Source organism: Bacillus sp. SD075, assembly GCF_017355165.1.
In the GTDB taxonomy this organism is placed as follows: Bacteria; Bacillota; Bacilli; order Bacillales; family DSM-1321; genus Peribacillus.
Window position 1 is genome coordinate 57,672 of sequence record NZ_JADILK010000010.1, and the last position, 57,671, is coordinate 115,342.

The window sequence follows — 57,671 nt, forward strand, 5'->3', positions numbered from 1 at the left end:
CTTGAATCGTCTATACTTAAGAAAAAACCGAAAGGCACTCAATAATGAATAGGGACTTTCTCCTTCTTCTTTAGACCGGCGGTTACAACAATCTTGTTTCTTGAAAGGGGCAGAACAATGAAGATCTCGGATGCTTTACATATCGGTGAACTCGCGACTGGAACCGTCATTGCTGGCAAACAGGGAATATCACGCGAGATCCTGTCAATAGAGGTAATGGAAGTACCGGAAGTAGGAAGCTGGGTCACGGAAGGAATCCTGATGATGACGACTTTTTACTCCGTTAAAGATGATTATCAAAAACAATGTGAAATCTTAAATGCGCTAATAGAAAAAAATGCGTCAGGTCTGGTAGTTAAATTAGGCAGGTTCGTTAAGCAACTTCCAAAAGAAATGATCGAGTTAGCGGAGGCTCATTCTTTTCCGATTATATCACTCCCCGTAAATGTATCTTACATTAATGTGTTGACTCCATTATATGAAAAGCTCTATGAAGAAAAGAGGAAGGTGACACAAGAATTATTGAACCCCTTCCATTCTTTTATAGAAGAGGAGTATGTTGCTGTTTCGGAGGCCATTGAAAGCTTATCGAAAATCTTGGGATCTCAAGTCTATATAGAGAATTGTGAGGGGAGACTGCTCTACTGCACGAAGGAATTTTCATCAGACGGATGGAGGAAATCCAACCTGTTTTTATCCAAACCTGCACATTCAAGATATAAAGAGGTAATAGATGAATGGTGTATGGGATTGAAACATGGTTCACTTGAACGAGTGAAATTTTCAGATCAAAAAAATCGATTGATCGTGCCTCTCATTTCGAAAAACAATGTATTCGCTTTCATTCATCTTCCTTATAAAAACCAGTCCCAATTTAGCGAAATGGAGTCCCAGGATGTGAATGGTTTGATTCGAAAGCTTTCCGAAACCGTAATGAGTGAGCAATTGGAATTGCAAAAAGAACGGATAAAGGATAAAGAAACTTTAGAATCTCTCTCTCATTCCGATTTAGGGAATGATAATGCGTCTTATACGCTGTTGTTTTTCACAAGAAAAGACCTCGAACCGCCATTTTTCCCGCCATCAACCTTGATGGATGGTAATGTTTTAATTCGAAAAAAAATAAAGGAGGCAGTGGAAAACCTCCCGTTTGAAAAAAATATCGTATTTGAAAAGAACAGTCATTTTTTTTCACTTGTTCAAAACTCACTCAACAATAATCAAAACGTATTAGCCCAATTAACAGAGGTTTTTCAGTCCGTAATGCTAGATTCCTCTATTGAAGATATGCATATTTCCATTAGTGCACCCTTCCAAGATTTAAAAAATCTGGATGAGAAGATTAAATCTGTAACGAAAATCATGGAAATGGGTCTGGAATTTCGGCCTAACGAAAAGATTTACGCTTATGACAAGCTGGGAATTTACGAAATCCTTATCAATATGAGTACCGATACTCATGCTGTTAAGTATGCAGAAGAGGTTCTGAAGCCACTCGCAAACAACGATGGGCAGTTATTAGAAACCTTAATCGAATTTTTAGATACGAATGGAAATGTAACACGAACAGCTGAAAAATTATTTATACACCGAAGAACAATGACCTATCGCCTCCAGAAAATCAAAGAGCTCATCAATATGGAGCTTGATGATCCGGAAAATCTTTTCATTTTACGCTTTTGTTTGAAAATGAAAGAGTTATCATAGCTAAAAAAGGTGGTTTTCACCCGTCCTAAACTGTAGACGAACTCGAAGAAAAGCGAGTTTGCCTGCAGTTTTTTCGTTAAAAGTATCCAGGCTACGAATTCCGTTTTCCTTTCCGCTGACTGTCTGCCAAGCCTCCTCGACGCAAGCCTCACGCAAGCGTCTGGGGTCTCGGTTAGCCAGTAATTCGGCAGAAGTGTCGCGAATTTCTTCAAAGGATAACCAAGTAAATCATGTCGGGGTGATTGGTCATTCTGCATAAGGTCAAGAATACGCAGGAATAATAGCTAGCATAATGAATCGTACGACAATGAGAATCATTCAAAGTTAATTATGAGAATAGTGGGAAAAGACGAAATAAAAAGTTTTCTCACTTTATGCATACAGATTAATAGTTTGAATTTTTATAATATAAATAGGGAGGGGTACTATGTTAGGCATTATCAGGGTTTTAACAACTGAAGATGAAAATGTTCTTCTGGAACACGGGAAGAAAATATATGAATATGCAGGGGTTCAATCAATCACACATTGTATACCGAATCAACCGAACGGAATATATGATGAAAAATCTGAGCAAGAGGCGATCCCGAAAATTATCCAGCTGGCAAGATGGATGGAAGAAAGGTTAAAAGTGGACGCCATTACCATTAGTTGTGCAGCTGACCCGGCAATTGAAGAATGCAGAAGGGCTGTCAACATTCCTGTCTTGGGGGCTGGAACGTGTGGCGCCCACTCAGCTTGTATGGTCGGAAGCAAAGTGGGGGTCATCGGAATTACGGAAGAGCCTCCAGGCCAAATTCTAAAAGAATTAGGTGGACACTACCATTCATATGCTTTTTCAGAAAACTTAAGAAAAACGACAGATTTATTGGAAGATGGTGCAAAAGGAGAATTAATGAATGTTGCGCAAGGCTTGATCGATTCAGGTGCAGACGTGATCTTATTTGCTTGTACAGGATTTTCCACAATTCGTTTAAAAGATCACTTTCGGCAACATTTAACTGTACCTGTAGTGGACTTAGTGGAGGCACAAGCAATTGCTTATCAATTACTTGGACAAGGAGGGTAACCAATGAATCAAAAAACCTTTGACCTACCGTTTATCATCTTTTCCATTATCATTGCCGTTTTCGGTGCAATTGTTGGTATGCAGCTAATTACAACGCTCGGGATTACGCCCAATACTTCCATCATCGGTGCATTGATTGCGATGTTGATCTCACGGATCCCGATGCAAATGTTCTATAAATACAAGACGCTGGATAACCAGAACTTAGTTCAAACAACGATTTCCGCTGCAACGTTCGGTGCGGCAAATAGTTTATTAATCCCGATTGGGTTACCTTATGTTTTAGGAATGCCTGACCTGATCATCCCGATGTTGATTGGTGCCGGGATTGCATTATTTGTGGATGGTTTCATTCTTTATAAAGTATTTGACTCGAATTTATTTGGTTCGAATGAGGCCTGGCCTCCGGGAATTGCTACAGCTGAAGCCCTTAAAGCAGGGGATGAAGGCGGACAGAAAGGGAAGTACCTTGGATTAGGTATTTTAGGAGGTCTTGTAGGTTCATATTTTGCTATTCCCATGTCCGCTTTTGGTGTTGCTTTCATAGGGAATATATGGGCTCTCTCCATGTTTGGGCTCGGGTTGTTATTGACGGGGTACTCCGGCGCATTGTTTGGTGTGGATTTAAATGCGTATTACATCCCGCACGGAATGATGATTGGCGGAGGAATTGTGGCATTGTTCCAGTTCATATATGTTTTTGTTTCTTCCAAGAAGAAAGTGGCGCGGGATACAGATCACGAATATACGCGAACACAAGTGGATGTGAAAAAGGGATTTGGAATTGGTTTCCTTCTTTATATTGCGGGGGCGACCCTTCTTGCAATCATGGGCGGGATCATTAGCGAAATGCCTGTTTGGCAGATAGCGTTGTTTGTATTGTACGCTGCTACAGCTGCCTTGATCCATGAAATCATTGTCGGGATTGCAGCCATGCATTCAGGATGGTTCCCGGCGTTTGCCGTTACGTTAATCTGTCTTATCATCGGTATGCTGATGGGTTTCCCGCCAGTTGCTTTAGCTTTATTGACAGGCTTTACTGCGGCAACCGGACCAGCTTTTGCTGACTTGGGGTATGACTTGAAAACGGGTGTACTGATTCGCAGAAGTGTTACGTCTGCAGAGGAGCTTTTCGGGCGCAGACAGCAATTTAAAAGTGCAATGATCGGATTTGGAGTGGCGATTGTGATGGTAGTCATTTTTGCTGATTCATTTTTCTCCCAGGACTTGGTTCCTCCAGTTGATCGGGTTTATGCAGCGACCATTGAGAAGGGTGTCACAGGAAACGTCGGTATGCTGTTATTCTTATGGGCCATTCCCGGTGCGATTATCCAGTTAATCGGAGGTCCTAAAAGGCAAATGGGAATCATGCTTGCGACAGGGTTGTTGATTATCAATCCGTTGGCAGGCTGGGCAGTCATCATCGGAATCTTGATCAGGGTCATTATCTTGAAAGTCCGTGGTCCGGAAGCTGAAAATGCGATGTTCACAACAGCGGCAGGATTTATTGCGGGAGATGCATTGTATAGTTTCTTTACATCTATTTGGAAAGTTCGATGATGAGGTGAACAATAATGGCAAAAAGAATTTTGACAAAACATGATGCAATAAATGCAGTATATGGCGGCTGTATTTTAGGCGGCGGAGGCGGCGGCTGGATTTTAGATGGACTTCAAAAAACGGAATCTGCTTTTGAAGTTGGTTCGCCTGCACTTATAACGGTTGATGAACTGCAGGATGAGGATTATGTTGTTTGTGTTTCCTTAGTGGGTGCACCTTCAGCAAAAGAACAATATGTTGATTCACAACAACTTGTGGAAACGGTTCAACGGATGCAAAAAGAATTTCCACATCCGATCAAAGCAATCATGACGAATGAAAATGGGGCATCCACGACCATAAATGGCTGGCTTCAAGCTGCCGGTACCGGTTTGCCGGTTCTTGATGCCCCTTGTAATGGAAGAGCACATCCAACAGGTTCGATGGGTTCATTGAATTTATCGGAAGTCGATGGATATCAATCCCTGCAATCCTACTCAGGAGGAAAGGCAGATAAGAAAGTGGAGGGATTTGTTTCGGGCGTCTTGGACAAGTCATCCAATGCGGTTAGATATATGTCGGTTGAGGCTGGCGGGATGGTTGCCGTTTGCAGAAACCCAGTCACAATGGGCTATGTGAAAAATCATGCTGCAGTTGGCGGCATTACACAAGCGATGGAACTTGGTGAAGCATTTCTTTCAGTACCTGAAGGGCCAGAGAGAATTGAAGCGGTTGCATCGTTTTTAAAAGGCCGCGTCATCCATTCTGGAAAAGTGCGTACTTTTAACATGAATCAAACAGGAGGATTTGATGTAGGGGTCGTGAAGATTGATGATTTGGAGCTGACTTTTTGGAATGAATATATGACGGCTGAAATGAATGGGGAGCGTAAAGGGACATTCCCTGATCTAATCATGACGTTTGATGCAAAAACCGGACTTCCTCTCGTAAGCGCCGAAATTCAAGAGGGCCAGAGCATCGCCGTTCTTTCCGTGCCGAAGGAAAACTTGAAATTAAGTTCGACCATGTTTAATGAAAAGCTATTAAAAGCGGTGGAACCTATTATCCAAAAAAATATCATATAAAGGAGAGATTGATAATGTCTTTGAAATATACGATGGAAGTCATGGAACTGCTGGATGACCCTAATGCAAACGGGAAGATGGTAGTTGAACTGTTTACGGAATTTTCACATGTTGAAGCATCTTATCAAACAGTAGCAGGTGATAGTGGATCAACGGATTTCATTAAAATCCTGGTAAAAGGTGCTAAAGGAAAATCGGCAGGAGGAAGTTCCCCTTCTCTTGGGATTGTTGGAAGATTGGGAGGACTTGGGGCCAGACCTTCCCGTATCGGATTCGTATCGGATGGGGACGGCGCAGCCGCAGCCATTACAGCTGCTTTAAAACTTAGCCTAATGACTGAAAAAGGGGATCGACTGCCAGGGGATGTCTATATCACGACCCATATTTGTCCGGATGCTCCAACCATACCGCACGAACCTGTGGTTTTTATGGGCTCGCCTGTTGATATTTTCACGATGAACCAGTATGAAGTGCTGCCAGAGATGGAAGCTGTCCTATCAATTGATACAACAAAAGGAAACAAAGTATTCAATCATCGGGGCATTGCACTTTCACCAACAGTAAAAGAAGGGTATGTATTGAAGTTCAGTGATGATCTAATCCGGATCATGGAAATGACAACAGGAGATTTACCGGTTACATTTGCTGTAACAACTCAAGATATTACACCTTATGGAAATGATGTCTATCATATCAATAGCATTTTACAGCCAGCCGTCACAACGGATGCTCCTGTTGTAGGACTTGCGATAACAGCAAAAACAGCGGTCCCTGGATGCGGAACAGGTGCAAGCCATGAGGTGGATGTGGCGCAAGCCGTACGTTTTAGCATCGAGGTTGCAAAAGAATTTACGAGGGGTGAAATTCAGTTTTATAATCAAGCCGAATTTCAGCATCTTGTGAATTTATACGGATCGATGAAGAAGCTGCAAACATTGGGAAATACAGCAAAATGATAAAGAAATCTGTTGGTGTCTTGACGATTGGCCAGTCACCAAGGGTTGATGTTACACCCTCGATTCAACATATTCTAGGGAACACAGTTGATATTGTAGAGGCTGGGGGGCTCGACCGGATCAGGGATGATGACCTTTATTCCATCACACCTGATAAAGGTGAAGTTACGTATATTTCTAGGTTAAGAAACGGGGAATCAATCAAAATAGGAAAATCAAAATTAATACCGTTATTGCAAGCGGAATTAAACAAATTGGAAAAACAAGTTTCTGCCGTTATTATGCTCTGTACAGGAGATTTCCCATCCATTATAAGTAATAAACCATTAATTTATCCCGATAAATTATTAAGCCATACCGTACAAGCCATTTTATCGAAAGGAAAACTTGGATTGGTCGTTCCGTTAGAAGAACAAAGAAACACGTTAACTCAAAAGTGGCAAAGCACAGGAATAGAGCTTTGCGTGGAAGTTGCATCACCTTATGAAGACAGTGATAAAAAAGGGGCGGCTCAAAAGCTGAAAAATCAAGGCGCAGAACTCATTGTCCTCGATTGTATGGGATATGACGAAACACATAAAAAAGAAGCCATGGAGGGAAGCGGCTTACCTGTTCTTCTTCCCCGGACCTTAATTGCACGCATTGTTGCAGAATATGTATAGTAGAGTTGATCCGGTTTTCCGGATCACTTTTTTCTTAAACTTAAGGAAAAGGATGGAGAAATGCTTATCACTGCTCTATTCCTTTTAAGTCCTCTATTAGGGTAAACGTTTTATTTCACAAATGATTTACATCCCGTTTCGATTGTGTTTTTTCGATGTTTATTTGGAATGATACTTGAAGAAAAGGTAATCGGCGGTATACTCTTTGGATGGTTGTTTGTGTATATGAATAAAAAATGTAATGAAATGGGGAGCGAATGAGCATGGGCGAGTTACACGGTATCGCTGCAAATATAATGACCAATAATTTACATGTCACTAAATCTGATTCGATTTTAGTATTAACGGATGATAGTACTTCCTTATTAGCAAAAAAGTTCAGGAATGCTTTATCGACAAACGGGTGGAGTGCATCTTACTATGAAATGGAAGATCGAAGGAAATCGGGGGAAGAACCACCGGAGGAAGCTTCTGCTGAGATGCTGAAACATGATATTGTCTTTTGTTTAACCAAACATTCCTTAACACATACAGCAGCAAGGAAAAATGCGAACCTTCACGGCATAGGTGTGATTACAATGCCGGGAATTACGGAAGATATGTTTGTACATGGCGCAATAAATGCAGATTATAAACGAGTGGAAAAAGAAACATTAGCTATGACGGAAAGGCTATCACAAGCTGAAAAACTAATCATAAAAACCGGAAAAAACCTATTGGCCATACCGCTGCATGGAAGGGAAGGTGTTCCAAGCACTGGCGTTTTCAAAGAAAAATCCGCTTCTGGTAACTTACCTTCAGGTGAAGCCTATATCGCCCCAGTAGAAGGAGAAGCGGAAGGGCAAATTGAAATTAATGGTTCAATTGCAGGCATTGGGCTGTTGGAAGAGCCGATCGTTTTAACAATCCAAAAAGGCAGACTTGTCGAAGCGACAGGTGAAGATGGGAAGAAATTACTCTCACTGCTTGGGGATGGAGAGGGAAGATGGCTTTGTGAGCTGGGAATCGGAACAAACCATGCCGCAAGAGTGACAGGAAATATATTAGAAGATGAAAAAGCCTACAATACGATTCATGTCGCTTTCGGTTCAAACCATACCTTTGGAGGCAGTATCAAATCAGATGTCCATATTGACTGTGTAACGGTAAAACCGGAAATCGAATGGGTATTTCCTGAATGATCGGGGCTTTGACTGCAGCTAGAAAAGACCCAAACTGTTGCCAGTCTGGGTCTTTTCATTACTATGTGCCATTTCCTATTTCTGGATAGCATCCACGAATCTTTTAGTGATTTGCTGCGGTCTGGTAATGGCACCGCCCACCACTACTGCATGGACGTTCATATCCAATACAGAGCGGGCGATTTCTGGTGTGATGACATTTCCTTCCGCGATCACTTTCGCTTTTTTCACTGCTTTTACAATTTCTTTGAGCACGGCATAGTCATCCTGATATATTTTCTCGCCGAGAGTTTCGTTCGTATAGCCGTACAAAGTGGGCGCCACAATATCGAATCCTAAATCGTCAGCGTATGCTGCTTCCTCAATGGTGGATACATCCGCCATTAGTAAAACATCCGGATATTTAGCCCGTATTTCACCATAAAACTGTTTTACCGTTTTACCGTCCGGCCTTACCCGGGCTGTAGCATCCGTCGCAATGATTTCCGCTTTGGTTTCCATCAATGCATCAATTTCGGCCATGGTGGGAGTGATATAGACATCGTTTTCTCCATACACCTGTTTAATGATCCCTATGACTGGAAGGTCCACATTTTTCTTGATTTCCATTATGTCGGCTACGGAATTTGCGCGAATGCACGTTGCACCGCCTTCCTTGGCAGCAATGGCCATGCGCCCCATAATGAAAGAGCTATGCAGCGGCTCATTCTCCAATGCTTGACATGATACAATTAAGCCTTTGTGAATTTTCTCCAGCACCTGTTGCATGTTTAACACGTCCTTATCGTTATCTATGTTCTCAATGACCCAAGTATTCTTCCACTTCATTTTTGATGATCGTCACTTGGGGACCGTATACAATTTGAATGCCATTCCCTTTTTTTACGACGCCTTTTGAACCGGTTTGTTTAATGACGTCCTCTTTCACCAATGATTCATCCTTTACCGTGACACGCAGACGGGTTGCACAGCAATCGACTAGATCGATATTTTCCTGTCCGCCTAATCCATTAACGATGGTCTGGGTTCTCTCTGATGCCGTTACTTGTGTAACAGCGGCCTGTTCATCATCTTCACGCCCCACCACTTTCAAATTTTTCTTCCTGATCAAGAATTTAAAAGTGAAGTAGTATAGGAAAAACCACGGAATGCCGACGAGAAGTACATAAATCCAGTTTGTTTTACTGGTGCCCTGGAGTATCCCGAATAAAGTAAAATCAATAAATCCTCCAGAAAAGGTTTGACCGATCGTTATATTGAAAATATCTGCCATCATGAAGGCAAGTCCGTCAAACAAGGCATGAAAAACATAAAGGATCGGGGCGACAAATAAGAAACTGAATTCAAGCGGTTCGGTGATGCCTGTTAAGAATGACGTCAAGGCAGCTGAAAGAAGCAAACCGGCCACGACTTTCCTATTTTTAGGTTTAGCGCAATGATAAATGGCCAATGCTGCGCCAGGCAGACCAAACATCATCGTGATGAACCGTCCGGACATGAACCGGGAAACACCCTCATAGTACTTGACGGTAGTTGGGTCGGCCAATTGCGCAAAGAAGATATTCTGGGTCCCGCTGACAATCTGCCCTTTAATCTCCATCGTTCCGCCTAAAGCTGTTTGCCAGAAGGGGAGGTAGAAGATATGGTGCAACCCTAACGGCCCTAGCATCCGTAATATGAATCCGTAAAAGAAAGTCCCGATCGTACCTGTGCTCGTTACCAGCGCACCTAACTGGTTTATGAAAAGTTGGAAATAAGGCCATACGATAAAAAGCACGGCTCCAACCAAGATGGACGCGAAGGAAACGATGATGGGAATGAAACGGGAACCACCGAAAAACCCTAAAACTTGCGGAAGCTGAATTTTATTATATTTATTGTGCAAAAGGGCGGCAACGATACCTACTACGATACCGCCAAACACACCAGTCTCCAGTGTTTGGATTCCGACCGCCATTCCCTGCCCGGCACCTGCCAAATTCTCTTTGGCAAGTTCCCCGTTTATTTGAAGCAGGGCATTTATTGAACTGTTCATGACGAAATAGCCGATCATGGCTGCCAGTGCTGCAGTCCCTTTATCCGAACGTGCCAACCCCACTGCAACACCCACGGCAAAAATGACCGGCAAGTTGCCGAATACGATGCTTCCTGCAGAACTCATGATCGTGAAAATGGCCTGAAGCCAAGCAAAGTCTAAAAAAGGATAGGCCTCAACTGTATTTGGATTAGAAAGAGCACCGCCAATTCCCAGCAATAAACCGGCCGCTGGCAAAACGGCAATCGGGAGCATAAAAGATTTACCGAACTGCTGCGCTTTTTCAAAAGCTTTCTTCATAATAATTCCTCCCTCATTTAACGAGCCTTTGATACTCTCTAATTTTAATCGCTCTATACTAGCTATATTAAATCCCTGTGAGAGCGTTTTCAATGCGTTGCAAGGTTATATCAATTGTTTTCAACTTTGTGCTTATTTCTCTGAAAAAGTTTTCATTAATAGAAGGTGCTGGATCGGATATGAAGTTATATAAATATATTGAAATCGCCAAATGCTTATTTTTATAATTCGTGTATTGGTGTGTAAATGTACTATATAATAAAAAAAAACATTTTTTTTGTGCGGAAACCGAATATTATCTTGTGTAAATAAGAAAAAGTATATATAATTACCTCAAATGATAGTTTGGCAGGTGATAGTCATCTTACCGATAAACGCTAACGAAACGAAGAAATTGCTTTCTCATATGTATAATGAGGTATCGAAGGAATTGTTCGGCTTTGGTACGACGCTGCTGAAGGTTACTGTTGAGCAGAATGTGATTACATTTCAGGCCAAACATCGACGTGCCCCGCGCTCTGAAGCTTTAGAAGGGGAAGTTCCCAGCCTGAAGCAGGAGGTTGACTTCCATATGTCCCTGCTTTATAAAAAGAAACTGAAACAAAAGCTGGAAACGCAAACGGATTGGGATATTGAAGCTGTCCTCAGGGATTATGACTCAGCGACGCAGCTGGCATTCACCAATATTGTATTGAAGGAAAAAAATATATAATCATATAAATGGATTTCCCTTCGGATTTATCTGGAGGGAACGCCACATGAGAACCAAATGATAAGTTTTATCTTTGTTTACAAAGAAAAGACAATCTTGGGTAGAATTTCAATTCTATTTAAGATTGTCTTTTTTTACATTTATATCAGTAAAAAGGAAATTTTAAACAATATAAAATTGGAGGTTTGGATGATGAAAAAAATATTGATGATGCTATCCCTTTTCACATTAGTTTTAGCCGCATGCTCTTCAAAGGAGGATGGAAAGGAAAAACCAGCCAAATTAGTCGTTTCCACTTGGGGATTCGCAGATGATTTCTTCCGTCCGGAAGTCTATGGGCCATTTGAAAAGGAGCATAATGTCAAGATTGTCGTTGACTCAGGAAATAATGCAGATCGATTGAACAAGGTACGCCAAGCGAATAGCGATGTGGATGTTATCTATTTATCCGACTACTATGCACAGCAGGGCATCGATGAAGGGTTATTTGAGAAAATTGACCATAGTAAAATTCCGAATATTGATACTATATACGACAAAGCAAAAGCGCCGAATGGCGAGGAATTTGGACCTGCCTATACGATTGCACAATTTGGCATTGCTTATAACCCCGATGAAGTGACTAAATCGATCACCTCTTGGAAAGATCTTTGGAGCAAGGATTTGGCAGGAAAGATCACGATCCCTTCCATCACTTCAACAACTGGACCGATGTTTTTGGATGCCGCTTCAAAAGTAAGCGGAAGTGAGGAGTTCAACGAAGATAAAGCCTTCGATCAAATGAAGAAGATCATGCCGAATGCGGTTAAGGAATATGGGCAAACATCAGAGTTCGTCAACATGTTCTCGCAAGGGGAAATCGCTGCAGGCCCAATCATGGAAATGTATTTTGGCGATTTACAGGAAGCCGTTCCCAATGCTAAGTTCATTTCCCCTGAAGAAGGCGGTTATGCCGTGATGAATACGGTGAATATTGTTAAAGCCAGCGATCAAAAAGAATTGGCCGGCGAATTCATGAATTACATCTTAAGCAAGGAAGTTCAGGAAAAATCAGCGAAAGCGAAAGTGGATTCTCCGGTCAATACGGAAGTCAAGCTCTCTAAAACGGAAGCGAAAGGCTTAACCTATGGAGATGACGTCATTGACAGCCTGCGTGTATTGGATATGAAGTTTGTTAATGAAGACTCTAAACAATGGATCGATCGTTGGAATCGTGAACTTACACACTAAGAAAGAAAAGAGGTGTGCTTGATGAAGAGAAAAATGATTCTTGATGTGGATACTGGAATAGATGATGCGATCGGGATCATTCTTGCTGTTAAAAGCCGTCAATTCGACATATTGGCGATAACAACAGTGAACGGGAATGTATCACTTGATACAGCCACACTGAATACATGCAAAATATTGGATTTATTGAGTGAACCGGACATTTCAGTCATAAAGGGGGCAGATAGCCCAATTATCAGGAGCCCCCTTTTTGAACACCGGATCCATGGCGAAGACGGGATTGGCGGAGCCTTGAAGGATGTGCCAGTCAAAAAGCAGCCTGATGATGGATTTGCTTCTGATTTCATCATCAATTCCATTTTGAATTTTCCTGGTGAAGTGACGCTTGTCATGACGGGACCTCTTACGAATTTGGCATTAGCGGTGAAAAAATGTCCGCAAATCACCAAGCTTGTTAAAGAAGTCATTTTCATGGGCGGAGTTATTCAAGGGGTGGGCAATGTCACGCCAACCTCGGAATATAACACGTATGTCGATCCTGAAGCAGCCAAAATCGTATTACAGGCGGGATTCGCAACGATCACGCAAGTGGGTCTTGATGTCACGAGAAAGGTTCTTTTGGGTGAAGAGCATATCCAATTGATTCAAAACCATGCACTTGCTGATTATATAAGGGAAAGTACATCAGATTATCGGAAAAGGTATTTTGAACGTAACGGTATATGGGCATGTGCGATGCATGATCCATTAGCTGTAGCCATAGCTTTGCAAAAAGATCTTGTCACTAGAGAAGAATATTATGTGGATGTTGAAACAAAGAGTGAGCTTTGTGACGGACAGATGGTTTGCGACTTTCAAAATAGGCTGATGAAGCCGCCAAATGCGCATGTTTGTCTGGACGTCGATGCGGAAGCGTTTTTCGACCTGTTCATTCGCATAATCAATTCATAAATAATACGAACAGGAGGTTCCGAGGTGAAAAAACGCTATCTATACCTGCTGCTGTTTCCAGGCGTTCTATTTTTAACGATTTTCATGATCATTCCGATCCTAATGACGATTGGCACGACATTTTTTAATGAAAGCGGCGGCTTTTCCATACAAGGATATCTCGATTTTTTCCAGGATCGATACTTTATTGAAATTCTGCTGACGACACTTAGGGTGAGTCTGTTCACGACAATCATTTGCATTCTATTAGGATTTCCAGCAGCGTATTATATTTCAAAATTGAAACAACGAAAAAAGGCCATCATGCTTTTGCTGACGATCTTCCCGCTATTAACAAGCCCAGTGGTGCGCTCATTCAGCTGGATGGTGATTATCGGTAAAAACGGTGTGGTGAATAAATTGCTTATGGGCATGGGCTTGATTGAAAAGCCGCTTGATATATTGTACACGCCCACTGCCATCATCATCGGATTGGTCCATTTATTCCTGCCATTGATCATAGTGACGCTGGTGGGTGTGATGGAGAACATCGAGACGGACTTATTAAAAGCGGCGGAAAGCCTTGGAGCATCAAGATTGGCCGTATTCTCAAAAGTGATCATTCCGCTTTCGGTTCCAGGTTTGGTCATTGGCAGCATCCTCGTTTTTGTAGGGAGCTTCACGGCTTATACAACGCCTGCTTTATTAGGTGGGAAACAGCGGGTCATTTCGACCTTTCTTTATCAAAATGCGATTACATTGAACGAATGGCAAGTGGCATCGATTGTCGCTACCATCATGATAGCCGTGACCGTTCTGATCATATCGATCATGAATGGTTTGGCGAAAAAATTAAATCCAAAGGGGTAGAGGTGTATGCAGGAAAAAAATCGAGGATTGGCCCTGTTTACTCTCCTGGTGTTCCTTTTTTTACTAGGGCCTTTGCTTATCATATCCGTTACGTCATTTGAGGGCGGAAATATTTTGAAGTTCCCGCCGGAAGAGTTTTCTTTCAGATGGTACGAAAATATTTTTAATGTGGACATGTTTTTGGTCGCTTTTAAAACGTCCATCCTTGTTTCACTCGGAGGCAACCTTTTGGCACTGTTACTTGGAGTGCCGGCTGCCTATGCATTAAGCCGATTTGATTTCAAAGGGAAAAGCGTGATTAATGCATTTTTCGTTTCTCCCATTTTAATACCGGGAATTGTGCTGGGCTTTGCGTTTTTACGTTATATTGTGGGTACTTATCAGCTTCCGATTTATGCAGCGCTGTTTGTGGGACATACTGTTATCATGCTGCCGTTCATCATCCGTGTGATTTCTTCAAGCTTATCAAACTTTGACTTTTCCATTGAAGAAGCGGCGGAGAGTCTTGGAGCCAGTAAATTGGGCACATTCTTTACAGTCGTCCTACCGAATATAAAATCAGGAATTCTGGCGGCAGTCATGATCGCCTTCTTGGAATCCTTCAATAATGTAGACATATCCGTTTATATGACAGGTCCTGGGGTAAGTACATTTCCGATTCAGATGCTGACGTATGTGGAGAACTACTTCGATCCCACCATTTCGGCCATTTCCGTATTACTCATGTTCATAACGGCTTTCTTCATGTTCATAGTAGAGCGTCTCATGGGATTGTCTTATTTCACAAAACGATAAAGGAGGTAAGGATGGATGGCTTTATTCACTTTACAAGATATATCTGTAGCATATAACAAACAGAATATATTAAAAGATTTCAATCTTGAGATTGAAAAAGGGAAACTGGTATCCCTTCTTGGCCCGAGCGGCTGTGGGAAAACGACGACCCTGCGTTTAATTGCCGGGTTTTTACAGGCGAACGAAGGGAAGTTTTTATTCAAGGAAAAAGACTATACGAAAGTGCCCGTCAACAAGCGGAATTTTGGTTTTGTGTTCCAAAACTATGCATTATTTCCGCATTTGTCGATATTCGATAATATTGCATTCGGTCTCCGTCTGAGAAAGAATTCTAAAAGTGAAATCGAAAAAAAAGTAATGAATGTGCTCGAAATCGTTAATTTAAAAGGATTTGAAAAGAGATATCCCCAAGAGCTTTCCGGAGGGCAAAAGCAGCGGGTTGCGATTGCCAGGGCGCTGGTGATTGAACCGGACATCCTCTTATTTGACGAACCCTTGAGTAATCTTGATGCCAACTTAAGGGTGAATATGAGAGTCGAGATTCGCCGTATCCAACAAGAGCTGGGGATTACAACGGTATATGTTTCCCACGACCAGGAAGAATGCTTTTCGATATCCGACCAGGTGGCGATCATGAATAAAGGGATCATCGAGCAGCTTAGTGATCCTGCGACCATTTACAAATATCCTGAAACCAAGTTTGTCGCAGACTTCATCGGCTTCAAGAACTTCATTGACTTCGATAAGCGGGCAGATCATGAAGATAGAATCGAACTGAACAAGTCTGGATACTCATTTGTGCTGCACAAGGATCCGCAGATGACCAATTCAACGGGAAAAATAGGCGCCATCAGACCGGACGATCTGTTGATCAGGGAAAAAGATAACACGGGAGCTGTTCAGGAAAATAGTTTACCTGGCCGAGTCAAGGTAAGTACGTATCTTGGAAGAAGCTATCAATATGTCGTTGAAACGCCAATAGGGGATTTCACTGTGAACAAGGAAATGTCGGAATCCTATCGGACGGGCCAGGAAATCATCCTTGAAATTCCGAGAAACCAGATGGTGCTTGTTGACTAGCTAAGGGGGGGGAAGTTATGCGAATCGATATGCTTGTAAGAGATATCAATGTGTTTAACAGCTATTTTAAAAGATTCATTAAAGGGAATGCAGCCATCAAGGATGGAAAGTTCTATTATATAGGAGAACGGGAATTGGATGCTTTCGAGCCGGATAGAATCGTCGATGGACAGGGGAAGTATATGGTTCCAGGTCTGATCGATATCCATCTCCACATAGAAAGTACGATGGTGACGCCTGCGACTTTTTCCTACGGGTTAATCAAAAATGGCGTGACGACGATCGTGCCGGAACCGCATGAAATGGCCAATGTTTTCGGAATTTCCGGTGTGCAGGAAATGATCAAAGCAAGTAAAGATTGCGTAGCGGATATGTTTTATGCCATCCCGAGTTCCGTTCCAGCGACATCGATGGAAACGACAGGCGGTTCGATAGAAATAGATGATATAGACGAATTGATGCAAACGGAGGACATTATATGTCTCGGCGAGATCATGAATTACTATGAGGTCATAACCGACCCGGATTGCAAAACGAATAAGATCTTGTCCCATATCCGTTCCCGTTATCCAGATTTGATCATAGAGGGGCACGTTCCAAAGCTGCTCGACTTGGACTTGCAAAAGATTATTAATGCCGGAGTGAATTCAGATCATACACACCAGACCGTGGAAGGGATGGATGCGAGGATCGCTGCCGGGATGTTCATTGAGATTCAAGAGAAATCAATGACTGAAGAAGTGATAGATTACTTGAAGGAAAATCAGGTGGATGAACATTTCTGCTTTGTCACCGATGATGTCATGACCGACTCTTTCCAAAACAGAGGCCATCTGAACGTCCTTTTAAAGAAAGCCATCCAAATGGGGATGACTCCGGAAAAAGCCATTTATGCATGCACCTATACACCTGCACAGCGAATGCGGATGTATGACCGCGGCGCCATTGCACCTGGAAAAACAGCAGATTTCCTGCTGCTATCGGATTTGGAAACATTTGAAATTGAACAAGTATACAAAAAAGGTGAGCAAGTTTATGAATCTTCACGGCCATATGTTCAAGAAGTGAAGGAAAGACAATTTCCTGAGCATTTCTATCAAAGTGTGAAGCTTGCGGAACTTGCGGAAAACGATTTTACCATCACAATCCAGGATCAGCATGAACGCAGCAAGTGCCGGATCATAAACGTGCAGAACGGTTCTACTTTCACATCTGAGACCCATGATCATATAGATGGGAAGAATGGTCAATTATGCTGGGAAGAAAGCCCTTATGGTTTAATCGCCACATTCGAACGATACGGGAAAAACGGTAATCGGGCACACGGGCTGATCACCGGCGATGTTTTGAAGCGTGGAGCGGTTGCCACGACCTATTCGCATGATAACCATAATCTCCTGGTGATTGGCCATAATAAGCAAGATATGAAGATTGCCGCTAACGAAGTAATAAGGAAGCAAGGCGGAGTCTGCTGCGTTGAAGATGGCAAGGTCCTTTCCATGATTCCTCTTCCGGTGGGGGGGATTCTTTCCGAAGAGCCAATGGACATCGTATCAAGGCAGGTTCAACACCTGACAGATGCGCTTAAATCATTAGGTTACGAACATTATAATGTCATCATGTCATTAAGCACCTTATCGCTTCCTGTCAGTCCGGCCCTGAAAATAACCGACCATGGATTGATTAACGTGAACGAGGGGAAAACAGTCCCTCTCATAATGAGTGATGAAGCTTAAACCGCAAGAGGCTGGGACATAACTAAATAAACCATCCTCAAAGACGAATCATTCTAAGTTATCTACCCATTAAACATCATGCTGTTTTCGTCTATGTTGTTTTTATTCATCCATTCAAGCTGTAAGAACAAGTTCGTTCCATTGCGCTACAGACACTCGCTTTCCGCGGGGATGAAGCTTGCCTCCTCGGCAAGCCTGCGGGGTCTCAAGCTTCCTCTATTTCCCTTAGTAGTCGATGGTCTTCCGCCCCATTACACTAGATGTTTAAAAATAGGATGCAAAAAGCAAAAAATCTATGGAAAAGAACAAATAAAGACCCGATCTATTCGCCGGAAATTCCGCTTATAGATCGGGTTTATCGTTTACTAAAATACTTATGTCCCAGCCTCATTTTTAATAGCTAAACAGGATCAATAGAAACCGCGCCTTTTCGTCAAATATAACTGCACTTGTAAGACGCACGCACTCTTTTTTTTGCTTTTAATTTTCATTTTCATATAATTACCATATCAGGAAAGGTGTGATAAAATAGAGGGACAACTTGAGGATAGAGTGGTAGGTCACAGTTTTGCTTTTCCATCTAATGATAGATGGGGAAGGAGGTGGCCGCATGATTCATTTCTTATTGAACTTAATTACTGATATGGGTAAAGAGATATTTGTTGCTGTAGCAACCAGTCTTATCCTGTCTGTGTTCGCCAAGAAACGGAAAAAGAACCACTCATCCTCCCAAGATGGCAATGGTTCTTCTTCTGACGATTAATTAAGTTAGTTGTGACCAACCACTCTTGCTAGTTGTCAGCCTCATGTTAGCGCATGGGGCTGTTTTCAGTTTATGTTAATATAAGGATAACATACCCCCATTTTAAAGTAAATAATCAGACACTGAAAAGGGAGTTACTCCTAATTTATATTCATGGACTTGGCTGCATGTTTGTTTACTTGAATAGAATGATTCCTTGATCGACTCTTTTAATGAATGATCCAACTTTGGAGAATGGTAAAAAATGAATTGACTCTTTCTTACTGATATGGTATGTTAATTCCAATCTAAGAAAAGGTGTGGTGTTTTATGTCGGGAGTAGGTATCAACTAATTTAGTTGAATAAGGTATTTAATCACTGATATGTCAGTGGATTAAGTATGCCTTTTTTCACAGCGCAATTTTCTGCATTGTGAATACCTACCTTAAGACTGCTTCCTTTTCCATAAATCGTGTAACATGCAGGTGTTACGACGAAAAGCATGGTGGGATTTGTCCTATCATGCTTTTTTGTGTACGCAGGTCTATTCGAGCTGCCCAATTTGTTATCGATTTTAGGTGCTTATCAATAGATAAGGCCGATGCCCGCAGGAGCTTTCTACTCAAATGGCTTGTTCATTTGTAAAGGTAGGGGGACCATTGCGGGCATTTTTTGGATACGGGAATTTTAATTACTCACTCATTCAAGGAGGATCATTATATGAATACAATGACTTATGAAAAATTACAATATATCCAACTCAAGGAAATGGTGAAAAGCCATTGCGTAAGCGGTTTAGGAAAAGCGTTATTGGATCAGCTTAAGCCGAGCAGCCATTTGAAAGTCGTTAAAAATCGTTTGAACGAGACGACGGAGGCCAGGAACTTACTGAATGCGGAAAGCCATATTCCCTTAAAAGGCATATCACATATTGGCCTTCATATCGACAAGCTGGAAAAAGGAATGATTTTGGAGCCGTCTGAATTAGTGGCGATAGCAGACTTCTTAAGAGGCTGCAGGAATATCAAGAAATTCATGACCGATAAAGAGTTCTTTGCACCAACATTGCATTCCTACGCCCGCTCCATGACTGAATTCAGGAGCATTGAAGAAGAAATCCAATTCACCATAAAAGGAAATGTTGTTGTTTCCGAAGCAAGCAAGGACCTGAAACGGATTAGGAACCAAATCATCAAGACAGAAAGTAAAATAGAGGAACGTCTGAATAAGTTCTTGAAGAGCGGAGCCAATAAAGAGTTCATTCAGGAATTTTTCATCAGTAAAAAGGATGATCGCTACACCATCCCGATCAAAGCCTCCTATAAAAATCAGGTGGCCGGATCGATCGTGGAAGTATCCGCAAAAGGGGCTACCGTGTTCATTGAACCGGTCTCGGTAACGAAATTGAATGCAGAATTAGCCAGCTTAAAAGCGGAGGAATCGATGGAAGAGTATCAACTTTTGGCCACATTATCCGGAACGGTTTCCGAACAGCTGAAACCGATCAAGATAAATATCGAGTTAATCAGTCAATATGACATGATTTTCGCAAAAGCCAAGCTCAGTAAAAGCATGGATGCCATCGAACCGAAAATCAATGATCATGGTTATATTAAATTAAAGAGCTGTAAACATCCCCTTTTGCCGCAAGACAGCGTCCCTTTGGATTTCGAAATCGGTAAGGACTATCGCAGTTTGATTATTACAGGCCCTAATGCCGGGGGGAAAACGGTCGTCCTGAAAACGATCGGCATCCTTACATTGGCCGTCATGTCAGGGCTTCATGTTGTCGGGAAAGAGGGGACGGAGCTTGCCGTCTTCGATCAGTTATTCGTCGATATCGGTGATAATCAAAGCATTGAAAATGCACTGAGTACGTTTTCGTCGCATATGAAAAACATTTCGGAAATCATGGGGGCATTAACCAATAACTCTTTGCTGCTGTTCGATGAAATAGGGAGCGGAACGGAACCGAATGAAGGAGCCGCATTGGCGATTGCCATCCTTGAGGAATTTTATCAGCGGGGCTGCATAACCGTTGCGACCACCCATTATGGTGAAATCAAGCGCTATTCGGAAATACACAGTGATTTCATGAATGCGGCCATGCAATTCAACAGTGAAACACTTGAACCAAAGTATAATCTATTGATCGGTCAATCCGGGGAAAGCAACGCCCTCTGGATAGCAAAAAAAATGAATGTTCGTGAAAAGGTTTTGCAAAAGGCAAAGCTCTACATCGACAATAAAGACTACGACTTGGAGCGTGTTCAAGAAGGTAAAATCAAAAAAGCGAAGGGAGCGGCAATTCCTAAGGAAGCATCTTATGAATATGAAGTCGGTGACAAGGTGAAGGTAAGCGAGCTGAATGGATATGCAATCGTTTATAAGAAAATGGATTCCTACAATAATGTCACCGTTCTTTTCGAAGATACCTTCAAGGAGGTTCATGCCAATAGGCTCGAGCTTGAAATTAAGGCCGTCGATTTATATCCTGAAGGCTATGATCTCAATTCGTTATTTGTCAGCTACAAAGAAAGGAAATTGAACCACGACCTTGAACGGGGATCAAAAAAGGCATTAAAGAATGTAGCCGCGGATATCCGGAAGAAGCTTGGTGAATAGTACGATCATCCAATATGCAAAAAAGCCCTCTAAAAGAATTCAGATTGTAAAAAAAGGATTCTATCTAAACTGTAAACAAAGTAGATTGGAGCGGGTCCTGCGGGAAAATCGCGTCCAGGGGCGACCCCACAGGCGCAAAGGCGCCTAGGAGACTTCCCGGACCGCCCTATGTTCCAATCAACTTTCAAATCGTCTACAGTCTGAAACCTATCTAAATGATAGGCTTTTTTGCGTTGTATGGCCAAAAGTTTATTTTATTGAGTTCTTTTACTTCTATCATTATATAGATTAATTAATTCTGCATTTTGTTCATTCATCTTTTTCACATTCTTATTAATCGTTGCCAATTCCCATAGTACAGCCAATCCAAAGATTAGCATAAGAGTTAATAAATCCATAGTTGCCCTCCTATTGATGTGTTGTACCTTTAATTAAATGATTCTTTTCACTTTCCTTGGATTCAATTTCTCAACTCGGGAAGGCAAGTTTTTTCTTTGAAAATAATTGTTTTGAATCAATGCAAATATCACTAAAAAAGTTCCGATTAATTCGAAGGATGATAGTGATCCTCCTTGGATAAAAACGATGGCCAACGTGGTTATTGGAACTAAATTGATAAATAGGATTCCATTGATCGGCGTTATGAGTTTAATACCTGAATTCCAGCTTAAAAGGGCAATGGCACCGGGGAAAATAATCATGAAAATCATTTCGCCATAAATGGAGTGCATAACCTCTGCTGTAGGGACAGACAGGCCCATTGCAGTTGCGAAGAATGTTATGATTGCTGATACTGTTGTTCCTAAAATGCACGTTAAAGTCGAATAGCGGAGTGTTGACCATCCATTGAATTGGTTGCCGCCCATCGTATAAATAACCCACCCTATAACCCCGATAAGAATGAAGAGGATAGGGATGATGCTATCTTTCAATAAAAATAAGAATGATAAGTTGCCATTGGTAATGACAAGAATGGCTCCTATCAAGGCAAGGAACATGCTGGCGATGGTATGCTTCATGGGTCGGGTATTTTTGAAAACCCACATTATTAAAATTGAAATCATGGGCATTAATGATTCCATGATGGAAGCAACAATTACCCCATTATGTCCCAGTAAGTCTTGGCCAGCAAAAATGAGAAAGTTGTATACAGTGAACGCCATCGTTCCAAAAAACAATAATTTCTTTCCTTTCCCTTCCAGCTTAAATGACGCCTTCCCCTCTTTAATTAAAAGCAATATCCCTAAAATTACGCTAACAGCTAAATATCGCAAAAAAGAGAAATAAAAAGGATCAATATACATCAGGGCCCTTTCTGCAACTGGAAACATCGCTCCCCAAGAAATGCTGGCTGTCAAACATAAAAGTGCACCGATTAAAACTTGATTTTTTTTCATAAAAGCTTCCCCTTAAAAAATAATGATTGATTAAATTCCTATACACACCTTATGATAAAGTCATTATCATGTAAAATGACTTAAAATGAATATAATCATCATTATTAATAATAGTTGAGAAAGGGGGTCACTTTTATGGAAATGCGGGATATGCAAATATTCCAGTGCGTCGCTAAATATGGCAGCATAAGTAAGGCGGCAGTTGAGTTGAATTACGTCCAATCCAATGTAACGGCTAGGATAAAGCATTTAGAGCAGGAGTTACGGACGCCTTTATTCAATCGGCATAAACGTGGCATGTCATTAACTGCAGAGGCACGAAAAATGCTGGAGTATGTAAACAAAATTTTGCTTGATGTGGAAGAACTCAAGCAAGTATTCCTGGATAGTGAAACACCTACAGGGATATTGAACATCGGTACAGTTGAAACGGTCAGCGATCTTCCCAAGATTCTAGCCTCATATCATAAACAGTATCCCAATGTCGATTTATCCATAAAGGCAGGTTTAACGGAAGACCTAATTAAAGATGTCATTGAACATAGGCTGGATGGAGCTTTTGTTACAGGGCCGATTAAACATCCGCTCATTCAGCCATATGATGTGTGTACAGAAAAACTTGTATTAGTTACAAGAAATGAAACATTTGACCTTGAAGAAATGATAACGGAACCATTTTTAGTATTCAGTCAGGGATGTGGCTATCGCTCTAAACTGGAACAATGGCTGAAAGAAGAAGAAGTGATGCCCAAAAGGATCATGGAGTTCAATGTATTGGAAACGATCTTAACCAGCGTATCACTTGGTCTTGGCATTACTCTTGTACCACAATCAGCAGTAAATCACCTTGCAGCCAATGAAAAAGTGCATGTGCATGCAATACCGGAAGAATACGGAAATATTTCGACTGTCTTCATTCACCGCAAAGATGCTTATATGACAAACTCCATGCAAAGCTTCTTACAAACGATCGAAGTTCATCATGACAACCGATTTAAGCTAAAACCTGGAACCGCGCATGAGCTGATATGAAGGAAGGGGGAGCAGCATATCGCTTTACATAGAATGATAGAGGCGCGCTGAAACCGTTGATTATTAGGCTGCGAGACTAATTAAGGGTGGGGAAATCGTATGGATGAAAAAGATTGTTTAATTTTACAATATTTATATAAAGACCAGAATCTGACAAAAGCTGCAGAGCGACTTTACATGACCCAACCCGCATTAACGTACCGTGTAAGACAAATTGAAAAGGAATTCCAGACTGAAATACTAGCCAAAAATGGGAAAAATATTAAAATGACTCCTGCTGGAGAATATTTGGTAAGCTATGCAAACAAAATGCTCATAGATTTACGTCAAACAAAAGAGTATTTATTGAGTATGGGAAGTGAAACGAGGGGTAGTTTGAAATTAGGCATCAGCAGCCATTTCGGACTTTATAACCTGCCTTCCATTTTGGAAGAGTACATGGTAAATTGTCCTATGGTCCATTTAAATGTCAATACGGGCTTCAGTACGGAAATGATGGAATTGCTTATGCAAGGTGAGATTGATGTTGCGATTGTAAAAGGTGATTATGAGTGGTTCGATGAAATGGTTCTTCTTGAGGAAGAAAATATATGCATCATTTCAAAAGGTGAGATACCTGTTGATAGCCTTCCGGATTTTCCGATGATTAATCGTAAAGAACCGAATGTTTTGCTGAAATATAGAAATATATCGCAAATCCCTTCTGAAAAAAGTATTGATTATTGGTGGAATGAAAGGTTTACATCGCCTCCTCTGGTAATGATGCAAGTGGACAGCTATGAGACATGCAGGGAAATGGTAAAAAGAGGGCTGGGGTATTCCATTATTCCTCGTGTTTTTTTGCAAAAAAGTGATGATTTGTTTTCACATGATTTGATCTTGAAAAATGGTGAAGAGATAAAAAGAAGAACATGGATGTTATACCGGCAATCATCTTTACAATTAGCCAGTGTTTCCAAGTTTGTGAGTGAAATTAAAAAGCTATATTGCTAAAAGGAGATAGTAATTGTTCTCCTTTCAGACTGTAGACAAACTCGAAGAAAAGCGAGTTTCCCTACAGTTTTTTTATTTAAAAAACGTTCTAGTTGATTGGAAGGGAAGGAACGAGACTCTTGCAGGGAAAGAGGGCTCCCTATGCTTATCGCATGGATGAGAATGATGCAGAATCCGGTTGCAGCATGGCAATATCTTTGGTAAAACCAATAGCCAAACGTTTTTCGCAAGGTCTGGTTGCCGACATGTTCTACGCCAGTTTGAAGGTTATAAGATGAGAGGTAAAACAAAATAGACCCTTGGTAGTTTAGCTAAAGAAAAAGGGTATTACTATTCACCGATTGGGAAAATATATAAATAATGGCAAGAAGGAGGAAGCAGAGATGGAAGTAAATATGAGTGTTGAAGATGTCGTGAATCAAATTTCTGAATTAGTAGAAAAAGAAGGGAAGCCACCTCGAAAGAAAGAGGTAAAAAAGTCAGATCCGGAGTTAATGAAAAATGCATTGTATTATTTTCCTAACTGGGATACTGCAGTGGAACATAGCATTGGATCTTAACCATAAACGGTACATAAACATTTATTTTTCACATTAGTATATGTAAGGCAAGGGAAGTTATGAAGGCCGCCAATTGGCGGCCTTTTGAACGTGCGATTCTTTACAATATCATACATTCAAATTGGTTTTAAAAAGTATGATTCAGGGATGGATAACCAATGGTGTTCACTCCCTTATTGGGCAATGCAAATGAAAGCAATTACCTTTGCATAGGTTGATTACTCCTTTATCTGAAGTCTTTCCTACTGCAAGCGTCTTTGTTATAGAAAAAATATTAAATACCATTATTAAGAAATGAATCAATTTCATAATATAAAAAAAACCAAATGCACGATTTCTTAAACTTTTTTTTCGGGAAGAGGGGAGTATCGATCTTTTGAAAGTCTATAAAGTCTGATACTTTGTAAAGAAGCATCGTGTAACTTTTTAACTTATGGGCCGTATAATAATTTGTTAAAACACATGAAAAGAGGGGTCGAATGAAAAAGATATTGTTTATTTTGGCAGCCGTTCTTTTGGTAACAGGACTTAGTGCTTGTAAAGGAGTCCAGGAGGAAAATAAGGAATCTCCCCCAATTTCAGAAAAGCCAAATGATAATCCTAAGCAAACCGACGGGCAAGATGAAGATCCTCCAGGTGAATCGGTCGATGATCCGTCAAAAGATCGGCCAAATACGAAAACGGATAAGATCATATTAGAAGGTATGGAAGAATCATTCCCATTCACGCTTCATCATAGTCAGGCATTGGGATTCTCAACCTACATCGTGGATGACATGGTCGTTGAAGAGGCTAGTTCTGGTGAAGGGGATGCAATGAGTGTTTTTGCGAATTTTGCAGGCAAGAGAAATGAGGATGCCAAAGTTCAGATCTTTTCCAAAGGGGAAGGTACGAATGCGACAATAGAAGAACTGGCGGAGTTTGCGAGGGAAGTTGTGATAAGCAACGACTTTGAGATTAAACAGCGATCAGATAATACGCCTAACCGATTTGATTGGTCTGAGGTCGAATTTGACATTAGTCAGAAGGGCAGTGATTATTCAGTATTGGGTACGGTGTCGGTTTTTCAACATGGCGACCGCGTTTACTATGCGATCGTTCAATACCCGGCAGATTATGAAGAAGGCTTCATACCGCGGGTTGTAAAAATGTTTGATGATATCGTATGGTATGAAGCACCTTGATAAATGAGTATCCGAAATGGGGTACACCATTTTAACAGATAATGGTCATGTATTTGTCCAAAAAGGGGGCAACAGAAGGAATCCTGTTGACGGTAGGGATCTACTTGACCTAGTTCATTCAAAAACCTTGATAGCAGCCCTTTTTCCTTCATTTGACTAGTTAATTGAGCCTCGATTAACTCTAATTTCACCTCTAATTCAGTCTTAGCCTAATTTCTCAGAATTTTAGTGAGAAATTAGGCTTTTTTACCTTTCATTTTCCTTTAAGTAGTCAATCCGCATTCTCCTGGCTTTACCCGATATAAAATAGTGAAAAATCATGGATTATAACTAATTCTTGTTTGGAAACTGTGGGGATCCCCAAAGAGTTAATCCCGTCAAAGCTCCATGCTGGTTCAAAATGAGACCACATCTAACCCCCTTTTTATATTCGGAAATTTCAATGATTTTATAAATATTCATAGATGTTACTATATGAAACTATAAAAAAATTTTTTAGTTTCATAAAAAAACCTTAATTTTACTTATCATTAAAGTGACCGTAATATTTAAAATGAAACATTTAATTTTCTGAATTTTTTGGAGGTTGTATATTTATGTCAATACATGTTGCGGAAGGAAAGAAATCGATTCAAATGGCAGTTGATGCCCGTGATGCTCAATTACGTGGGCTTGCATTGGACATTCATGCTCACCCGGAACTTAGTTTCCATGAATACCAGGCAATGAAATGGTTGATAGAGCCTTTAAAGAAGGCCGGCTTCTTGATTGAAAAAGGGGTCGCAAATTTAGAAACTTCATTCAGGGCAACATGGGAGGGGCATCCCGGTGGTCCAACGATTGCCATTTTAGCTGAATATGATGCACTGGCAGGATTAGGCCATGGATGTGGCCATAATATCATTGGAACATCAGCCATTGGGGCGGCATTGGCACTGAAAGATGCCCACCCTGATCTTCCGGGGAAAATCGTCGTATTGGGGACGCCTGCGGAAGAGGAAGGCGGAGGAAAAATTTTGATGGTCGAGGATGGCATTTTCGATGATGTGGATGTAGCCATGATGTGTCATCCGCAAAAACAGACCATGGTATTGCGTGGTGGATTAGCGTGTGTGGATGCATCTTTTAAGTTTTATGGAAAAGCATCACATGCGTCTTCTGCTCCCGAAAATGGAATCAGTGCACTTGATGCAGTCATTAATACTTTTGTTGCCGTCAATTCTTTGCGTCAATTTTTTAAAGATGATGTGAGAATCCATGGAATCATAACAAAAGGCGGGGATGCAACAAATGTAGTTCCTGCCTATTGCGAGGCTGAGTTTTTACTTAGGGCCAGCACTGTGGGAGAGTTAAATGTTGTTCGTGAGAAAGTATATGCCGCTGCTCGACATGCTACAGAAGCCATAGGTGCCAGGATCGAGATAACCGAAGGCCTGATATATGCTGAACGAAATAATAATAAAGCATTAGCCGCCCTATTTAAAGATAATCTAGAGTTGTTAGGGGAGGTTGTATGCGACCCGCCTGCAAAAGGAGGAATCGGTTCATCGGATATTGGTAATGTTGGACAAGTAACTGCAACGATTCATCCTTACATCAAGATAACGGATGATGCAATAACCCATACTCCAGAGTTTGTACAGGCTGCAGCTTCTGAGAGGGGAATGATTGGATTAAATAAAGCAGCAAAGGCTTTAGCGATGACTGCATACGAAGTATGTATGACCCCTCAGCTCCTTCAAGAAATCCGGGAAGAATTCGAAGTGTGGAATGCTAATAAATCATGTAAATGAAGATAAAGGAAGATTCCGTTTTACGGGGGATCCAGGTGAAAATAATGTAAAAGGTGGTACGGAAAATGAGTAAAGTGAGAGCTGAAAAAATAAAGAGTGAACCCCCATTCAAAAAAAGTAAAATGAAAATGCCACACACATTTGTGATTATTATTTGTATGATCCTATTTGCAGCTGCATTAAGCTATTTAGTGCCCGCAGGTGAGTTTGACAGAGTGGAAGATAAAAAAACCGGTAATACGGTAGTAGTAGAAAACTCGTATCATACTGTTGAGAACAACCCCATAGCTATATTCGAGGTCCCTTTAGCCATTGTTCATGGCCTTATAGATGCAAGTGATACAGTTTTCTTTATTTTCATTGTCGGTGGAGTATTTCAAATCATTAATTCCACAGGTACGATTGAAGCCGTGGCTGCAAGGGTTGGAAAGACTTTCATGAACAAAGGAATCGTCATTATTCCCATTTTTTTAACTCTATTTTCAATCGGCGGTTTTACGATTGGAATGTCAGCAGAAGTCATGGCATTTGTCCCCATTGGCATTGCGATTGCAAGGTCATTAGGCTATGATGCTTTGACTGGAACTGCCATGGTGACGCTCGGCGCAGCTGTCGGCTTTACAGCTGGACTCCTTAATCCTTTCAATGTAGGAATCGCTCAAGCCATTGCTGAAGTTCCGATGTTCTCCGGGATGTGGTTACGTGGAATCATTTTGGTAGTTTTACTGATTGTCACAAGCATTTATATCATGAGATATGCAAAAAAAGTGAAAAATAATCCACATGCCGGTATTGTGTACGACTTGGAAAAAGAAGAAAAGCATGAGAATTTGGATATATTCTCTTTACCCTCCATGATGCCTAGACATTACGTAACGATTATTGTCGTGTTAATAGGATTTAGCCTCCTGATTTGGGGTGTTTCCGAAAAAGGCTGGTGGATGGAAGAATTAGCTGCATTTTTCTTATCTTTAGGTGTTGTTGTTGGGTTTTTATCTAAATATGGTCCAAGCAAAATTGCCAGCGAGTTTGTACAGGGGGCAAGGGATATTACATTCGGTGCTTTTATTGTTGGCCTGGCAAAAGGTGTAGTCGTAGTATTAGAGCAAGGACATGTTATCGATTCAGTTGTAAATGGACTTGCAGCAACAGTAGGCCATTTGCCTAGTTCGATCCAAGTTCTTGGCATGTATGTATTTCAGACCATCATGAATGTGTTCATTACTTCAGGAACGGGTATGGCAGCAACGACCATGCCGATTTTGACACCGCTTTCCGACCTGATTGGTGTTACAAGGCAAACGACCATCCTTACTTATCAGTTGGGAGATGGTCTATCAAACTGCATTCTCCCTACCTCTGCCATGCTTATGGGAAGCTTGGCAGTCTCTAAAATCAAATATCAAGAATGGGTGAAATTCTTCTGGCCCTTGTTATTGATCTGGATTGTAATAGGTGCTGTGTTTATATTAATAGCCGATTTCATCAAATACTAAAACCTTAAAAAGAACGAATGGCTCTTTTGCTGCCCTGGGTTTGTAGACAAAAGGGGGTTCCTTCTAAAGTTTTAAAAAAGTTGATTGGAGCGGGTGTTCGAAACTCCTGCGGGAAAAGCGTGTCTAAGGGAGACCCCACAGGCGCAAAGACCGCCCTCGGAAAGCGAGTGCCTGGAGTGGAAATCATCACTGTAGAGAAAATCAATAAATATCGAGTTTGTCTACAGTCTGAGAGCCGCTCTTTGGCTGCTCTTTTTTTGTTGCTTAAATTACCACTTTGAACGAGGTGAAGAAGGATAAATGATTGGTTTAGAGAATAGTTATGGCAAAAGGGTCATACGTTCTCGAAAAACCAATTTGATAGAAAATAGGTGAAGCAGGTGGAGTTGGATACATTATATAAGACATATCAACCTTTTCTTTTTTCCATAGCATACCGGATGCTTGGATCGGTTACCGACGCAGAAGATATCGTTCATGATTTATTCCTGCAGTTTAAGCTTGATACCGAACAAATTAAGGACATGAAAGCATATCTCGCGAAAATGACGACAAATCGCTGTCTCAACTTTTTAAATTCAGCCCGTAAGAGAAGGGAGGTTTACACAGGACCTTGGCTGCCTGAACCTCGGGTAAGCGAAACAGAGCAGCCTTTAGATAAGGTTGTAACGGATGAAACGGTTGCTTATGCCTTCCTCGTTTTGCTGGAACAGCTGTCACCTGTTGAAAGAGCGGTGTTCGTGCTTAGGGAAGCATTCACTTATAGCTATGAAGATATTGCCGAGATGCTGGAAAAGAATGAAGTGAATTGCAGGAAGATCTACAGCCGGGCTAAGCGGAAATTACAGAATGATATGCCAGTCCATATGGAGGATGCGGAACATGTCGAAACTTTGGCAAAAAAATTCATAAAAGCATCTACGACAGGAAACTTTGAGGAGTTTTTGGATCTCCTTACAGAAGATGTTGTACTTGTTACTGACGGGGGAGGAAAAGTACGTTCTGCATTAAATCCGATTGAAAATAAACGGCGCGTTTCTTCCTTTCTTAAAGGAGTTGCTGCTAAAGGGGGTTTCATAGGAGACCTTCTTCCGGTGATGGTCAATGGTCAGGAAGGAATTTTGCAAATGAAACACGGGCAGCCTATCAAAGTCATCTGCTTTGAATTAGATTCAAACCAAAAAAATATCCGGAAAATCTTCATTGTTTCCAATCCCGATAAATTAAATCATATTCCTGTTCCTTACTAATCTCTTTTTTGTATGTCACAAATCAAATCTCTATTTTGTCTTATAAGTGGAACCTAAAAGATTTAATGGAGGAGATAGACATGGAACAACGCATTAATTACATGAAGACAAATCGGGAAGTGGTCAAATTAATGCTCGGATTGGAGGAGTATAAAAAAACTACGGGAATCGATAGTATATTAATCGAATTGATTAAAATTCGTGCGTCTCAAATCAATGGCTGTGCGTACTGCTTGGATATGCACACAAAGGATGCCCGGGCAATGGGTGAAACGGAACAAAGAATTTACTGCTTGAGTGCTTGGCGTGAATCGCCATTCTATTCTGATTCGGAAAGGGCAGCGCTGGAATTGACGGAAGCGGTCACCGCCATTTCCGCAAACGGTGTCCCTGATGATCTATATGAGCGGGTCCGCCTCCATTTTGATGAAAAACAATATATCGATCTCGTTACCATAATCATCACGATAAACGGCTGGAACCGATTGGCCATTTCAGCCAATAGCATACCAGGGCACTATAAGCCTGTAATGGAAAAATAATATGGTTATTAAGATCGTAAAAGCGATCTGTCTCCATTTTTGCCCGTAAATGTTGATTTTACAGGATTCATATCTTAGATCAGCATTAATGGACTTGATGGTTAAGAATTAAAAACTCCCCAAAAGTTAGGGATTGCCAATAAAAAAATTGATATAAAGGACATCCAATACGCGTTAAAATAACTCTGACGAACTCTCTTCTAAGGGGGTTCCAGGAATATATATTTGACAATAAATAAAAACAATAAAAAGCCACGTTTTGTATAAATCGTGGCTTTTTATAATTATTTTTCTTTTTTATAAAAGCGTTCACCCGTATCAGGATTAAAATACACCCTTGCTTTTTCTCCAGTCACAGGGTCTATATTTATTTCTTCTGTCGGTTGAAATCCATCAGGAACTTTTACACCGTGATTACGATGAAGACGTTTATCATAGATAAAGTATCCAAGTAAAATGCATAAGATAACTATAATGATTTCTAATATATAGTACCCTATGATGAATTTCACTATATTGCCTCCACAATGACGGCAGTTCCATATGCAACAATTTCACTCATGTTTTTACCGATTTCCCCAGAATCAAATCTCATCATTACAATGGCGTTTGCCCCCATTTGATTGGCATTTTTAATCATACGGTCCATAGCTTCCTTTCTTGAATCTTCAAGCATGGCTGTATATTGCTTGATTTCTCCGCCTACTAGGGATTTTAACCCTGCCATGATATCGCCGCCAAGCCCTCTGCTTCTTACAATCAGACCAAAGGCAGGTCCTTTTACTTCTACAACTTTGTAACCTTCAATTTTTTCTGTGGTAACTACCAACACATTAATCGCCTCCATCTTATGCAGTAAATGAATGTTCCCTTATCATAACGCAGCACTGCAATTCCTTTTTCAAATAAACCTTCAGCGAGGTCTGTCTTTAAATGGGTAGCTATTTCAAATTTTTTCATCCATATTACTTTGGACCAGGGCCGTGAACCAATCCATCCATTTCATTAGGGATGGTCAATATTCCATTAAGAAGTTTTTCCATCAGTCATTGTGTTACCTTCATTGAATAATAACAACTCATGATTCCCCTTTTATCAAGTGCAAAAATAATACCATTCCCTTAAATTTTAACATAATTTAAGCTTTATATTTCTTAATACTATAGGAAGTTCACTTATTTAATACGTTGCACATTTCGAGTAAACATAAAATAGAAAAGAAATGGGATGAAATTATTTTCTGCTGATTTGAATGTTATTGGCATCCAAGGTGAAAACATATCCGTAACATTCATGTTACCCACTAAATGTCCAGCTGACTGTTGGGGCAGCATTGAGTTGAATGAACTTGCCATCATCACTGTCTTGGAATTATTAGCTTCCGCCTGTCAGGAATCTCTATGACGAAAACCTTGTTATATGTCTGCCTGAGGAGGGTGACACCATGTTAGATTCCTCTATGAACGACTCAGGTAAAATGATTCCTCCTAATGAAAAAGCCTTGGTATCTATATGCTTTTTTTAGAATAGATCCTACCGGGATTGAACACAACCACAGCATTCTATTGTTCCCTTCGCCCATCTAGTAATTCTGCAGGTTCTAGCTGTTTCTCCCGATACATTGAAGGGAGGTTATCTGAAGGCGTATGCCGCGGTATGTGGCATGTTTGTTTAGGTTCTTGATGAGGGAACCTAGGTTTATCGGTGTTAATCGTAAAAAACAAAATTCGACAAGGATTTCATGGCTGGTGTAAGATGAATGAAAAAGCCAGAAATGGGGTGAATGCTTTGGTTGATTTATTGCCATCGCTGTTTGAAAAAGTGGGGATCATCGTAATTGCTGCATTCCTGCTTTCATATATGAAACCCTTTCGGCAAATGATAGGCCATGAACATGAAATGTCAAAGAAAATCATGTTTATCGCCCTTTTTGGGACGTTCGGCATCATTAGTAACTATACAGGTATCGAAATCGGGGCTCATGTCATGCCGAAGGGGGATTGGCATGCTGAGATTGCTCCCGAAAATGCGATAGCCAATACACGGATCATGGGTGTGGCTATCGGCGGTCTGCTGGGGGGACCATTTGTTGGGTTGGGAGTAGGTTTGATTGCGGGTCTTCATCGTTACTTTCTTGGGGGTTTTACGGCGGGTGCTTGTGCAACCGCCGCGATTTTGGCAGGGGTCTTATCCGGTTTTTTGGGGAAAAGGCGCCGAAAGCATGGGGTGATCACGCCTTGGTTTGCCATGCCCATTTGCATGGCATTGGAAGCGATCCAAATGGGCATCATCCTGATAACGGCCAAACCATTTGAAAGAGCGTGGGAGCTCGTACAAGTAATCGGACTTCCCATGATCATCATCAACGGTTTCGGGACTTTACTGTTTATGCTCATCATTCAGTCGATCACGAGGGACGAAGCACGGACGCGGGCCGTGCAAACTAATCTTGCGTTCCTGATTGCGGATCAGACCTTGCCCTTTTTCCGGCAAGGCCTGAATCAAAATTCATGCAAGAGAATCGCCGAAATCATCTTGGGGCTGACTGAAGCCGACGCCGTGGCGATTACCAATGAACATAGCGTACTAGCCCATGTGGGTGCTGCGTCAGATCACCATGTCCCTAAGGTGAGAATAGCGACAGGCTTAACGAAAAAGGCCCTTGAACAAGGGGAAATCATCGTAGCCAAAACAAAAAAGGATATCCATTGTTTTCATGATCAATGCCCATTGCAAGCGGCCGTAGTCCTGCCGCTGCAGGTCCAACAGAAAACGGTCGGGACTTTGAAGATGTATTTCAAGCATCCGGATAAATTAAGCCAAGTGGAACAAGAGTTAGCGGAAGGATTGGCGAAACTATTTTCCACCCAATTGGAACTCGCAAAAGCGGAAATGCAAACGAAATTATTGAAAGATGCTGAAATTAAGGCTTTACAGGCACAGGTCCATCCTCATTTTTTATTCAATGCAATCAATACGATATCTGTTTTATGCCGGACGGATGTCGAGAAGGCAAGAAATTTATTGCAGGAGCTCAGTGCTTTCTTTCGCTCAAATTTACAAGGGGCCAGACAAATATTGGTGCCGCTAGAAAAGGAATTGGAGCATGTTAACGCTTATTTATCATTGGAGCAGGCCCGTTTTCCTGATAAATATCATATCGTCTACCGCATTGAGCCAAGGCTTAAAGAAGTTCTCATCCCTCCATTCACGTTGCAGCCACTTGTTGAGAATGCGGTACACCATGCATTTCCACATGTGAAAAGCAAAGACGAAATCATCATTCACGCGTACTTTAAGGACGATACCATGCGCCTTGTTGTGGCAGATAACGGAAAAGGGATTTCAAGCGGGAGAATAGATGAATTGGGTAAGCATGCCGTAGAATCGATTAAAGGTACAGGAACGGCCCTTCATAATATCAGTGAACGGCTGGAGGGGATCTATAAAGGCCATGCCAGCCTTTCGATAGAAAGTGAAACGGGGCACGGAACACAGGTGAAGATATCAATACCACTCAACGAAAAAGGAGCATATGTCAACGATGTTGAAAGCATTTATCGTAGAGGATGAACCACTGGCAAGAGATGAATTGAAATATCTGCTGAAGAGAAGCAGGCAAGTTGAAGTCGTGGGTGAGGCCGAGCGGATAGAAGATGCCATGAGGGATATCTCCCGTCTTAAGCCTGAGCTTGTCTTTTTGGACATTGAGCTTGCCGGTGGCAATGGTTTACATTTGGCTAAGCAATTGGCTGAACTTGACCCGGCACCATCGCTCATTTTTGCGACCGCGTATGATGAGTTTGCCCTCCAGGCCTTCGAGTTATATGCATTCGATTATTTATTAAAGCCATTTAATGAAAAAAGGATTCGTCAAACATTGGATAAGCTCATGAAGCTGCGTCAAATTAAGGAAGACGAATCGAGGACAGCACCCCCCGCCAGCCGAACGGCGGCGGAACAGACAGGTAAATTGCCTGTAGTGATAGATGATCGGATCGTTCTGATTGATCGGGAAACTATTTTATTCATCGGTCTCATGGAAGGAAAGACGATCATTAAAACCGAAGAAAATGAATATAAAACCGGTGACCCTCTCATCGTGCTTGAAAGGAAGCTCGATAAGCGCTCATTTTTACGGGTGCATCGCGGTTTTATCGTGAATGTCATCCATATATCCGAAATACAGCCTTGGTTCAACTCGACTTATAATCTCATTATGAGTGACGGATCTAACATTCCGGTAAGCCGCACTTATGTGAAGGAGCTAAAGCAGCTTATTGGTTTTTAAAGATTTTCATAATTCTGCATTTTATCTTCTTCATAATGCAGTCCATCCCCCGATATCCGCATTATAACTTGAAAACCCATTGAAGCCGCTTTCATTGTGATATCATTTTTTTACGATGTAAGAAATAGAGGGGGTTTCAAATATGAATGCGATTACAATTGTCATAGGCTCCATTTGTATATTAATGATTGCCTACCGTTTATACGGGACATTCATAGCACTCAAAGTATTAAAACTCGATGATTCCAAGCCGACACCTGCCCATAAATTAGAAGATGGAAAAGATTATGTTCCAACCAATAAATGGGTGGCATTCGGCCACCATTTTGCAGCCATTGCAGCGGCTGGCCCATTGGTGGGCCCGATCCTTGCTGCACAATTCGGCTATTTGCCTAGTTTATTATGGCTTTTGATCGGGGCTGTAATCGGGGGAGCCGTCCATGATGCCGTCGTTCTTTTCGCGTCGATGCGTAAAGACGGCAAATCCCTTTCGGAAGTTGCGAAAGAAGAACTAGGACCTGTAGCTGGCTTCTGTACAGGACTTGCTATGCTTTTTATCATTACGATCACGATGGCGGGACTTTCAATGGTCGTCCTGCATGCTTTGGAAAATAATCCATGGGGGACGTTTGCTGTCGGTATCACCATCCCCATCGCCATGGGTGTAGGGCTTTACCATAAAAAAACCGGCAACCTGAAAGGGGCGACCATCGTCGGGTTCACGCTCATCATGGCCGCCATATTACTTGGCCCGAACATTCAAGGAACGGCACTTGGTGAATTATTGACACTTGAAGCGAGCACACTTGCCATCATTTTGCCGATCTATGCTTTTTTCGCTGCCGCATTGCCTGTTTGGCTGCTGCTGGCACCTCGTGATTACTTGAGTACTTTTATGAAAATCGGTGTATTTGCCGCATTGATCATCGGCGTTTTCGTGGTGAATCCAGAAATCCAGTTTCCCGCGTTTACCGAATTCATTAATGGCGGTGGCCCGATTGTAGCCGGTCCTGTTTGGCCATTCATTTCAATAACCATCGCCTGTGGGGCCATATCAGGATTCCATGCATTTGTCGGTTCGGGCACAACGCCAAAAATGTTAAACCGTTGGAGTGATATCAAATCCGTCGGTTTCGGGGCGATGCTTGTCGAATGTGTCGTTGCCATCATGGCGTTGATTGCTGCGGTTTCGCTGCAGCCAGGAGATTATTTTGCGATTAACTCTTCACCTGAAGTGTTTCAAACCTTAGGTATGGAAACCGTACACCTTAAAGAACTTAGTGAAGAAATCGGCATTAATCTGGAGGGACGGACAGGCGGGGCCGTTACACTTGCTGTCGGCATGACCTATATTTTTACCGAAATCCCCTTCTTTGACAAACTGGCTTCGTTTTTCTTCCAATTCGTCATCATGTTCGAGGCGGTGTTCATATTAACTGCAATCGATTCGGGGACACGTGTTGCCCGTTACTTAATCCAGGACTTCTTCGGGGAGTTCTATAAACCATTAAAAAGGGTCGACTGGCTGCCAGGTAACATCTTCGCCAGCGCGTTAGCCTGCTTTATCTGGGGATATCTACTGTACTCTGGGGACATTGGCTCGATCTGGGCACTCTTTGGCGTATCCAACCAACTCATGGCTTCGATTGGACTCATCATCGGTGCGACCGTCGTATTGAAAATCGCAGACAAACGTTGGTATATCTGGACATGCCTTGTACCCCTTGCCTACTTATATGTAACGGTTAATGTAGCAGGGTACTGGATGGTGAAAAATGTATACCTGAATCCGGACTCTGCAGGATTCAGCATCTTGAACGGAATATTATCGATCACCATGTTATGCCTAGGTTTGGTCATTCTCATTTCGGCCTTGAAAAAATGGCGGGAGCTTTGGAAAATTCCGCAAGCGGAACTACTGAAAAGATCAGCATAAGCATAAAAAGATCCGGGCGGTAGCTGCCCGGATCTTTGTTCGTTGCGAATGTTAGAAAATGCCCTGAATTCTTAATCCCTTAAAATTAGACATAAAAACCTGAAAAAGGAAAGTATCAATACCCCCAACTTTGTTAATGATAGCAAATGAGGAGGTGTGATAAGATGGCAAAAGATGTTCTATGTGAAGTGAATAATTGTAAATATTGGGATTCTGGAAACAAATGCAGTGCAGATGCTATTTATGTTGTAAGTCATAAAGGGAATCAAGCATCAAATAGCAAAGAAACGGATTGCAAAACATTTGATCCAGAAATTTAAATCATCGGGGGGTAACCATCAAACTGGTTACCCTTCTTTCATATTTATTATTGATAATAAAAATCATTTTCATTCAAGAATATAGAAATTTATTATATTTTTCTTCATGAAAAGGAAATTTAAGCGAAATAATCGTGATTGATCGATAAAATCGAAAGTTTGCGCGATCTTCGTGTATTCACGCTTATTCGTGAATTTAGCAGTTTTACTCGTGAATTCATGCTTCATACCTTTAAACTTCATTTCTTCAATTTTGAAATGGTGAGCCCATCACCGATTGGAATAAGCAGAGATTCCAATTGAGGATGATTGGCTACCGTTTCATTGAATGCCTTCATAAATGCAGTATAATGTTTAGGTTTAACATCCTGATCTGCGACACTGCCTTCCGCAAGTACGTTATCCATGACGATTAAAGCACCCGGTTCTGCCAGTTTAATACAATATTGCAGATAATTTTCATAATTGTCCTTGTCAGCATCTATAAAGAAAAAATCAAATTTCTTGTTATCATGAACGAGTTTTTCAAGGCTTAGCAGAGCTGCACCGGTCATATATGATACTTGATCGCCAAAGCCAGCTTTGGATAGATTGCCAAATGCTAACTTTGCGTACTCTTCCTTTAATTCAAGGGAGGTTAATGTTCCTTCGCTGCCGAATCCCCTGGCAAGGCAAATCCCGCTATAGCCTCCAAGAGCGCCTATTTCCAAAACATGTTTAGCTCCTGAAATGGATATCAGCATGGTAAGCAGTTTTCCAGATGAGGGAGATACTGATATGGACGGCATTCCGTTTTCCTGGATGGATGTAATGACTTCTTCCAAAAGGGCATCTGGGTTATAAAACACTGAATCGATATAGTTGTTAATTTGTTTCATTCATATCCATTCCTTTCTCATCATTATTGGAAGTTTCCTTCTTATCGGCTGTTTCATTTTCTTGTATTTCAAATAATTGAATGAATTCGTTGATTAACATATCAATGGCTTTTAATTCACCGACTAAAATTTGATTAATGGATTGAAATTCTGGTTTATCTAGCTGTTCCTTAATGGTTGAACGTTTAAGATTCATCATCTCTAAAAAAGCAATTGCCCTTCCGCGGCGAAACGTTTTTGGGCCACGATGGTGTGAACCATGGTCTTTTCCTTTGAAATGCTCACCATGATGTCCATCTTTTTTGAATTTTTCCTTTCTCATGTTAAAACCTCTTTCCTTGTATACGTTTGTATACAATTTTCACTTTAAGTTAAATGTATACGTAAGTATACAAAATGTCAAATGATAATCGGATAGAAAAATCAAAATTTAGAGAAGTAAAAAAGTACTTACATCAAAAGAATTTTTTTTGTTATAGTAACAAATAGACCGGTTGGTATGGAGGGGGTGTGCTACGGAAATGGATACAAAATCGTTGATAATCGAAAATGCAACGATTCTTTTTCAACAAAAAGGATATAAAGGTGTTGGACTAAGCGAAATCTTAAAAGTATGTAAAGTTACGAAAGGTTCGTTTTATCACCATTTTCCTAATGGAAAAGAGGAATTGTTAATTGCTTGCCTTCATTCTTTGAATGAAGTAATTACGATGGATATCGTGGATATTTTTAAACGATATCCCACAACGTCAGAAGCGACAAATTCGATGATTGATAAGCTAATCGTCAATTTAGAAAGTGGAGGGACGATTACGGGTTACACTTTTAGCAGCATGGTAAGCGAAATGGCCACATTAAGCGATCCTGTACGAACGGCTTGCGCCGAACTATATGCGAAAATTCAGGGGATTTATTTTAAAAAGCTAATAGAGGATGGATATTCAAAAGAGTTAGCTTCCAATATTGCATTGATGATGACGGCCTCCATCGAAGGGGCCATGATGCTTTGTTTAGCTGAAAAATCGGCAAAGCCGCTAAAAGTAATTTCGCAATTGTTACCCAATATATTGAAGGAGTTTTAACAAGTGGATAATAAGAATATTAAAACAGGACCGATAATGGCTGCTCTTTTGATAGCAGGCTTTGTCGGGCTATTTAGTGAGACAGCATTAAACATTGCCTTAGCTGAATTGAGCCACATTTTTGGCGTGGATGCGACGACAATACAGTGGCTTGCAACGGGCTACTTTTTAACGCTTGGTATTTTAGTGCCAGTAACAGGGATTTTAATGCAAAAATTCACGACACGCCAAATGTTCATGGCGTCTTTATTTTTTTCGATCATCGGAACGGTCATCGCTGCAGTAGCGCCGGTTTTTATCGTGTTATTGACGGCCCGTGTCATTCAGGCAGCTGGACTGGCGATCATTTTACCGTTGACGCAAAATGTCATTTTCACGATATTCCCACCGAATAAACGAGGCGGGGCAATGGGAGTGATGGGCTTAGTCATCTTGGCGGGTCCCGCATTCGGTCCTACATTAGCGGGGATGATTTTAGATACGTTATCATGGCCTTGGATATTCTGGTTTACGATTCCATTCTTGTTATTCTCGCTTATCTTTGGTTATCTCTATATTCCGAATGTCAATGAAACTCGACAAGTATCAATCGATATCTTGTCCGTTCTGTTATCGACGATTGGCTTTGGTGGAGTTGTATACGGTGTAAGTGTAGGCGGTGATCATGGTTGGACGGATATGACGGTAATTGGCACGATCATCGTTGGTTTGATCTCCCTCATTCTCTTTGCAATCCGTCAAACGAAGATGGAAAACCCAATGTTGAATTTAAAAGCATTCAAATACCCACTATTTGTACTGGGCCTTGCGATGAACATGATTACGTTCCTTAACATGTTATCGATGCTGGTTGTGTTACCAATGTTTATGCAGATGGCGTTATTGGTATCCGCGTTCGCTACTGGGCTGATCATGCTCCCAGGCAGTCTATTAAACTGTGTTTTTGCCCCAATAATCGGCAAGCTATTTGATAAATTTGGACCTCGTTCCGTGATTACACCAGGAACGATTCTAGTTGTCATTGGCTACGGGCTTTATGCAATGTATGGAACAGATACAGCACTATGGATCATGGTGGTTACCCATATCGTGATGATGCTTGGGATTGGCATGGTACTTGCTTCAGTACAAACGAATACATTGAATGCATTGCCAAAACAATTCTATCCGGATGGCATTGCGATTACGCAAACATCTCAACAAGTATCAGGGGCAATTGGGATAGCGGTCATGGTTTCGTTATTCTCCGGAAACCAAGATGGCTACTTGACTGATGTGGCAAATGATTTACCGGCAGCTGCTGCCTCAGGCTCGTCACTTGTATTTAAAATTAGTTTGATTTTCGCCATCCTGAATGTGGTGCTTTCAATATTCATGAAAAAACCGAAATAATATTTACAAATTCGATATTCAAAATAAAACAGATCACCATTCCAACTGGTGATCTGTTTTTATTTTGAACTTTACTAAATAGATCTAAAAGCTGATGTTTTTCGTCTCGTTCAAGTTGGCAAACTTTGATGCCTGATTTTATGTTCCCTGATGGCTACTAATAAATGTTGCAAAAAATTTAAAACTAATAGGAGATGTTTAGATGTATGAGTTATTTATTTTATCCATATTGATGTAAGGTAAGTCAAAAAAAACGAAAGGGCGTATCTGGAAAGCATCAGAAGTAATCGGAAATCCAAAAATATGCTTACTTCCATTCACTTATTTTTGGATTTTTTACATTCAAGTATATCCTGCCATACATGGCATTTTTAAATTGCCAATCATAACCATTCCTTTCCTCTTCAATGAGAAAGTAAATAAAATCCCTGAATTTCCTTCTTTATGTTTATCATCTTTCATTTCTCTCCATACTCTTAAAGGCGGCTCACCCTAAGATTAGGCTGTTTTCGCATACTTTGTTGCTATTTACTAAGTGGTGCGGTGTGGTTGATTCCCCTCCAGATGCTCGCTTTCCGCGGGGCGGGCGGTGAGCCCCCTGCCCCCCGCCCCCCTTTTATCGCTTGGTCTGATGACCTCTTTGCGCCTTCAGACTAAAACCATAAGTCCCGTATCATGCCCCTCATTGCCCATAATATCTTTAATATCCTCTTCTAAAGATAGCCTGTATTGAAAATTGATGACATGCGGTATTGTGCACAAATGTTTAAAGAGTATATTATTGTGCAGTAACTATGACAACATTCGGACTTAGAAACGCTACATTTTTAATAAGAAGTGAGATATCGTAGAAGCAGGGAGAGGGATTGAGAATGTTTTTAGACGAAAGAAGCGCCAATTTACTAAAACTATTACAGCATTCGCCCATTTCAAAAATGAAAGAACTTGAAGCCCAAACAGGCCTGACGAGAAGGCAAGTTCAATATGGTCTGAGCAAAGTGAATGACTGGCTCCAATTTCATGGATATCAACCGATTCAATACAATCGTGAATTGGGCTACTCCTTTTCTGAAACAATCAGGGATGAAGAATTGAATGTAAAACTGACAAAACGCAATTATATATTTTCAGAGACAGACAGGGAAAAAGTTTTTTACCTCATGATCCTGTTAAGCCAAGAAGAATTGTCCGTCTATCATTTCCAGACGATCACCGGGCTTTCACGAAATACGGTGTTGAAGGATTTAAAAAGGCTTAAAGAGAAAAACAGGGACATATCGCTCAAGATCCAGTATTCCAAACAAGATGGCTACGTGGTGATTGGGGAAAGCCGAGTAAAGAGATATATCATTGAACGTCTCGTGCATGATGTACTGAACAGTCCCAATAGTGAATTGATCATGGAGTGCATATGGGGAAATCATGAAAAGCAACTCAGCTCGATCCGGTTACAGCTTGAAAGGATCGAATGTAAATTAGGCATCACCTTTACGGATGAACGGCTTCATGAACTGAGCTATTTATTCCTATGTGCAGATCAGCTCATAGGAAAAGGGGAAGAGTTGCAGGCCGACCATAGCTGGGCTCCGTTTGTTGCGACGGAAGAATACAAAATGGTTGAGGAAATGACAAGAACGAATGCCTTTCAATCAGTATGGAGCGAAACGGAAAACTTATACGCAGCCTTACATTTACTGAGCATGAATCGAACGAAGGACATTTCCCCTCTTAAGGATGATGAAGTCATTCAACACCTTTTGCAGGAAATCGTGGAGGAGTTCGAGAGGCTGGCATTTGTTCACCTGAAAGACAAAGAACAGCTATGCCAACAATTATACGTTCATTTTAAACCGGCATATCATCGCCTGCGTTATGGTCTCCCACAAATGAACCCGATGACGGGAAGGGTGCAGAAGGTCTATCCTGAACTGCACCATTTGACAAAAAAGTCCCTATGGGTGTTGGAGAAAGAGATTGGCTGTCCAGTATCAGAAGAGGAAGTGGCATACTTCACGATCTATTTTGGCGGATGGCTGCGTAGGCAAGGGACCACATTGGATGATCGAAAACGGGCGATTGTCGTTTGCCCGAATGGCATAGGAATCAGCAATATCCTCATTTATACATTGAGGGAATTATTTCCTGATATTTTGTTCCTGGATGTTCTGTCAGTAAGGAATGCGGCGGAATACCCACTGTCGTACGATCTTGTTTTTTCAACGGTGCATATGAGAACAAAAGCGGCATTATTTGTTGTACCGCCTATTTTGGAAATGCAGGACAAACATACATTGCGACAGCAGGTCATGCAGGAATTGTATGGATATACCACGGAAAGTGTGGATATGGCAGCTTTATTAAAAATCATTTCCAAGTATGCAACCATCCATGAAAAGGATCAGCTTGAAAAGGCTTTGAAGTCGAATGTGTATACCCATACGTCAAAAATAACCCAATTTTCTTTAAAGGAGGCAGAGAAGCCTGTGTTAGAAGAACTGCTCAATATGCAAACGATTCAATTACAGCCGCATGTTTCCGATTGGAAAGAAGCCATTCAAGTCGCGGCCAAGCCTCTCGTGGATTTAGGAACCGTCGAGGAGCGATATGTGGATGCCATGATCGAGGCGATAGAAACGAATGGCCCATATGTAGTGATAACGCCTGGTGTGGCTATTCCCCATGCACGTCCGGAGCAGGGAGTCAGGTCTTTATCCATGAGTTTGTTGAAATTGGATGAAGCCGTGGACTTTGCGCTGGATAAACCGGTTCGCCTGATTATCATTTTGGCGGCCGTAGATAACGATTCACATCTGCGGGCATTGATCCAGCTCACTCAATTATTGAATGAACCAGCCAATATAGAAGAAATCTTACGCACTTCAGATAAAGCTGTCCTTATGGAGTACGTTCATAAATATTCGAAGGAGGAAGCGGAATGAAAATCATGGTAGTATGCGGGAACGGATTGGGAAGCAGCTTCATCATGGAGATGAATGTGAAGAAAGCATTGACGGAAATGGGGAAGACGGCCGAGGTGGATCATACGGATCTGGCATCCGCAAAAACGGTTCAGGCGGATATTTTCCTGGGAGCGGCGGATATTGTCGGTCAGCTGGATGATGGAACCCGGACGATCGTCACCTTGGAGAACATGATGAGCATCCCTGAAATCAAATCTAAATTGGAAATGCATGTAGGATAAAAAAAGGAGAGATAGATATGAAGAAAATCATGGTAGTATGCGGAAACGGATTGGGAAGCAGCTTCATCATGGAGATGAACGTGAAGAAAGCGTTGACGGAAATGGGGAAGACGGCCGAGGTGGATCATACGGATCTGACATCCGCAAAAACGGTTCAGGCGGATATTTTCCTGGGAGCGGCGGATATTGTCGGTCAGCTGGATGATGGAACCCGGACGATCATCACGCTGGAAAACATGATGAGCATTCCTGAAATCACATCGAAATTAGCTTCACATCTATAAGAAGAAAACATAAAGAAGAGGGGGAGAGGCAATGCTGGAACTTATCATGAATGACATCTTGGGTACACCTTCCATACTTGTGGGGCTGTTTGCCCTCATTGGACTGCTGTTACAGCGGAAATCCAGTGCGGATGTTGTATCTGGAACGCTAAAAACCGTCATGGGCTTCATTATCATTGGAGCGGGAGCGGCAGTGCTCATTGGCGCCCTTGATATATTCAGTAAAATGTTCGATCATGCATTCAATGTACAAGGCGTCATACCGAATAACGAAGCCATTGTCGCAGCCGCCCAAAGTGATTTTGGGACTTCGACTGCACTTATCATGGTTTTTGGTATGGTTGTCAATGTTTTGCTAGCTCGTTTCACGCCATTTAAATATATATTCTTAACGGGACACCATACCTTATTCATGGCTTGTTTACTTGCTGTCACCCTATCGGTCGGCGGGCTCAACGGATTTCCGCTTATCTTGGTCGGTTCCATTCTATTAGGAGTTTGCATGGTGTTGTTCCCAGCCCTCCTTCAGCCATACGTACGGAAGATTACCGGAAGCGACGATTTTGCCATCGGCCATTTCGGGACAATCGGATATTTTGTATCCGCGACTGTTGGAAAATGGTTTGGAAATAAGGAAAAAACGACAGAACAAATCAAGGTTCCTAAATCTTTAGGATTCCTGAGGGACACATCAGTCGCTGTATCGCTTACGATGACGATGTTCTTCGTGATCGTCGCATTGTTTGCCGGACAGAACTATATTGAAACGGAATTATCCGGCGGTTCGAACTTCATCGTATTCTCTTTCATCCAAGCGATAACATTTGCTGCAGGAGTCTACATCATCCTTGCAGGGGTTCGGATGTTAATTGCTGAAATCGTCCCTGCATTCAAAGGGATTGCCGATAAGGTGGCGCCGAATACAAAACCTGCATTGGATTGTCCTACCATCTTTCCATTCGCTCCAAATGCAGTGATCATTGGATTCCTATTCAGTTTCTTGGCTGGACTATTATCCATGTTCCTCCTACCGGTACTTGGATTGAAAGTAATCGTTCCAGGGCTTGTACCGCATTTCTTCACCGGAGCTGCAGCAGGTGTATTTGGAAATGCCACAGGAGGCAGACGCGGAGCGATGCTTGGATCTTTTGCCAACGGGCTCATCATTAGTTTCCTGCCGGCGATACTGCTGGTCTTCTTGGGGGATGTAGGGTTTGAAGGTACAACATTTGGTGATTCGGACTTCGGTGTGGTCGGTCTCTTCATCCTAAGCGTCATGAAACTTTTAGGATTATCCTAAACTGTTATACTGTTAAGGTAGATGTACAAAAATAAATGAATGAATGAAACCAACAGCCTAAGATCTTATAGATAGTGGGCTGTTGGCATTTTCATCATCATTCGGATTTTTGAGGTGATTTGCATGACCAATAAGGCAATTGTGCTCGATTTGGATGGCACGACATTGAACGAAAGAAATACTGTGAATGAGACGCTGGAACAATGCATAGGCGAACTGAGGGAAAGCGGTAAGCTGATTTTCATTGCAACAGGAAGAACGATGGAAGAAGTGAGGGACGTTTTGCCGTCAGGCATGGAAGCCGATGGAATGGTGACTGCCAATGGAATGTCCGTATTCATCGGAAAGAAACAGATTGTCGAACACGCCCTGTCGACGGAACTTGTGGAAGAATTGGTCGATAAAGCAGGAGCGGAAGAGATTTTTTACGAAGTTCATCCGAACGCTGGAACACGAATGGCATTACTTAAAGATAAAGACTATATGGTTAAACAAGGTTTGATGCCAAAGCCGGAGACAGTGGATGAAAATGAATGGCTATCAAGGCAGGATGCAGTGGAAGACAAAATAAGATGGTCAGAACAACTGGATATAAGCAGTGTAGCCAAAATCTACTTCTTCAGCAATGAAATGAATACGATTCGAAGATGGAAAGCGGAGTTGGAGAAAATCAAGCAGTACAATGCCTTTACCACAGCTTCCTCCACCCATCATAATGTAGAAGTGACCGTGGAAGGCATCACAAAAGCAACAGGCGTTCAACTGCTGCTGAAACATTTCAAGCTGGCACCGGAAAATATCCTGGCCGTAGGCGATGGTGAAAATGACCTCCCGCTATTTAAACTCGCCGGGCGTTGCGTGGCCATGAAAAATGCCACGGACCTGGTCAAAGAACAGGCCGATGAAGTGACGGAGTATTCATATCGAGAAGATGGACTGTATCGCTTTTTGAAGGGGAAGTTTAACTGATATAATCTGGAAGGCAAAGCGCGTCCTGGGGACCTCCCCAGGACGAGCTTTGTTGGATAATCGAAGGGGAATTTATCCATCAATACCTGCTGTCCAATTAATATCTACCTAATTTGAACAAAACGGTATAAGTTTGATCATTGTGTTCCCAAACTACGGACACAACTGTACCTTTTGATGGCTTAGGTGTCTAAGTAAAAATCATCTGAAAAAAGAGGCAGAAAAGTAATTGAGCCATCTTCCGCCCTTCCTTCTTCAAAACTATTGATTCTTGTATTGATTTTATCATTTTCTTTACCTACAATGGCTTTTACAGTTACCTTATCGTTATTTCTTTGTTTTAAATACCTTCCCACCCAGATGGTTCACTGGAATCTATATTCTTCGAATAAGTTACCTTCCACATTCTATTGGCTGAAGTTCCTGATATTACTATACTTGAGTCATACCAATAAAAGCAGATTCCAATGAGAGCTTACGGTATTATAACTTTTAAATATTTACTTCTAATCATAAAACCCACTTCATGTTATCCTCCAATATTGATCAATTAGTTGTAATTTATCTGCATTTTACCCTAAATGGAAAAAAGGTTTATTGTTCTTTTTTTCTGAAATCAGCTGGAACATGTTTTTGAGGGTATAAAATTTGATTTCCACTCCAGGCCCTCGGCGTTCTTGCGCCTGTGGGGTCTCCCTTGGATGCATTCTTCCCGCAGGAGTCTCGTACCTTCCGTTCCAATCAACTTTAGCTGGAACGGAACTATGATTTTAGGACAAGAATCTTAAATGGTTTTTGACTGTATTATGAAACCCTCAATGGATTGAAGAAATTTGTGACACTCCTGCCGAATAACTGGCTAGACGAGACCCCGCAGGCGCTTGCTTTGATGAGGCTTGGCAGACAGTCGGCGGAAAGGGAGCGGATTTCTGAAACTCCGAACGTTTCTTAATATTGCAGGCATTTCTACAGTCTGGAGCCCATCTTTATAGATGGATCTTCCTTCTATAGGAAGATAAGCTTTAAATTCTCCTATTTTTCGAAAAGTTCAACCAGACGCAATTCAAAACCCAAAACAGTACCATAACTGGAAGTAAAATTTTAAATATTATGATATATTAAAGGGAAATCATAATGTTTATATTGATATAGATCCGTTATTTTAGTTTCCTAGGATAACAATTTCTAGACATGGAAAGGATTAATGAAGCATGAAGAGAGTGACGACAGAAGATGTGGCAAAAATAGCGGGTGTTTCACAATCGACAGTATCCAGGGTTTTAAATGATTATCCCTATATTAAGAAAAATACGCGTGACAAGGTTCTTGCTGTAATTAATGAGCTGGGATTTACAAGGGATGAAATTGCCAGAAGCCTTGTTGAAAAAAGGACCAAATCAATAGGCTTAATATTAGGAAGCATTTCAAATCCATTCTTTGCCGAAACGGCGGAAGTCATCATAGAGAGGGCACAAGAATTAAAATATGATGTCATCGTCTACAACACGGGGCATAAAGATGAAAACTTGGAACAAGCCATTAATTTGCTGATTGGTAAAAGGGTAGAGGGAATCATCCTTACAAGCGTTAGTAAAAATTATACTGAAAAAATCAAGAAGTTACATGATAATGGATTTCCAGTATTATTATATAATAGTTTCCTCGATATCAAGGACGTTAACTTTATCGTAATGGATAATAATAAAGGTGCCAGGCTCGCTGTCCAGCATCTATTAAAGTTAGGACATAAAAAAATAGCGAAAATATCCGGCCCATCCAAATACTTGGCAACTTATGAGCGAACGGTAGGTTATAAAGAAGAGATGATGGAAAACGGATATGAAATTGATGAAGGCATGATTTTCAATAGTGAATTTTCCTATGACAAGATTTATTCATTTACAAAAAAATTGTTGAAAAAGAAGGACAGGCCGACAGCAATCCTGGCCGCATCCGATCAGATGGCTCTAGCAGTCTTAGATGCAGCTTCAAACCTGAATTTGAAAATTCCTGATGATTTATCCGTTGTTGGGTTTGATAATATAAGATTGTCCGCTAATGAATTTATAGGGTTGACCACAATATCTCAACAAATGGATCAAATGTCTTTAACAGCTTTGGAAAAATTAATTTATCTCATAGAAAATAAAGAAGCATCATCTTCATCGATACAAATTTTCCTTAAGCCTGAACTGATGGTCCGTAAAACAACAGGGCCAGCACCCATGCATGATTAAGGGTAAAGGCCGGTTTTGGATTGGGCCTCAAGTGTATTAACACTCCTTAAAAAGAAATCGGTCTTTTAAAAATTTTTAGGCTTAATATTAGTTTTACTATTTACAAAAGTCGGAAAGTTGTTTATATTTTAATTTGTAATCGCTATCAATCATTTTGCAACATTTTGAATACGTATTCAAAATGAAAATGCAAAATGCCTGCGTGTACAAAAATAGCCTCGATGAGGTGAAGATAGGTGATAGATTGGATATAAATCATTTATTTAATTTAAACGGTAAAGTGGCCATCATTACAGGCGCCAGTAAGGGAATAGGTAAAGACTTAGGCCTTTTACTTGCGCAGGCTGGGGCCAATATAGCGATAGTGGCCCGCAATAAAGAGCAACTCGAGGAAGCCGCACATGAAATTGGGCAAACCGGTGCAAATGTTTTACCCGTTTCATTTGACTTAACAAAGGTTGAAGAAACGGCGAAAGTAATGGAAGGGATATATAAACACTTCGGTAAAATTGATATTTTAATAAATAATGCAGGAATAAACGTGGCAAAGCCAGCTGAAGTGTTGACAGCGCAAGAGTGGGATACAGTTCTGGACATTAATTTAAAAAGTGTATTTTTTACGAGCCAAGCTGCAGGGAAGTATATGATCGACCAAAAAAAAGGCAAGATCATAAATATGTCTTCACAAATGGCATTCGTCGGTTATTATAAACGGGCTGCATACTCCTCCAGTAAAGGGGGAATTACACAGCTGACGAAAGCGCTTGCGATAGAATGGGCACCGCATCAAGTCAATGTCAATGCCATTGCCCCAACCTTCATTGAAACGCCGATGACCAAGCCGATGTTTGAAGATGAAGCGTTCAAAACTGAAGTATTGAGTAGAATTCCGCTTGGCAGACTTGCTAAAACTGAGGATTTATTTGGCGGCGTGGTCTATCTCGCATCAGATTGTTCAGATATGGTGACAGGTCAAACATTGGTGGTTGATGGCGGTTGGACCGTCTGGTGATTTTTTTGAATACGTATTCAAAAGAGGGTGAAGAATGTCTGCTGCTCAAGTCTTTACCCTCTAAATAGATGGGTCTTGAAAATTGAGAAATGAAAAAATTAACGAACTGGGAAGGGGAAATTAAAATGTCAGTACAAGAGCCTAAAGTGAAAAAAGCGGTAACGAATGAGGAAATGGAAAACAATTGGATCGTCCGTTTTGATCAAATGAAATCAAAAGGAATACCGTTAATGTTCATTGATAGTATCATTCCGGGCCATCAACGTATCAACTATACATTAATAGGGGATACAGCAAGTGAAAATGATAATTTCACACCTGAAATTACCGAGCCGCATGGTTTTCAAATTGGAATGGTGAAAGCCCAAAAAGGAAACGGTCCTGCTTACCATACGCATGATTACATTGAATCCTTCCTTCCTCTCTCAGGAAAATGGCGCTTTTACTGGGGAAAGGGTCCTGATGAAATTGATGGCGAAACGATCATCGACCAATGGGACTTAATTTCATTACCGCCAGGTTTATGGAGAGGTTTCGAAAACATCAGTGAAGAAGATGCTTGGATCTTTGCCGTTCTTGAACAACATCAAGTATTTGATGGTAAAGACCCTTACTGGTCGCCAAAAGTGATCAAGGATGCAGCTGAATATGGATTCTTTGCCAATGATTTAGGAAAAATGATTAAACCGGATAACTTTGAAGAACTTGAAAAGGAAATTGCCGATAAATTGAAAATGGGTGAAAAATAAGGATGGATAAAGTGCCGCTCATTTTGCTTCCGGGGACACTTTGTGATGAACGTCTCTGGGAAACGGTGAACCTAACAGATCTGGCTGATGTGAAAGTCTGTGATGTGTCGAAGGCTGATACTATAGAAGGAATGGCAAAAACGGTATTGGAGGAGGCGCCTGACAGGTTCGCCCTTGCAGGATTATCACTGGGTGGCATCATTTCTTTGGAAATCATGCATCTGGCACCTGAACGGGTCATGAAATTGGCATTGCTTGATACAAATCCAAATCCTCCAAGCCTGGAACAAATCGAAGGTTGGGAAAGGTTCATCGATCTGGCGAATAACGGTCAATTTCTGGATATTACAATCAATCACCTTCTGCCGGTGTTAATCCACCCTGACCGTAGAAATGATGAAGCATTAGTTTCAAAGATTATCGATATGGCTGAAAAAATCGGTATTGAGGGGTATATCAATCAGTTAAAAGCAGTAATAACGCGTTCGGATCAACGTCCCATTCTTCCTGCCATTGCCTGTCCGACCATGATTTTGGTAGGAAGGGATGACAGGGTATGTCCCCTGCACATGTCCGAGTTTTTAACGGAAAACATCCCGGCGGCGAGTCTTGAAATCATAAGCCATTCAGGCCATTTAAGCCCTTTGGAACAGCCTGAAAAAGTAAGCGCTGCCTTGAGGAAATGGTTGTCAGGTGATTGAAATGCCGGGAACTGGATGTGATTTTTACCGTATTGAACGAGTCTGTAGAAAGAGAGGGAGACGATGAGGAAAATTGCCATAAAGGAAAAAATCAAACGTGGGGAACAAGTTCTTGGTGTGTTTTTAGGGATAAATTCCCCGCCATTAGTCGAAATGCTCGGTTATGCTGGCTTTGATTTTATCGTAATCGATGACGAGCATGGTGCATTCAGTCCTTCAGAGCTTGAAAATATTATCCGTACGGCTGATTCAGTCGGGCTCATCCCGATTGTCCGGGTTTCATATGACCCTTCCAGTATTCAAAAGGCTTTAGATCGTGGAGCAAAAGGTGTACAAGTACCAATGGTCAATACAAAAGAAGAGGCACTTGAGGTAGTTAAGCGGGCTAAATTCCCTCCATATGGAAATAGAGGAGTATCGTATTCCACCAGACCGGCGCGTTACGGAAAAGATGGCGGAAAACCCTATTTAGATGAGAGTAATGAAAATGTTATGATAATTGTGCATATTGAAACGCAAGCTGCAGCAAACAATTTTGAAGACATTGCAAAAGTTCCTGGTATTGATTTGGCATTTATCGGTTCTACAGACCTCTCGGTGAACATGGGATACCAACTAGAAGGGGCAAGTCATCCTGAAGTGCAAAAGGTCATCGATGAACTGTTCATAAAAGGGAAAGAGCTCGATATGCCAATTGGGACCGTTGCCAGTAACAGTACTGCCGCTAATGCGGCTTTTGACAAAGGCGCCCAATATGTCGGGGTCATATTGAATAATGTGATTACGTCTGCGTTAAATGATGTTGTCTCTGCAAGCAAGGCCACTCAATCTGTTAAATGACTTTACAAGAAGTACAGCATTTCAACGAAACTATTTAAACGAAAAGGATGGTTATAATGGCAGACAAAAAGACAGGTTCAGTGCAAGTAGCTCCAAAAGAAGAAAAAACAACAATGAATGCAAGCCAACCGGTCAAGAAAACACCTAACTTCATCTTCTATGCGGATGCTGAAGACGTTAATATGCTCGATACAAAAGATGATTATGATTACATTAATATAGAAGAAACGAATCAAAAGAAACAGAGAATGAACGGCTTTGACCCGGAATACAACAACATCGTTGATTATATTGTGAAAATCACACGGCAAATCTGGAAAGAGAAAGACATCGGACTTATTTACGATACGTATAGCACAAGCATATCCGTTCATAAAGGGTTGATCAATAGTCATGGGGTTAACGAAGTCATATCAGGTACGCTGCAAACATTGCATGCTTTTCCGGATCGGAAAGGGCTGGGATGGAGTGTAATCTGGTCAGGGGATGATGAAGCAGGATTTTTCACTTCACATCGAGGGCGTTCGGTTGCAACGAACCTTGGAGATAGTTTATACGGTCCTGCCACCGGAAAGAAAGTGATGTTCAGAACTAGTGCTGATTGTATGATTTTAAATAATAAGATTTACGAAGAATGGCTTGTGATGGATACATATCATCTTGTCCTCCAACTTGGGTTAGATCCGGTCGAGTTTGCTAAAAAAATGGCTAAAAGTACGCAGAAGCTTGCTCCCGCTATACAGTTTGGATTTAAAGAGACAGCAGAAACGGGACTTCCTCCAAAACTATTCACCCCATCTTCTGATGAGTTCGAGATAGGGGAGTTCATGCAGCTTGTATTCAATCGAATTTGGGCACGGCGCTCATTTAATTTTGTTCGGGAATTTTATGAGGAAAATGCGGTCGTTCATTATGTCTGCAACAAGGATGTAATCGGGGTAAGTGAAATTCAAGGAATGTTCATGAGCCTGTTTGCCTCCGTACCGAATGGGAAAGTGATCCTTGAAAGAGTAACGTGTAATAGACGCGGTTCTGACCGTGATTGGGATGTAGCAGTACGCTGGAGAATACAAGGCGTGCACGAAGGAACAGGATACTTCGGGGCCCCAAGCGGAAAGGCCATTGATATTGCTGGAATCAGTCACTATAAAATCCGTAATGAAAAAATTTCGGAGGAATGGTTATTGTTTGATGGGATGGAAGTGTTGCGTCAGATCTATTTGCCTGATGAAAACGAATCACAACAAGATGGTGACTCCGCAATGGATGATGGGAATTTTACCGGCGTATCATGATTGGCTAGTTGACGGCTGTGCTGCAGCCGTCCCTTCACTAAAAACGATTAGGGGGAAATTAGGATGGAATATATGAAAAAAGCGGCCGTATTTGAACAGACCTCTTCACATGAAGTAGAACAAACGGTGAAGACCATTATTGAAAATGTAAAAGCAGGCGGGGATGATGCCGTACGGGAATATGAAAGAAAATTCGGGGATTCCGATCGTCCGGTCCGGGTTAGTGAAGAAGAGATCGAGCGTTGTATAAGGACTCTTCCTGATGAGGTAAAAGTGCTGATTGATCGGGTCGTGGAAAGAGTATCCGATTTTGCTAAAGAACAGTTGAGCTGCCTAACTCCATTCGAAAAGGATTTTGGCGAAGGTATTAAGATGGGTCATAGAATCGTACCAATCGAAAAGGTGGGGGCTTATGTTCCAGGAGGACGATTCCCGTTATTATCATCAGGACCCATGGTCGTCGCCCCAGCAAAGGTAGCGGGAGCAAAAAGAATCGTTGCAGCAAGCCCGGCCAATTATGAAGGCGGCATCCATCCGGCCGTTTTATATGGCTTGATCCGTTCCGGTGCTACAGACATTTTTGCAATTGGCGGGGCGCAGGCGATTGCCGCGATGGCATATGGAACAGAATCCATCCCAGAAGTGGACATCATCGCTGGACCAGGAAATCGGTTTGTAGCGGAAGCAAAACGTCAAGTGTTCGGTAAAGTGGGCATAGACCTTATTGCCGGACCAAGTGAAGTGATGGTTTTTGCTGATGATTCCGCATCGCCTACGAAAATAGCGGCCGACTTACTGGCCCAGGCTGAACACGATCCGTATGCACGGGCCATTCTTGTCACAACGTCCCGAACGGTTGCCGAAGAAACTCAAAAAGCAATCGAAGGCTTTTTGAAAACCTTCTCACCATCTTCACCTGCACACGAATCGTGGGAAAAAAGAGGGGAAATCATCCTTGCAGATTCATTACAAGAAGGACTGGATATCTGCAATGATTATGCCATTGAACATTTACATTTGCATATCAAAAATAGCCGAGAATTGATGGGTAAACTAAATAATTATGGATCATTGTTCCTTGATGAAGGCAGTTCAGTCGTCTTCTCTGACAAAGTCTCTGGAACCAACCATACATTGCCGACCCAAAAGGCAGCAAGATATACGGGAGGACTTTGGGCAGGAAGTTATGTGAAAGTCATGACACATCAGGAAATCACAGGTCAGGGCATTCAATTCCTGGCATCCCATGCGGAAGATCAATCCGAAATCGAAGGCTTGGAAGGACATAAATTATCGGCAACGGTCAGGATGACATGAGTGCGCTCTAAATGATAGGAATTGCTGAAAACGCATTCAATTAAGGACATGCTTCTGGTGCAGCCGCTAGGAAGAAACGGATAATCCCATCCTGCCTGAAATTAGTGTCAGGTGGATGGGGCTATATCTGCAGATTAGATTTTAGCCCTGGAAAATATACGAGAATATGTGTAAACACATTAATAGCATCACCTTTCTGTCCTATAGACACGAAAGGGAGGGGAATGAAAGGGTGGAATATATGAACAAAACTAATAAATTTAATAATCGAAAAGAAACCATCTTATTCTTTATCATTAGCTTGTTGTTCTTTGTCACCATTACGGCATTTGATCCATTTATCTCCTCTTATGCTAAAGATCTGGGGTTCGATTCAGTTATTATAGGCAGTATAATCGGAATTTCAGGAATTGTGGCCTTATTGACACGACTTCCGATAGGCGTATTTTCGGATATGCTTCATAAACGAAGATTGTTTATCCAAATGGGGTTGCTGGTAACCATCGTAATGTGGACGCTTGCCTTTTTCATACCAAATGCCACAACATTGTACCTTGGGAAAATTTCGGACGGTTTAACTGGTTCCACCTGGGTTATTTACAATGTTATGTTCGCCTCGTATTTTGGTGTGAAGGAAGCTGTAAAAGCCGTAGCGATACTGGGTGTTGCATCGCCGGTAGGCTCCATACTAGGGACAACCATCGGTGCAGTAGTGGCCAATACTTATGGTTATCGCTATAGTTTTTTAGTGGCGGTGGCCGCCGCCATCATTGCGCTGGTTTTAACATTTTTCACAAAAGACCTAAGTATTAAAGGGGTAAAAGTAAAATACGATAAGAAAATACTTGTCGAGCAAATCACGGATAAAAAAATCTGGGTCATTTCCGTTTTGGCAACGGTTGCTTTGATGGTCACCATTGGAACAAGGGATACGTTCACACCTTTAGTTGCAACCGACCTTGGAGCCAATCCACTATTGATTGGAATGCTGGCAAACACTCACCTCATCATATATGGTTTAGCCGCAGGATTATGTGGAGCCCTTTTTTATAAAAAAATCGGTTTAATGAATACGGCGATTTTGGGAGCGGTATTACAAGGGGTCATAATCATATTGATTCCTTATGCGGGAAATTTAACGATGCTTTTTCTACTACAGGCATTTCAAGGTTTCGGTTACGGGTTAATCTTTACGGTCGTCACTTCCTGGGCTGTTGAAAATATACCAGAGATTAAACAATCTACGAGAATGGGCTTGTTCCAAAGTTTATATTCTGCTGGAATGTTTCTGGGCCCCGTCCTAATTGGCATCTTGATTGAAGTGTTTTCAAGATCCACAGGTTACCTGATCATGGGGGCATTATCAATTGCTTCTACGATTCTTATTAAAACCTCCATAAAACACTCAAAAAAAGAAGCTTCTAATGAAGGATATCCTCTTGAAGAGATGCTGTTGGAAAGAAAATGATCTTTTAAAAGGCAAGGGTAAAAGAGCAGACCTTAACGGGTTTGCTCTTTTTTTGTGCTAAGCCTTGCCGTACATCATGTAATCAATAAAATCCATGTAGGTTGTCTTAATGGCGTTTATGATTTTTATTCACAAAATTTTATTAATATTGACGGTATCAATCTATGACTTTATCATAACTACAGGATAATGATAATCATTTTCAATTATGAATGTATTCATTAGATAAGAAATTAAATGAATATAGATGAAGGAAGGGTGCAAAAAATGAGAGAATCTAGAAAAGCAAGAACATTTGGGGGAGGAGCATTCATCCTGTTATTTACGATCATGATGATGTTATCAGGATGTAATAATTCTCAAAAAACAACAAAAGCAGAGAAGACATCTGCCGAAACAAGTAATCAAGAAATAAGGACGATTAAGCATGAAATGGGAGAAACGGAAATTAAAAATACTCCTAAAAAAATAGTTGCGCTTGAGTTATCATTCGTTGATTCTTTAAATGCTCTAGACATAAAACCTATCGGGATTTCAGATGACAACAAAAAAGATATGATTACAAAACTCGTTGGTCAAGAAATAGATTATACTTCTGTAGGAACGCGTGAACAGCCTAATTTAGAGGTGATCAGTTCATTACAACCGGATTTAATCATTGCAGATGCTGAGCGGCATAAAGCGATTTATAAGGATTTACAGCAGATTGCTCCTACTGTTGTCTTAAAAAGTCGAGAATCTACCTATCAAGAAAATCTGGATTCTTTTAAAACGATTGCAAAGGCAGTAAATCTGGAAGAGGCTGCAGAAAAAAGATTAAGTGAACATGAAAAAACGATTAAGGAACTTAAATCGAAACTTACTGTTGATTCAAATATAACGGTTTTACCTGCAGT

General features: G+C 41.4%; 54 protein-coding genes (1 of these 54 only partly in view). 45 read left to right on the forward strand and 9 right to left on the reverse strand.

The genetic code is table 11. The annotated features are described in order from the left end of the window. The first annotated feature begins 117 nt into the window (after positions 1 to 117). From IOC57_RS09940 to IOC57_RS09970, 7 genes are all read left to right on the forward strand, one after another. Entirely contained in the window at positions 118 to 1,707 is a 1,590-nt protein-coding gene (locus IOC57_RS09940) for a PucR family transcriptional regulator (RefSeq protein WP_207438582.1), read from the forward strand. A 427-nt stretch (positions 1,708 to 2,134) separates the two neighbouring features. Next, positions 2,135 to 2,776 (forward strand): aspartate/glutamate racemase family protein, encoded by a 642-nt coding sequence (locus tag IOC57_RS09945; protein WP_207438583.1) that lies wholly within the window; start codon positions 2,135 to 2,137, stop codon positions 2,774 to 2,776. Between the two features lie 3 nt (positions 2,777 to 2,779). Continuing rightward, entirely contained in the window at positions 2,780 to 4,336 is a 1,557-nt protein-coding gene (locus IOC57_RS09950; RefSeq protein ID WP_207438584.1) for an OPT/YSL family transporter, read from the forward strand. Between the two features lie 14 nt (positions 4,337 to 4,350). Beyond that, entirely contained in the window at positions 4,351 to 5,400 is a 1,050-nt protein-coding gene (locus tag IOC57_RS09955) for an S-methyl thiohydantoin desulfurase family protein (RefSeq protein ID WP_207438585.1), read from the forward strand. 14 nt (positions 5,401 to 5,414) lie between these two features. Then, positions 5,415 to 6,356 carry a DUF1177 domain-containing protein gene (locus tag IOC57_RS09960; RefSeq protein WP_207438586.1) on the forward strand — a complete coding sequence of 314 codons (942 nt, stop codon included), beginning with the start codon at positions 5,415 to 5,417 and terminating at the stop codon, positions 6,354 to 6,356. Further along, positions 6,353 to 7,018, forward strand: coding sequence for an AroM family protein (locus IOC57_RS09965; protein ID WP_207438587.1), 666 nt, complete (start codon positions 6,353 to 6,355; stop codon positions 7,016 to 7,018). The genes IOC57_RS09960 and IOC57_RS09965 overlap by 4 nt, the downstream gene beginning before the upstream one ends. A gap of 263 nt (positions 7,019 to 7,281) precedes the next feature. After that, positions 7,282 to 8,199 (forward strand): aminopeptidase, encoded by a 918-nt coding sequence (locus tag IOC57_RS09970; protein ID WP_207438588.1) that lies wholly within the window; start codon positions 7,282 to 7,284, stop codon positions 8,197 to 8,199. A gap of 75 nt (positions 8,200 to 8,274) precedes the next feature. On the opposite strand, the gene IOC57_RS09975 is transcribed toward IOC57_RS09970, so the two are convergent. Both IOC57_RS09975 and IOC57_RS09980 read right to left on the reverse strand, forming a co-directional pair. Next, positions 8,275 to 8,967: an N-acetylmannosamine-6-phosphate 2-epimerase gene (locus IOC57_RS09975; RefSeq protein WP_207438589.1), complete on the reverse strand. Its 693-nt coding sequence runs from the start codon at positions 8,965 to 8,967 to the stop codon at positions 8,275 to 8,277. Positions 8,968 to 8,998: 31 nt separating this feature from the next. Beyond that, a complete protein-coding gene (locus IOC57_RS09980; protein ID WP_207438590.1) occupies positions 8,999 to 10,534 on the reverse strand; it encodes a maltose/glucose-specific PTS transporter subunit IIC in 1,536 nt (511 codons plus the stop codon). Positions 10,535 to 10,871: 337 nt separating this feature from the next. On the opposite strand from IOC57_RS09980, the gene IOC57_RS09985 reads away from it, so the two are divergent. The 9 genes from IOC57_RS09985 (at position 10,872) to IOC57_RS10025 (ending at position 21,255) form a co-directional block, all read left to right on the forward strand. Next, positions 10,872 to 11,246, forward strand: coding sequence for a DUF2294 domain-containing protein (locus tag IOC57_RS09985; RefSeq protein ID WP_286184693.1), 375 nt, complete (start codon positions 10,872 to 10,874; stop codon positions 11,244 to 11,246). A gap of 192 nt (positions 11,247 to 11,438) precedes the next feature. Beyond that, positions 11,439 to 12,476, forward strand: coding sequence for an ABC transporter substrate-binding protein (locus IOC57_RS09990; protein WP_207438591.1), 1,038 nt, complete (start codon positions 11,439 to 11,441; stop codon positions 12,474 to 12,476). 21 nt (positions 12,477 to 12,497) lie between these two features. Next, entirely contained in the window at positions 12,498 to 13,427 is a 930-nt protein-coding gene (locus IOC57_RS09995; protein WP_207438592.1) for a nucleoside hydrolase, read from the forward strand. Between the two features lie 24 nt (positions 13,428 to 13,451). Beyond that, positions 13,452 to 14,276, forward strand: coding sequence for an ABC transporter permease (locus tag IOC57_RS10000; RefSeq protein WP_133350519.1), 825 nt, complete (start codon positions 13,452 to 13,454; stop codon positions 14,274 to 14,276). Between the two features lie 6 nt (positions 14,277 to 14,282). Then, positions 14,283 to 15,071, forward strand: a complete 789-nt coding sequence (locus IOC57_RS10005) for an ABC transporter permease (protein ID WP_053536295.1) — start codon at positions 14,283 to 14,285, stop codon at positions 15,069 to 15,071. 15 nt (positions 15,072 to 15,086) lie between these two features. Beyond that, entirely contained in the window at positions 15,087 to 16,151 is a 1,065-nt protein-coding gene (locus IOC57_RS10010) for an ABC transporter ATP-binding protein (protein ID WP_207438593.1), read from the forward strand. A gap of 17 nt (positions 16,152 to 16,168) precedes the next feature. Next, a complete protein-coding gene (locus IOC57_RS10015) occupies positions 16,169 to 17,887 on the forward strand; it encodes an adenine deaminase C-terminal domain-containing protein (protein ID WP_207438594.1) in 1,719 nt (572 codons plus the stop codon). 610 nt (positions 17,888 to 18,497) lie between these two features. Next, complete coding sequence (locus tag IOC57_RS10020) at positions 18,498 to 18,650, forward strand: hypothetical protein (RefSeq protein ID WP_155726505.1); 153 nt, start codon at positions 18,498 to 18,500, stop codon at positions 18,648 to 18,650. Positions 18,651 to 19,350: 700 nt separating this feature from the next. Beyond that, the gene (locus IOC57_RS10025; protein ID WP_207438595.1) at positions 19,351 to 21,255 is read left to right on the forward strand and encodes an endonuclease MutS2; all 1,905 of its coding nucleotides are present in this window, start codon (positions 19,351 to 19,353) and stop codon (positions 21,253 to 21,255) included. A gap of 254 nt (positions 21,256 to 21,509) precedes the next feature. Here the strand turns inward: IOC57_RS10025 and IOC57_RS10030 are convergent, their stop codons facing one another. Together IOC57_RS10030 and IOC57_RS10035 are read right to left on the reverse strand one after the other, a co-directional pair. Further along, positions 21,510 to 21,653 carry a hypothetical protein gene (locus tag IOC57_RS10030; protein WP_207438596.1) on the reverse strand — a complete coding sequence of 48 codons (144 nt, stop codon included), beginning with the start codon at positions 21,651 to 21,653 and terminating at the stop codon, positions 21,510 to 21,512. A gap of 33 nt (positions 21,654 to 21,686) precedes the next feature. After that, positions 21,687 to 22,652 (reverse strand): DMT family transporter, encoded by a 966-nt coding sequence (locus IOC57_RS10035; protein ID WP_207438597.1) that lies wholly within the window; start codon positions 22,650 to 22,652, stop codon positions 21,687 to 21,689. Between the two features lie 135 nt (positions 22,653 to 22,787). On the opposite strand from IOC57_RS10035, the gene IOC57_RS10040 reads away from it, so the two are divergent. From IOC57_RS10040 to IOC57_RS10075, 8 genes are all read left to right on the forward strand, one after another. Continuing rightward, a complete protein-coding gene (locus IOC57_RS10040) occupies positions 22,788 to 23,684 on the forward strand; it encodes a LysR family transcriptional regulator (RefSeq protein ID WP_207438598.1) in 897 nt (298 codons plus the stop codon). A gap of 99 nt (positions 23,685 to 23,783) precedes the next feature. Then, a complete protein-coding gene (locus tag IOC57_RS10045) occupies positions 23,784 to 24,677 on the forward strand; it encodes a LysR family transcriptional regulator (protein ID WP_207438599.1) in 894 nt (297 codons plus the stop codon). A gap of 383 nt (positions 24,678 to 25,060) precedes the next feature. Then, on the forward strand, positions 25,061 to 25,237 hold the full coding sequence (locus IOC57_RS10050) for a hypothetical protein (RefSeq protein WP_207438600.1): 177 nt from the start codon (positions 25,061 to 25,063) through the stop codon (positions 25,235 to 25,237). A 479-nt stretch (positions 25,238 to 25,716) separates the two neighbouring features. Continuing rightward, positions 25,717 to 26,421, forward strand: coding sequence for a hypothetical protein (locus tag IOC57_RS10055; RefSeq protein WP_207438601.1), 705 nt, complete (start codon positions 25,717 to 25,719; stop codon positions 26,419 to 26,421). A 596-nt stretch (positions 26,422 to 27,017) separates the two neighbouring features. Then, complete coding sequence (locus tag IOC57_RS10060; protein WP_207438602.1) at positions 27,018 to 28,214, forward strand: M20 family metallopeptidase; 1,197 nt, start codon at positions 27,018 to 27,020, stop codon at positions 28,212 to 28,214. 65 nt (positions 28,215 to 28,279) lie between these two features. After that, on the forward strand, positions 28,280 to 29,710 hold the full coding sequence (locus tag IOC57_RS10065) for a YfcC family protein (protein WP_286184695.1): 1,431 nt from the start codon (positions 28,280 to 28,282) through the stop codon (positions 29,708 to 29,710). Between the two features lie 380 nt (positions 29,711 to 30,090). Beyond that, positions 30,091 to 30,960 carry an RNA polymerase sigma-70 factor gene (locus IOC57_RS10070; RefSeq protein WP_207438603.1) on the forward strand — a complete coding sequence of 290 codons (870 nt, stop codon included), beginning with the start codon at positions 30,091 to 30,093 and terminating at the stop codon, positions 30,958 to 30,960. 80 nt (positions 30,961 to 31,040) lie between these two features. After that, positions 31,041 to 31,502 (forward strand): carboxymuconolactone decarboxylase family protein, encoded by a 462-nt coding sequence (locus IOC57_RS10075; RefSeq protein ID WP_207438604.1) that lies wholly within the window; start codon positions 31,041 to 31,043, stop codon positions 31,500 to 31,502. A 284-nt stretch (positions 31,503 to 31,786) separates the two neighbouring features. Here IOC57_RS10075 and IOC57_RS10080 read toward each other — a convergent pair whose 3' ends face one another. After that, entirely contained in the window at positions 31,787 to 32,014 is a 228-nt protein-coding gene (locus IOC57_RS10080; protein ID WP_207438605.1) for a hypothetical protein, read from the reverse strand. Next, positions 32,014 to 32,334 carry a YbjQ family protein gene (locus tag IOC57_RS10085; RefSeq protein WP_207438606.1) on the reverse strand — a complete coding sequence of 107 codons (321 nt, stop codon included), beginning with the start codon at positions 32,332 to 32,334 and terminating at the stop codon, positions 32,014 to 32,016. The genes IOC57_RS10080 and IOC57_RS10085 overlap by 1 nt, the downstream gene beginning before the upstream one ends. Positions 32,335 to 32,729: 395 nt before the next feature. Between IOC57_RS10085 and IOC57_RS10090 the strand changes: the two genes are divergently transcribed. The 5 genes from IOC57_RS10090 to IOC57_RS10110 all read left to right on the forward strand — a co-directional run bounded on the left by IOC57_RS10090 (position 32,730) and on the right by IOC57_RS10110 (position 38,049). Next, complete coding sequence (locus IOC57_RS10090; RefSeq protein WP_207438607.1) at positions 32,730 to 32,906, forward strand: hypothetical protein; 177 nt, start codon at positions 32,730 to 32,732, stop codon at positions 32,904 to 32,906. Positions 32,907 to 33,257: 351 nt separating this feature from the next. After that, positions 33,258 to 35,075, forward strand: a complete 1,818-nt coding sequence (locus IOC57_RS10095) for a sensor histidine kinase (protein WP_286184698.1) — start codon at positions 33,258 to 33,260, stop codon at positions 35,073 to 35,075. After that, positions 35,047 to 35,793, forward strand: a complete 747-nt coding sequence (locus IOC57_RS10100; RefSeq protein WP_207438608.1) for a LytR/AlgR family response regulator transcription factor — start codon at positions 35,047 to 35,049, stop codon at positions 35,791 to 35,793. Before IOC57_RS10095 ends, IOC57_RS10100 begins: the two co-directional genes overlap by 29 nt. A gap of 142 nt (positions 35,794 to 35,935) precedes the next feature. After that, positions 35,936 to 37,729, forward strand: coding sequence for a carbon starvation protein CstA (gene cstA, locus IOC57_RS10105; RefSeq protein WP_207438609.1), 1,794 nt, complete (start codon positions 35,936 to 35,938; stop codon positions 37,727 to 37,729). Positions 37,730 to 37,893: 164 nt separating this feature from the next. After that, the gene (locus tag IOC57_RS10110; protein WP_065310844.1) at positions 37,894 to 38,049 is read left to right on the forward strand and encodes a DUF1540 domain-containing protein; all 156 of its coding nucleotides are present in this window, start codon (positions 37,894 to 37,896) and stop codon (positions 38,047 to 38,049) included. 239 nt (positions 38,050 to 38,288) lie between these two features. Here the strand turns inward: IOC57_RS10110 and IOC57_RS10115 are convergent, their stop codons facing one another. Together IOC57_RS10115 and IOC57_RS10120 are read right to left on the reverse strand one after the other, a co-directional pair. Then, entirely contained in the window at positions 38,289 to 38,927 is a 639-nt protein-coding gene (locus IOC57_RS10115) for an O-methyltransferase (protein WP_207438610.1), read from the reverse strand. Beyond that, entirely contained in the window at positions 38,914 to 39,249 is a 336-nt protein-coding gene (locus tag IOC57_RS10120) for a hypothetical protein (RefSeq protein ID WP_207438611.1), read from the reverse strand. The genes IOC57_RS10115 and IOC57_RS10120 overlap by 14 nt, the downstream gene beginning before the upstream one ends. 199 nt (positions 39,250 to 39,448) lie before the next feature. Between IOC57_RS10120 and IOC57_RS10125 the strand changes: the two genes are divergently transcribed. From IOC57_RS10125 to IOC57_RS10155, 7 genes are all read left to right on the forward strand, one after another. After that, entirely contained in the window at positions 39,449 to 40,009 is a 561-nt protein-coding gene (locus IOC57_RS10125) for a TetR/AcrR family transcriptional regulator (protein ID WP_207438612.1), read from the forward strand. Between the two features lie 3 nt (positions 40,010 to 40,012). Then, positions 40,013 to 41,401 carry a DHA2 family efflux MFS transporter permease subunit gene (locus IOC57_RS10130; protein WP_396020797.1) on the forward strand — a complete coding sequence of 463 codons (1,389 nt, stop codon included), beginning with the start codon at positions 40,013 to 40,015 and terminating at the stop codon, positions 41,399 to 41,401. Between the two features lie 872 nt (positions 41,402 to 42,273). Beyond that, complete coding sequence (locus IOC57_RS10135; protein WP_207438613.1) at positions 42,274 to 44,340, forward strand: BglG family transcription antiterminator; 2,067 nt, start codon at positions 42,274 to 42,276, stop codon at positions 44,338 to 44,340. Further along, positions 44,337 to 44,603, forward strand: coding sequence for a PTS sugar transporter subunit IIB (locus tag IOC57_RS10140; RefSeq protein WP_048883162.1), 267 nt, complete (start codon positions 44,337 to 44,339; stop codon positions 44,601 to 44,603). The genes IOC57_RS10135 and IOC57_RS10140 overlap by 4 nt, the downstream gene beginning before the upstream one ends. A 17-nt stretch (positions 44,604 to 44,620) precedes the next feature. Further along, on the forward strand, positions 44,621 to 44,887 hold the full coding sequence (locus IOC57_RS10145) for a PTS sugar transporter subunit IIB (protein ID WP_207438614.1): 267 nt from the start codon (positions 44,621 to 44,623) through the stop codon (positions 44,885 to 44,887). 31 nt (positions 44,888 to 44,918) lie between these two features. Continuing rightward, entirely contained in the window at positions 44,919 to 46,187 is a 1,269-nt protein-coding gene (locus tag IOC57_RS10150; protein ID WP_207438615.1) for a PTS ascorbate transporter subunit IIC, read from the forward strand. 123 nt (positions 46,188 to 46,310) lie between these two features. Next, positions 46,311 to 47,156, forward strand: coding sequence for an HAD family hydrolase (locus IOC57_RS10155; RefSeq protein ID WP_207438616.1), 846 nt, complete (start codon positions 46,311 to 46,313; stop codon positions 47,154 to 47,156). Between the two features lie 182 nt (positions 47,157 to 47,338). Here IOC57_RS10155 and IOC57_RS10160 read toward each other — a convergent pair whose 3' ends face one another. Then, on the reverse strand, positions 47,339 to 47,512 hold the full coding sequence (locus tag IOC57_RS10160) for a hypothetical protein (protein ID WP_207438617.1): 174 nt from the start codon (positions 47,510 to 47,512) through the stop codon (positions 47,339 to 47,341). An 855-nt stretch (positions 47,513 to 48,367) separates the two neighbouring features. On the opposite strand from IOC57_RS10160, the gene IOC57_RS10165 reads away from it, so the two are divergent. The 9 genes from IOC57_RS10165 to IOC57_RS10205 form a co-directional block, all read left to right on the forward strand. After that, complete coding sequence (locus IOC57_RS10165; protein ID WP_207438618.1) at positions 48,368 to 49,393, forward strand: LacI family DNA-binding transcriptional regulator; 1,026 nt, start codon at positions 48,368 to 48,370, stop codon at positions 49,391 to 49,393. Between the two features lie 244 nt (positions 49,394 to 49,637). After that, positions 49,638 to 50,405, forward strand: a complete 768-nt coding sequence (locus IOC57_RS10170) for an SDR family NAD(P)-dependent oxidoreductase (RefSeq protein ID WP_286184699.1) — start codon at positions 49,638 to 49,640, stop codon at positions 50,403 to 50,405. A 125-nt stretch (positions 50,406 to 50,530) separates the two neighbouring features. After that, entirely contained in the window at positions 50,531 to 51,154 is a 624-nt protein-coding gene (locus IOC57_RS10175) for a cupin domain-containing protein (RefSeq protein WP_207438619.1), read from the forward strand. Positions 51,155 to 51,156: 2 nt separating this feature from the next. Then, complete coding sequence (locus IOC57_RS10180) at positions 51,157 to 51,855, forward strand: alpha/beta fold hydrolase (protein WP_207438620.1); 699 nt, start codon at positions 51,157 to 51,159, stop codon at positions 51,853 to 51,855. A 63-nt stretch (positions 51,856 to 51,918) separates the two neighbouring features. Then, a complete protein-coding gene (locus IOC57_RS10185) occupies positions 51,919 to 52,695 on the forward strand; it encodes an HpcH/HpaI aldolase family protein (RefSeq protein WP_207438621.1) in 777 nt (258 codons plus the stop codon). Between the two features lie 56 nt (positions 52,696 to 52,751). Then, complete coding sequence (locus tag IOC57_RS10190; protein WP_207438622.1) at positions 52,752 to 53,990, forward strand: ester cyclase; 1,239 nt, start codon at positions 52,752 to 52,754, stop codon at positions 53,988 to 53,990. Positions 53,991 to 54,053: 63 nt separating this feature from the next. Then, positions 54,054 to 55,307: a histidinol dehydrogenase gene (gene hisD, locus IOC57_RS10195; protein ID WP_207438623.1), complete on the forward strand. Its 1,254-nt coding sequence runs from the start codon at positions 54,054 to 54,056 to the stop codon at positions 55,305 to 55,307. Positions 55,308 to 55,548: 241 nt separating this feature from the next. Next, on the forward strand, positions 55,549 to 56,775 hold the full coding sequence (locus IOC57_RS10200; protein WP_207438624.1) for an MFS transporter: 1,227 nt from the start codon (positions 55,549 to 55,551) through the stop codon (positions 56,773 to 56,775). Between the two features lie 267 nt (positions 56,776 to 57,042). Continuing rightward, positions 57,043 to 57,671, forward strand: the 5' portion of a protein-coding gene (locus IOC57_RS10205; RefSeq protein WP_286184704.1) for an ABC transporter substrate-binding protein. It continues 340 nt past the right edge of the window; 629 of the gene's 969 nt are visible here — the first part of the coding sequence; it begins with the start codon at positions 57,043 to 57,045; the stop codon falls past the right edge of the window.

What these genes read in the sequence shown, in the direction of transcription:
- IOC57_RS09940 (WP_207438582.1), top strand. Translation starts at nt 118, where the DNA reads ATGAAGATCTCGGATGCTTTACATATCGGTGAACTCGCGACTGGAACC.
- IOC57_RS09945 (WP_207438583.1), top strand. Translation starts at nt 2,135, where the DNA reads ATGTTAGGCATTATCAGGGTTTTAACAACTGAAGATGAAAATGTTCTT.
- IOC57_RS09950 (WP_207438584.1), top strand. Translation starts at nt 2,780, where the DNA reads ATGAATCAAAAAACCTTTGACCTACCGTTTATCATCTTTTCCATTATC.
- IOC57_RS09955 (WP_207438585.1), top strand. Translation starts at nt 4,351, where the DNA reads ATGGCAAAAAGAATTTTGACAAAACATGATGCAATAAATGCAGTATAT.
- IOC57_RS09960 (WP_207438586.1), top strand. Translation starts at nt 5,415, where the DNA reads ATGTCTTTGAAATATACGATGGAAGTCATGGAACTGCTGGATGACCCT.
- IOC57_RS09965 (WP_207438587.1), top strand. Translation starts at nt 6,353, where the DNA reads ATGATAAAGAAATCTGTTGGTGTCTTGACGATTGGCCAGTCACCAAGG.
- IOC57_RS09970 (WP_207438588.1), top strand. Translation starts at nt 7,282, where the DNA reads ATGGGCGAGTTACACGGTATCGCTGCAAATATAATGACCAATAATTTA.
- IOC57_RS09975 (WP_207438589.1), bottom strand. Translation starts at nt 8,967, where the DNA reads ATGCAACAGGTGCTGGAGAAAATTCACAAAGGCTTAATTGTATCATGT.
- IOC57_RS09980 (WP_207438590.1), bottom strand. Translation starts at nt 10,534, where the DNA reads ATGAAGAAAGCTTTTGAAAAAGCGCAGCAGTTCGGTAAATCTTTTATG.
- IOC57_RS09985 (WP_286184693.1), top strand. Translation starts at nt 10,872, where the DNA reads ATGATAGTTTGGCAGGTGATAGTCATCTTACCGATAAACGCTAACGAA.
- IOC57_RS09990 (WP_207438591.1), top strand. Translation starts at nt 11,439, where the DNA reads ATGAAAAAAATATTGATGATGCTATCCCTTTTCACATTAGTTTTAGCC.
- IOC57_RS09995 (WP_207438592.1), top strand. Translation starts at nt 12,498, where the DNA reads ATGAAGAGAAAAATGATTCTTGATGTGGATACTGGAATAGATGATGCG.
- IOC57_RS10005 (WP_053536295.1), top strand. Translation starts at nt 14,283, where the DNA reads ATGCAGGAAAAAAATCGAGGATTGGCCCTGTTTACTCTCCTGGTGTTC.
- IOC57_RS10010 (WP_207438593.1), top strand. Translation starts at nt 15,087, where the DNA reads ATGGCTTTATTCACTTTACAAGATATATCTGTAGCATATAACAAACAG.
- IOC57_RS10015 (WP_207438594.1), top strand. Translation starts at nt 16,169, where the DNA reads ATGCGAATCGATATGCTTGTAAGAGATATCAATGTGTTTAACAGCTAT.
- IOC57_RS10020 (WP_155726505.1), top strand. Translation starts at nt 18,498, where the DNA reads ATGATTCATTTCTTATTGAACTTAATTACTGATATGGGTAAAGAGATA.
- IOC57_RS10025 (WP_207438595.1), top strand. Translation starts at nt 19,351, where the DNA reads ATGAATACAATGACTTATGAAAAATTACAATATATCCAACTCAAGGAA.
- IOC57_RS10030 (WP_207438596.1), bottom strand. Translation starts at nt 21,653, where the DNA reads ATGGATTTATTAACTCTTATGCTAATCTTTGGATTGGCTGTACTATGG.
- IOC57_RS10035 (WP_207438597.1), bottom strand. Translation starts at nt 22,652, where the DNA reads ATGAAAAAAAATCAAGTTTTAATCGGTGCACTTTTATGTTTGACAGCC.
- IOC57_RS10040 (WP_207438598.1), top strand. Translation starts at nt 22,788, where the DNA reads ATGGAAATGCGGGATATGCAAATATTCCAGTGCGTCGCTAAATATGGC.
- IOC57_RS10045 (WP_207438599.1), top strand. Translation starts at nt 23,784, where the DNA reads ATGGATGAAAAAGATTGTTTAATTTTACAATATTTATATAAAGACCAG.
- IOC57_RS10050 (WP_207438600.1), top strand. Translation starts at nt 25,061, where the DNA reads ATGGAAGTAAATATGAGTGTTGAAGATGTCGTGAATCAAATTTCTGAA.
- IOC57_RS10055 (WP_207438601.1), top strand. Translation starts at nt 25,717, where the DNA reads ATGAAAAAGATATTGTTTATTTTGGCAGCCGTTCTTTTGGTAACAGGA.
- IOC57_RS10060 (WP_207438602.1), top strand. Translation starts at nt 27,018, where the DNA reads ATGTCAATACATGTTGCGGAAGGAAAGAAATCGATTCAAATGGCAGTT.
- IOC57_RS10065 (WP_286184695.1), top strand. Translation starts at nt 28,280, where the DNA reads ATGAGTAAAGTGAGAGCTGAAAAAATAAAGAGTGAACCCCCATTCAAA.
- IOC57_RS10075 (WP_207438604.1), top strand. Translation starts at nt 31,041, where the DNA reads ATGGAACAACGCATTAATTACATGAAGACAAATCGGGAAGTGGTCAAA.
- IOC57_RS10090 (WP_207438607.1), top strand. Translation starts at nt 32,730, where the DNA reads ATGAAATTATTTTCTGCTGATTTGAATGTTATTGGCATCCAAGGTGAA.
- IOC57_RS10095 (WP_286184698.1), top strand. Translation starts at nt 33,258, where the DNA reads ATGAATGAAAAAGCCAGAAATGGGGTGAATGCTTTGGTTGATTTATTG.
- IOC57_RS10100 (WP_207438608.1), top strand. Translation starts at nt 35,047, where the DNA reads ATGTTGAAAGCATTTATCGTAGAGGATGAACCACTGGCAAGAGATGAA.
- cstA (WP_207438609.1), top strand. Translation starts at nt 35,936, where the DNA reads ATGAATGCGATTACAATTGTCATAGGCTCCATTTGTATATTAATGATT.
- IOC57_RS10110 (WP_065310844.1), top strand. Translation starts at nt 37,894, where the DNA reads ATGGCAAAAGATGTTCTATGTGAAGTGAATAATTGTAAATATTGGGAT.
- IOC57_RS10115 (WP_207438610.1), bottom strand. Translation starts at nt 38,927, where the DNA reads ATGAAACAAATTAACAACTATATCGATTCAGTGTTTTATAACCCAGAT.
- IOC57_RS10120 (WP_207438611.1), bottom strand. Translation starts at nt 39,249, where the DNA reads ATGAGAAAGGAAAAATTCAAAAAAGATGGACATCATGGTGAGCATTTC.
- IOC57_RS10125 (WP_207438612.1), top strand. Translation starts at nt 39,449, where the DNA reads ATGGATACAAAATCGTTGATAATCGAAAATGCAACGATTCTTTTTCAA.
- IOC57_RS10135 (WP_207438613.1), top strand. Translation starts at nt 42,274, where the DNA reads ATGTTTTTAGACGAAAGAAGCGCCAATTTACTAAAACTATTACAGCAT.
- IOC57_RS10140 (WP_048883162.1), top strand. Translation starts at nt 44,337, where the DNA reads ATGAAAATCATGGTAGTATGCGGGAACGGATTGGGAAGCAGCTTCATC.
- IOC57_RS10145 (WP_207438614.1), top strand. Translation starts at nt 44,621, where the DNA reads ATGAAGAAAATCATGGTAGTATGCGGAAACGGATTGGGAAGCAGCTTC.
- IOC57_RS10150 (WP_207438615.1), top strand. Translation starts at nt 44,919, where the DNA reads ATGCTGGAACTTATCATGAATGACATCTTGGGTACACCTTCCATACTT.
- IOC57_RS10155 (WP_207438616.1), top strand. Translation starts at nt 46,311, where the DNA reads ATGACCAATAAGGCAATTGTGCTCGATTTGGATGGCACGACATTGAAC.
- IOC57_RS10165 (WP_207438618.1), top strand. Translation starts at nt 48,368, where the DNA reads ATGAAGAGAGTGACGACAGAAGATGTGGCAAAAATAGCGGGTGTTTCA.
- IOC57_RS10175 (WP_207438619.1), top strand. Translation starts at nt 50,531, where the DNA reads ATGTCAGTACAAGAGCCTAAAGTGAAAAAAGCGGTAACGAATGAGGAA.
- IOC57_RS10180 (WP_207438620.1), top strand. Translation starts at nt 51,157, where the DNA reads ATGGATAAAGTGCCGCTCATTTTGCTTCCGGGGACACTTTGTGATGAA.
- IOC57_RS10185 (WP_207438621.1), top strand. Translation starts at nt 51,919, where the DNA reads ATGAGGAAAATTGCCATAAAGGAAAAAATCAAACGTGGGGAACAAGTT.
- IOC57_RS10190 (WP_207438622.1), top strand. Translation starts at nt 52,752, where the DNA reads ATGGCAGACAAAAAGACAGGTTCAGTGCAAGTAGCTCCAAAAGAAGAA.
- hisD (WP_207438623.1), top strand. Translation starts at nt 54,054, where the DNA reads ATGGAATATATGAAAAAAGCGGCCGTATTTGAACAGACCTCTTCACAT.
- IOC57_RS10200 (WP_207438624.1), top strand. Translation starts at nt 55,549, where the DNA reads ATGAACAAAACTAATAAATTTAATAATCGAAAAGAAACCATCTTATTC.